52 protein-coding genes (1 of these 52 only partly in view) are annotated in these 56,671 nt (G+C 69.7%); 25 read left to right on the top strand and 27 right to left on the bottom strand.

The window, feature by feature from the left end:
- Positions 1-174: 174 nt before the first annotated feature.
- Positions 175-597, bottom strand: coding sequence for an alternative ribosome rescue aminoacyl-tRNA hydrolase ArfB (gene arfB / locus I5731_RS15675; RefSeq protein WP_197312355.1), 423 nt, complete (start codon positions 595-597; stop codon positions 175-177).
- A 287-nt stretch (positions 598-884) separates the two neighbouring features.
- On the opposite strand from arfB, the gene I5731_RS15680 reads away from it, so the two are divergent.
- Both I5731_RS15680 and I5731_RS15685 read left to right on the top strand, forming a co-directional pair.
- Positions 885-2,075 (top strand): pyridoxal-phosphate-dependent aminotransferase family protein, encoded by a 1,191-nt coding sequence (locus I5731_RS15680; protein WP_197312356.1) that lies wholly within the window; start codon positions 885-887, stop codon positions 2,073-2,075.
- A gap of 237 nt (positions 2,076-2,312) precedes the next feature.
- Positions 2,313-3,296: an MBL fold metallo-hydrolase gene (locus I5731_RS15685; RefSeq protein WP_328838963.1), complete on the top strand. Its 984-nt coding sequence runs from the start codon at positions 2,313-2,315 to the stop codon at positions 3,294-3,296.
- A gap of 33 nt (positions 3,297-3,329) precedes the next feature.
- Here the strand turns inward: I5731_RS15685 and I5731_RS15690 are convergent, their stop codons facing one another.
- The 14 genes from I5731_RS15690 to I5731_RS15755 all read right to left on the bottom strand — a co-directional run bounded on the left by I5731_RS15690 (position 3,330) and on the right by I5731_RS15755 (position 19,863).
- Positions 3,330-4,274 carry an ABC transporter permease gene (locus tag I5731_RS15690; RefSeq protein WP_197312357.1) on the bottom strand — a complete coding sequence of 315 codons (945 nt, stop codon included), beginning with the start codon at positions 4,272-4,274 and terminating at the stop codon, positions 3,330-3,332.
- Complete coding sequence (locus I5731_RS15695) at positions 4,271-5,317, bottom strand: ABC transporter permease (protein ID WP_197312358.1); 1,047 nt, start codon at positions 5,315-5,317, stop codon at positions 4,271-4,273. The genes I5731_RS15690 and I5731_RS15695 overlap by 4 nt, the downstream gene beginning before the upstream one ends.
- Positions 5,307-6,857, bottom strand: a complete 1,551-nt coding sequence (locus I5731_RS15700; protein ID WP_197312359.1) for an ABC transporter ATP-binding protein — start codon at positions 6,855-6,857, stop codon at positions 5,307-5,309. Before I5731_RS15700 ends, I5731_RS15695 begins: the two co-directional genes overlap by 11 nt.
- The gene (locus I5731_RS15705) at positions 6,854-8,290 is read right to left on the bottom strand and encodes an amidase family protein (protein ID WP_197312360.1); all 1,437 of its coding nucleotides are present in this window, start codon (positions 8,288-8,290) and stop codon (positions 6,854-6,856) included. The genes I5731_RS15700 and I5731_RS15705 overlap by 4 nt, the downstream gene beginning before the upstream one ends.
- Positions 8,291-8,532: 242 nt before the next feature.
- Positions 8,533-9,516, bottom strand: a complete 984-nt coding sequence (locus I5731_RS15710) for a BMP family protein (protein WP_197312361.1) — start codon at positions 9,514-9,516, stop codon at positions 8,533-8,535.
- A 216-nt stretch (positions 9,517-9,732) separates the two neighbouring features.
- Complete coding sequence (locus I5731_RS15715; protein ID WP_197312362.1) at positions 9,733-10,461, bottom strand: ABC transporter permease; 729 nt, start codon at positions 10,459-10,461, stop codon at positions 9,733-9,735.
- A 3-nt stretch (positions 10,462-10,464) separates the two neighbouring features.
- Entirely contained in the window at positions 10,465-11,178 is a 714-nt protein-coding gene (locus I5731_RS15720; protein WP_197312363.1) for an ABC transporter permease, read from the bottom strand.
- Positions 11,179-11,187: 9 nt separating this feature from the next.
- The gene (locus I5731_RS15725; protein ID WP_197312364.1) at positions 11,188-11,982 is read right to left on the bottom strand and encodes a lysine/arginine/ornithine ABC transporter substrate-binding protein; all 795 of its coding nucleotides are present in this window, start codon (positions 11,980-11,982) and stop codon (positions 11,188-11,190) included.
- A gap of 104 nt (positions 11,983-12,086) precedes the next feature.
- Positions 12,087-13,145 carry a succinylglutamate desuccinylase/aspartoacylase domain-containing protein gene (locus I5731_RS15730; RefSeq protein WP_197312365.1) on the bottom strand — a complete coding sequence of 353 codons (1,059 nt, stop codon included), beginning with the start codon at positions 13,143-13,145 and terminating at the stop codon, positions 12,087-12,089.
- Positions 13,146-13,815: 670 nt separating this feature from the next.
- A complete protein-coding gene (locus I5731_RS15735; protein WP_235981846.1) occupies positions 13,816-15,006 on the bottom strand; it encodes a lytic murein transglycosylase in 1,191 nt (396 codons plus the stop codon).
- A 273-nt stretch (positions 15,007-15,279) separates the two neighbouring features.
- Positions 15,280-16,896, bottom strand: coding sequence for a phytoene desaturase family protein (locus tag I5731_RS15740; RefSeq protein ID WP_197312366.1), 1,617 nt, complete (start codon positions 16,894-16,896; stop codon positions 15,280-15,282).
- Positions 16,897-16,978: 82 nt separating this feature from the next.
- The gene (locus I5731_RS15745) at positions 16,979-17,299 is read right to left on the bottom strand and encodes a DUF1294 domain-containing protein (protein WP_197312367.1); all 321 of its coding nucleotides are present in this window, start codon (positions 17,297-17,299) and stop codon (positions 16,979-16,981) included.
- Between the two features lie 60 nt (positions 17,300-17,359).
- Entirely contained in the window at positions 17,360-18,577 is a 1,218-nt protein-coding gene (locus I5731_RS15750; RefSeq protein WP_197312368.1) for an aromatic ring-hydroxylating oxygenase subunit alpha, read from the bottom strand.
- A gap of 95 nt (positions 18,578-18,672) precedes the next feature.
- On the bottom strand, positions 18,673-19,863 hold the full coding sequence (locus I5731_RS15755) for a TadE/TadG family type IV pilus assembly protein (protein ID WP_197312369.1): 1,191 nt from the start codon (positions 19,861-19,863) through the stop codon (positions 18,673-18,675).
- Positions 19,864-20,115: 252 nt separating this feature from the next.
- On the opposite strand from I5731_RS15755, the gene I5731_RS15760 reads away from it, so the two are divergent.
- Positions 20,116-21,375 (top strand): TIGR03862 family flavoprotein, encoded by a 1,260-nt coding sequence (locus tag I5731_RS15760; RefSeq protein ID WP_197312370.1) that lies wholly within the window; start codon positions 20,116-20,118, stop codon positions 21,373-21,375.
- Between the two features lie 208 nt (positions 21,376-21,583).
- Positions 21,584-21,721 (top strand): entericidin A/B family lipoprotein, encoded by a 138-nt coding sequence (locus I5731_RS15765; RefSeq protein WP_197312371.1) that lies wholly within the window; start codon positions 21,584-21,586, stop codon positions 21,719-21,721.
- A gap of 136 nt (positions 21,722-21,857) precedes the next feature.
- Here the strand turns inward: I5731_RS15765 and fae are convergent, their stop codons facing one another.
- The gene (gene fae, locus I5731_RS15770; RefSeq protein ID WP_197312372.1) at positions 21,858-22,397 is read right to left on the bottom strand and encodes a formaldehyde-activating enzyme; all 540 of its coding nucleotides are present in this window, start codon (positions 22,395-22,397) and stop codon (positions 21,858-21,860) included.
- A gap of 107 nt (positions 22,398-22,504) precedes the next feature.
- Positions 22,505-23,380 (bottom strand): bifunctional methylenetetrahydrofolate dehydrogenase/methenyltetrahydrofolate cyclohydrolase FolD, encoded by an 876-nt coding sequence (folD, locus tag I5731_RS15775; protein WP_197312373.1) that lies wholly within the window; start codon positions 23,378-23,380, stop codon positions 22,505-22,507.
- A 284-nt stretch (positions 23,381-23,664) separates the two neighbouring features.
- Between folD and I5731_RS15780 the strand changes: the two genes are divergently transcribed.
- From I5731_RS15780 to I5731_RS15795, 4 genes are all read left to right on the top strand, one after another.
- Positions 23,665-24,612, top strand: coding sequence for a LysR family transcriptional regulator (locus I5731_RS15780; RefSeq protein ID WP_197312374.1), 948 nt, complete (start codon positions 23,665-23,667; stop codon positions 24,610-24,612).
- On the top strand, positions 24,606-25,391 hold the full coding sequence (locus tag I5731_RS15785; RefSeq protein ID WP_197312375.1) for a DeoR/GlpR family DNA-binding transcription regulator: 786 nt from the start codon (positions 24,606-24,608) through the stop codon (positions 25,389-25,391). The genes I5731_RS15780 and I5731_RS15785 overlap by 7 nt, the downstream gene beginning before the upstream one ends.
- 180 nt (positions 25,392-25,571) lie before the next feature.
- A complete protein-coding gene (locus I5731_RS15790) occupies positions 25,572-27,200 on the top strand; it encodes a hypothetical protein (RefSeq protein ID WP_197312376.1) in 1,629 nt (542 codons plus the stop codon).
- A gap of 89 nt (positions 27,201-27,289) precedes the next feature.
- Positions 27,290-28,081 (top strand): dimethylarginine dimethylaminohydrolase family protein, encoded by a 792-nt coding sequence (locus I5731_RS15795; RefSeq protein ID WP_197312377.1) that lies wholly within the window; start codon positions 27,290-27,292, stop codon positions 28,079-28,081.
- A gap of 509 nt (positions 28,082-28,590) precedes the next feature.
- On the opposite strand, the gene I5731_RS15800 is transcribed toward I5731_RS15795, so the two are convergent.
- Positions 28,591-29,883: an amidohydrolase family protein gene (locus I5731_RS15800; protein ID WP_197312378.1), complete on the bottom strand. Its 1,293-nt coding sequence runs from the start codon at positions 29,881-29,883 to the stop codon at positions 28,591-28,593.
- Between the two features lie 275 nt (positions 29,884-30,158).
- Between I5731_RS15800 and I5731_RS20055 the strand changes: the two genes are divergently transcribed.
- The 7 genes from I5731_RS20055 (at position 30,159) to I5731_RS15835 (ending at position 37,015) form a co-directional block, all read left to right on the top strand.
- Positions 30,159-31,100, top strand: coding sequence for a VOC family protein (locus I5731_RS20055; RefSeq protein ID WP_197312379.1), 942 nt, complete (start codon positions 30,159-30,161; stop codon positions 31,098-31,100).
- Positions 31,101-31,199: 99 nt separating this feature from the next.
- The gene (gene lgt, locus I5731_RS15810; protein WP_197312380.1) at positions 31,200-32,057 is read left to right on the top strand and encodes a prolipoprotein diacylglyceryl transferase; all 858 of its coding nucleotides are present in this window, start codon (positions 31,200-31,202) and stop codon (positions 32,055-32,057) included.
- Positions 32,054-33,109 carry a class I SAM-dependent methyltransferase gene (locus tag I5731_RS15815; protein WP_197312381.1) on the top strand — a complete coding sequence of 352 codons (1,056 nt, stop codon included), beginning with the start codon at positions 32,054-32,056 and terminating at the stop codon, positions 33,107-33,109. The genes lgt and I5731_RS15815 overlap by 4 nt, the downstream gene beginning before the upstream one ends.
- Before the next feature lie 137 nt (positions 33,110-33,246).
- Positions 33,247-34,017, top strand: coding sequence for a peptidoglycan editing factor PgeF (gene pgeF, locus I5731_RS15820; protein ID WP_197312382.1), 771 nt, complete (start codon positions 33,247-33,249; stop codon positions 34,015-34,017).
- A gap of 64 nt (positions 34,018-34,081) precedes the next feature.
- Complete coding sequence (locus I5731_RS15825; protein WP_197312383.1) at positions 34,082-35,236, top strand: M24 family metallopeptidase; 1,155 nt, start codon at positions 34,082-34,084, stop codon at positions 35,234-35,236.
- Between the two features lie 94 nt (positions 35,237-35,330).
- Entirely contained in the window at positions 35,331-35,915 is a 585-nt protein-coding gene (locus I5731_RS15830) for a hypothetical protein (RefSeq protein ID WP_197312384.1), read from the top strand.
- Between the two features lie 167 nt (positions 35,916-36,082).
- Complete coding sequence (locus I5731_RS15835; RefSeq protein ID WP_197312385.1) at positions 36,083-37,015, top strand: ribose-phosphate pyrophosphokinase; 933 nt, start codon at positions 36,083-36,085, stop codon at positions 37,013-37,015.
- Positions 37,016-37,030: 15 nt separating this feature from the next.
- Here the strand turns inward: I5731_RS15835 and I5731_RS15840 are convergent, their stop codons facing one another.
- Positions 37,031-38,209 (bottom strand): AAA family ATPase, encoded by a 1,179-nt coding sequence (locus I5731_RS15840; RefSeq protein WP_197312386.1) that lies wholly within the window; start codon positions 38,207-38,209, stop codon positions 37,031-37,033.
- A gap of 235 nt (positions 38,210-38,444) precedes the next feature.
- Between I5731_RS15840 and I5731_RS15845 the strand changes: the two genes are divergently transcribed.
- The 9 genes from I5731_RS15845 (at position 38,445) to I5731_RS15885 (ending at position 46,123) form a co-directional block, all read left to right on the top strand.
- Positions 38,445-39,053, top strand: a complete 609-nt coding sequence (locus tag I5731_RS15845) for a 50S ribosomal protein L25/general stress protein Ctc (protein ID WP_197312387.1) — start codon at positions 38,445-38,447, stop codon at positions 39,051-39,053.
- 118 nt (positions 39,054-39,171) lie between these two features.
- A complete protein-coding gene (gene pth / locus I5731_RS15850) occupies positions 39,172-39,900 on the top strand; it encodes an aminoacyl-tRNA hydrolase (RefSeq protein WP_197312388.1) in 729 nt (242 codons plus the stop codon).
- A 12-nt stretch (positions 39,901-39,912) separates the two neighbouring features.
- The gene (locus I5731_RS15855) at positions 39,913-40,449 is read left to right on the top strand and encodes a dihydrofolate reductase family protein (RefSeq protein ID WP_197312389.1); all 537 of its coding nucleotides are present in this window, start codon (positions 39,913-39,915) and stop codon (positions 40,447-40,449) included.
- A gap of 21 nt (positions 40,450-40,470) precedes the next feature.
- Positions 40,471-41,562: a redox-regulated ATPase YchF gene (gene ychF, locus I5731_RS15860; RefSeq protein WP_197312390.1), complete on the top strand. Its 1,092-nt coding sequence runs from the start codon at positions 40,471-40,473 to the stop codon at positions 41,560-41,562.
- 217 nt (positions 41,563-41,779) lie between these two features.
- Positions 41,780-43,039, top strand: a complete 1,260-nt coding sequence (locus I5731_RS15865; RefSeq protein ID WP_197312391.1) for a TadE/TadG family type IV pilus assembly protein — start codon at positions 41,780-41,782, stop codon at positions 43,037-43,039.
- 121 nt (positions 43,040-43,160) lie between these two features.
- Entirely contained in the window at positions 43,161-43,454 is a 294-nt protein-coding gene (locus tag I5731_RS15870) for an accessory factor UbiK family protein (protein WP_197312392.1), read from the top strand.
- Between the two features lie 491 nt (positions 43,455-43,945).
- On the top strand, positions 43,946-44,446 hold the full coding sequence (locus I5731_RS15875) for a type III secretion system chaperone family protein (RefSeq protein ID WP_197312393.1): 501 nt from the start codon (positions 43,946-43,948) through the stop codon (positions 44,444-44,446).
- 124 nt (positions 44,447-44,570) lie between these two features.
- On the top strand, positions 44,571-45,386 hold the full coding sequence (gene proC, locus I5731_RS15880; RefSeq protein WP_197312394.1) for a pyrroline-5-carboxylate reductase: 816 nt from the start codon (positions 44,571-44,573) through the stop codon (positions 45,384-45,386).
- 80 nt (positions 45,387-45,466) lie between these two features.
- Positions 45,467-46,123: a TetR/AcrR family transcriptional regulator gene (locus I5731_RS15885; protein WP_197312395.1), complete on the top strand. Its 657-nt coding sequence runs from the start codon at positions 45,467-45,469 to the stop codon at positions 46,121-46,123.
- 294 nt (positions 46,124-46,417) lie between these two features.
- Here I5731_RS15885 and fliJ read toward each other — a convergent pair whose 3' ends face one another.
- Both fliJ and fliI read right to left on the bottom strand, forming a co-directional pair.
- A complete protein-coding gene (gene fliJ / locus I5731_RS15890) occupies positions 46,418-46,825 on the bottom strand; it encodes a flagellar export protein FliJ (protein WP_197312396.1) in 408 nt (135 codons plus the stop codon).
- Positions 46,826-46,831: 6 nt separating this feature from the next.
- Positions 46,832-48,178, bottom strand: a complete 1,347-nt coding sequence (gene fliI, locus I5731_RS15895; RefSeq protein ID WP_407941851.1) for a flagellar protein export ATPase FliI — start codon at positions 48,176-48,178, stop codon at positions 46,832-46,834.
- A 423-nt stretch (positions 48,179-48,601) separates the two neighbouring features.
- On the opposite strand from fliI, the gene ctrA reads away from it, so the two are divergent.
- Positions 48,602-49,297 (top strand): response regulator transcription factor CtrA, encoded by a 696-nt coding sequence (gene ctrA, locus I5731_RS15900; RefSeq protein ID WP_197312397.1) that lies wholly within the window; start codon positions 48,602-48,604, stop codon positions 49,295-49,297.
- A 104-nt stretch (positions 49,298-49,401) separates the two neighbouring features.
- On the opposite strand, the gene I5731_RS15905 is transcribed toward ctrA, so the two are convergent.
- From I5731_RS15905 to I5731_RS15930, 6 genes are all read right to left on the bottom strand, one after another.
- Positions 49,402-50,034 carry a LysE family translocator gene (locus tag I5731_RS15905; RefSeq protein WP_197312398.1) on the bottom strand — a complete coding sequence of 211 codons (633 nt, stop codon included), beginning with the start codon at positions 50,032-50,034 and terminating at the stop codon, positions 49,402-49,404.
- A 281-nt stretch (positions 50,035-50,315) separates the two neighbouring features.
- A complete protein-coding gene (ugpC, locus tag I5731_RS15910) occupies positions 50,316-51,374 on the bottom strand; it encodes a sn-glycerol-3-phosphate ABC transporter ATP-binding protein UgpC (RefSeq protein WP_197312399.1) in 1,059 nt (352 codons plus the stop codon).
- Positions 51,375-51,384: 10 nt separating this feature from the next.
- Positions 51,385-52,233 (bottom strand): sn-glycerol-3-phosphate ABC transporter permease UgpE, encoded by an 849-nt coding sequence (ugpE, locus tag I5731_RS15915; protein WP_197312400.1) that lies wholly within the window; start codon positions 52,231-52,233, stop codon positions 51,385-51,387.
- An 8-nt stretch (positions 52,234-52,241) separates the two neighbouring features.
- Complete coding sequence (ugpA, locus tag I5731_RS15920; protein ID WP_197312401.1) at positions 52,242-53,123, bottom strand: sn-glycerol-3-phosphate ABC transporter permease UgpA; 882 nt, start codon at positions 53,121-53,123, stop codon at positions 52,242-52,244.
- Positions 53,124-53,256: 133 nt separating this feature from the next.
- On the bottom strand, positions 53,257-54,570 hold the full coding sequence (ugpB, locus tag I5731_RS15925) for a sn-glycerol-3-phosphate ABC transporter substrate-binding protein UgpB (protein WP_197312402.1): 1,314 nt from the start codon (positions 54,568-54,570) through the stop codon (positions 53,257-53,259).
- A gap of 195 nt (positions 54,571-54,765) precedes the next feature.
- A protein-coding gene (locus tag I5731_RS15930; RefSeq protein ID WP_197312403.1) for a methyl-accepting chemotaxis protein crosses the window boundary here: on the bottom strand, positions 54,766-56,671 show its 3' portion. 230 nt of this gene lie beyond the right edge of the window; 1,906 of the gene's 2,136 nt are visible here — the last part of the coding sequence; its start codon lies beyond the right edge, outside the window; it ends in the stop codon at positions 54,766-54,768.

Consider the following 56,671-nt stretch of genomic DNA (forward strand, 5'->3'; position numbering starts at 1 on the left):
CAGGGTCATTTTCGGCCGATTTCGCCCCGGACTCGGCGCGCGGATCTGAAAATTTTTCCGCACGGTCCAAAAAAATTCGTCGCCCCCTGCGAAAAGCCGCCCCGGAGGACGGCGTCGCCCTCCCCTGCCCCGATCAGGCCCGCAGGCCCCTGTATTCGCCGGGGTCGACCGGGATCAGTCCGCGTCGGGCCGCGAGCGCCGGCCCGCCTTCACCACGGAACGCTTGGTCTTCGAGGCGAGGCGCCGCTCCTTCGAGGCTTTCGTCGGCTTGGTCGGCCGGCGCGGCTTCTCGCGGACCGTGGCCTGGCGGATCAGCGCCACCAGCCGCGCCAGTGCCTCCTCGCGATTGCGCAGCTGGCTGCGGTGCTCCTGCGCGGTGATGACGATGACACCGTCCTGGGTCAGCCGGCTGCCGGCGAGCTTCATCAGCCGCACGGCGACGTCGTCGGGCAGTGACGGCGAGCCGCGCACGTTGAACCGGAGCTGCACCGCGCTCGACGTGGTGTTGACGTGCTGCCCGCCCGGCCCAGAGGCCCGGATAAAGCTCTCCTCGATCTCGCACTCGTCGATGGAGAGCGTCGGCGTGATGACGATCATGGCGGCGCCTCCTTCGCGGCCGGCCGGACCCCGGCGCCGAACCGGGCCGCTCCGTGGAGAGAGGTGATAGCGCGTCGCGCGCGAGCGGGCGACCGTTGACCGGCGCTTCGTGTCGCGGATTCGGCCGATCCCCGCCCGGCTGGGTCCCGGTCACGCCCCCGCCGCCGATACGCATGGCCCCGAATCGACCCGCCGGGGTGGAGCCGTTCGTCCGCGAATGATATGGGAAGGCCATCCGCCCGGCCGACCGCTCGCCGGGTGCCCCTTCCTTTCCAGCGAGACCCGCCATGCCCCTGCGCCACGGCCGCGAACTACTGATGATTCCGGGACCGACCACGATCCCCGACGCGGTGCTGCAGGCGATGCACCGCCCCGCGGTCGAGATCTACACCGGCGAACTCGTCGCGCTCACCGACCGCTGCCTCGTGGACATCAAGCGGCTCTTCGGCACCGCCGGCAACGCCTACATCTATGCCGCCAACGGCCACGGCGCCTGGGAAGCGGCGCTCTCCAACACGCTGTCGGGCGGCGACAAGGTGCTGGTCCTCGAAAGCGGCCGCTTTGCCACCGGCTGGGGCGAAACCGCCCTCTCGATGGGGCTCGAGGTCGAGGTGCTGCCGCAGGCGTTTTCCCGCGCCGTCGATCCGGCCGCCGTCCGTGCCCGGCTCGCGGCCGACGACGCCGAGGAGATCGCCGCGATCCTCGTCGTGCAGATCGACACCGCGTCGGGCGTGATGAACGACATCCCCGCGATCCGCGCCGCGATCGACGCCGCCGGCCACCCGGCGCTGCTGATGGTCGACACCGTCGCCTCGCTCGGCATCGTGCCGTTCGAGATGGACGCCTGGGGCGTCGATGTCGCGATGTGCGGCGCCCAGAAGGGCCTGATGACGCCGCCGGGCCTCGGCCTCGTCGCCGCCGGCCCGAAGGCGATCGCCGCCCACGCCGACGCCGACCTCGTCACCCGCTACTGGGACTGGACGTTCCGCGACGGGCCCGAGCACTACATGAAGTATTGCGGCACCCCGCCGGAGCACCTCCTGTTCGCCTTCCGCAAGGCGCTCGATATCCTGCTCACCGAAGAGGGTCTGGAAGCGGCGCATCGCCGCCATGCCCTGCTCGCCGAGGCGACCCGGCGCGCCGTCGCGGTCTGGGCCGAGGCCGGCGCGCTGTCGTTCAACATCGAGGCGCCGTCGGCACGCGCCAACTCGGTCACGGTGGTACGCACCACGGATCCGGCCGTCGCCCGCCGCCTGGTCGACACCTGCCGCGACCGCTATGGCGTCGTGCTTTCGAACGCCATCGGCCAGCTCGAGGGCGGCGGCTTCCGCATCGGCCACATGGGCCACGTCAACGCCGCCGCCCTGCTCGGCACCCTCGCCGTGATCGAGACCGCGCTCGCCAGCCTCGGCGTGCCGCACGGCGCCGGCGGCACCGCGGCGGCGATCGCCTGGCTGGCGGACGCCACGCGCGACTGAGCGAGCCGGTTGCGACGGCGCCCGGCGCCGCCGCAGGCCCGCGCGCCCTGCCGTTCCGGCGACTTCACGCAAGCGTGTGTCGGGCGTGATGGGCTTTTCGGCCGATCCTGTCTGTCCCGATCCGCCGCCGGCCCCATTTGCCCGACCGCCGCCTCGACGGGGGGCGATGCGATCGGTGCGGCGCGCCCTCTCCTGCCCGGGAGGGGGTGCCCGGGCAATCAGACGGAGGACGAGAGCGTGACCCATGAGATCTACTCACCCCATCGCCGCGGACTTCTGCTCGGCGCCGCCGCCGGCGCGGCGGGCCTTGCGATCCTCGGCCGCCCATCGATCGGGAACGCCGCCGTGGCCTTGCAGGGACCGCTGAAGCCGAACGTCTACCGCTTCCGCCTCGGCAGCTTCGAGGTGACCACGATTCTCGACGGCCTCGCGCCCAACGACGGCCCGCACCCGACCTTCGGCGCCGACCAGACGCCGGAAGCCGCCGCCGAGCTCGCGACCGCCAACTTCCTGCCCGCCGACACGGGCGTGAACAGCTTCACGCCCGTGGTCGTCAACACCGGCACCCAGGTGATCCTGTTCGACACCGGCAACGGCCCGGCGCGCCGCCCGGCCGTCGGCAACCTCGCCGCCAGCCTCACCGCGGCGGGCATCCTGCCCGAATCGGTCGACATCGTCGTGCTGACGCACTTCCACGGCGACCACATCGGCGGCCTGATGGAAGGCGAGACCGCCGCCTTCCCGAACGCCGCCTATGTCGCCGGCCGCACCGAATATGATTTCTGGACTCACCCCGATCGCCTGTCCGGCCCGACCGAAAACAGCGCAAAGCTCGTACAGGCCAACGTCGTGCCCTACGCCGAGCGGATGAACTTCATCGAGCCCGGCGCCGACATCATCACCGGCATCACCGCGATCGAGGCCTTCGGCCATTCACCCGGCCACATGGCCTACAACATCGAGAGCGAGGGCCGCCGGCTGGTGCTCACCGCCGACACCGCCAACCACTACGTGATGAGCCTGCAGAAGCCGGACTGGGAAGTGCGCTTCGACATGGACAAGGCGAAGGCCGCGGCGACCCGCAAGTCGATCTTCGGCATGCTCGCCGCCGACAAGGTGCCCTTCGTCGGCTACCACATGCCGTTCCCGGCGGTCGGCTACGTCGAGCCGATGGGCGACGGGTTCCGCTATGTGGCGGCGGGGTACCAGTTCGATCTGTGAGGCCCGGGGAGGCTCTACCGTGGGGCCTCCCCCTCACCTCTCCCCGCGCCGATACGGCTGCATCAGCGCCTGCGGCACCCGCGCCCGCCGCGCCATCACCACCAGCGCCGCGATCGACATCACGTAGGGGACCATCAGGAACAGCTGGTAGGGCACCAACGCGCCGACGACGTGCTGCAGCCGGAGCTGGTAGGCGTCGAAGAGGGCAAAGAGCAGCGCGCCGGCGAGCGCCCGGCCCGGGCGCCACGACGCGAACACGACGAGCGCGATGCAGACCCAGCCGCGGCCCTGGATCATCGTCGGGAAGAAGGAATTGAAGGCCGAGGTGGTGAGATAGGCGCCGCCGACCGCCATCAGCGCGCTGCCCGCCACCACCGCGCCGATCCGCACCCGCGTCGGGTCGATGCCCTGCGCTTCCGCCGCATGCGGGTTCTCGCCGACCATCCGCACCGCAAGGCCGAGCGGTGTGCGGGCGAGGACATAGGCGGTGACCGCGATCAGGGCGATCGCGAGATAGGTCGGCGTCGTCTGCGCGAACAGCGCCGGGCCGAGGAACGGGATGTCGGAAAGCCCCGGGATCGCCAGCGGCTGGAACGGCGTGATCGTCGGCGGCGACGAGCCCTGCTCCACCACCAGGCGGTAGACATAGTAGGTGAGGCTGGACGCGAGTAGCGTGATGCCGAGGCCGGACACATGCTGCGACAGGCCGAGCGGCACGGTGAGCGCGGCGTGCAGCAGGCCGGCGATGGCACCCGCGAGAGCGGCGCAGAGCAGCCCGGTCCAGAGGTCGGCGCCCCAGTAGACCGACAGCCAGCCGACCATCGCGCCCAGCGTCATGATCCCCTCGATGCCGAGGTTGAGCACGCCAGCCCGCTCGCAGAGCAGCGCGCCGAGCGTGCCGAAGATCAGCGGCGTCGCGATGCGGAGCACCGCCGCCCAGAGGCTCGCCTGGGTCAGGATGTCGAGAGCCTCAGTCATTTGCGCACCCGGTAGCCGACGAGGAGCAGCGCCACCAGCATGGTGAGCAGCGACAGCGCGACGATGACGTCGGCGATGAAGCTCGGGATGCCCATCGCCCGGCTCATGCCGTCGGCGCCGACGAAGACCGCCGCGACGAACAGCGCCGTGACGACGACGCCGATCGGATTGAGCCCGGCGAGCATGGCGACGACGATGCCGGAATAGCCGTAGCCGGGGGAAAGGTCGGTGGTGACGTAGCCCTTGAGGCCCGTCACCTCGATCGCACCCGCGAGCCCGGCGAGGCCGCCGGAGATCAGCGCCACCTTCACCAGCGTGCCGGAAAGCGAGATGCCGGCAAAGCGCGCCGCGGCCGGGCTGTGGCCGGCGGCCCGCGATTCGAAGCCGAACACGGTGCGGCTCTGCACGATGAAGAGCAGCACCGCCGCGGCGACTGCGATGGCGAGGCCGATGTGGAGCCGCGAGCGCGGCAACAGCTTCGGCAGCTTGTAGGCGGCTTCCACCGGCACCGACTGCGGCCAGCCGAAGGCGGTCGGGTCGCGAAGCGGTCCCTCGACCATCATCGAGACGAACAGCAGCACGATGAAGTTGAGCAGCAGCGTGGTGACGACCTCGTCGACGCCGAAACGCAGGCGCAGCAGCAGCGGCCCGAGCAGCAGCAGCATGCCGGCGAGCGCACCGGCCGCCATCAGGATCGGGATGCCGATCGCGGACGGCAGGCCGAGGCCGGAGGCGCCGACGGCGGCGGCCGCCAGCGCGCCGAGATAGAACTGCCCCTCGGCGCCGATATTCCAGAGCTTCGCCCGGAAGGCGACGGCGGCGGCGAGCCCCGTCAGCATCAGCGGCGTCGCGCGCGTCAGCGTCTCGGTGAGCGACAGCCGCGAGCCGAAGGCGCCGATCGCGAGCCGCCGGTAGGCCTCGAGCACGTCGGCCCCCGCGGCCGCGATCAGCAGCCCGGCGAGCAGCAGCGCGACGAGCACCGCCGCGAAGGGCGCCGCGATGGCGAGGCCGAGCGGGACATGGGCGCGCCGTTCAAGCCGCATCGGAAGCCTCGTCCCAGAGCCCGGCCATCATCAGCCCCAGCCGCCGCGCGTCGAGCCCGTCCGCCGGCACCGGCGGCGACAGCCGGCCCTTGACGATCGCCTGCACCCGGTCGGCGAGACCGATCACCTCGTCGAGGTCTTCCGAGATCAGCAGCACGGCAGTGCCGGCCTTGCGCGCGGCGAGGATCTCGGCGTGCACCGCCGCGATCGCGCCCTCGTCGAGGCCGCGGGTCGGCTGGTTGGCGATCAGGATGCGCGGGCTGTCGATCAGGTTGCGGCCGAGGATCAGCTTCTGCATGTTGCCGCCCGAGAGCAGCCGCGTCCGCGTTCCCGGCCCGCCGCCGCGCACGTCGAAGCGGGCGATCACGTCGCGCGCGAACGCCATCGCCTTCGACCGGCGCACGAAGCCGAACGCCGAGAAGGCGGGCGTGCGCAGCCGCTCGATCACCGCGTTTTCCCACAACGTCATCTCGCCGACCGCACCCTCGGTGTTGCGATCCTCCGGCACCCGGCCGATGCCGGCCGCGACGAAGGCCCGCGGGGAAAAATCGGTCGGCGCCTCGCCCTCGAGGCTGAGTGTGCCGGCGGCGGGGATGGCGAGCCCGGAAACCAGCCGCCCGAGCGCCGCTTGGCCGTTGCCCGACACGCCGATGATGCCGAGCACCTCGCCCGAGCGCACCGCGAACGACACCGCGTCGAGCCGCTTCGTCCCGGCCTCGGTGACATCGACGCCGACCGCCTCGAGCCGCACCGGCCCCGGCGCCTGCGCCTCGCGCTCTGGCCGCGCCACCCGGCGCCCGACCATCAGTTCGGCGAGTTCCGCCCGGCTGGTCGCCGCCGCCCGACGCTCGGCGACCACCTTGCCGCCGCGCAGCACGGTCACCCGGTCGGCGGCGGCCATCACCTCGCCGAGCTTGTGCGAGATGAAGATCAGCGACAGCCCTTCCGCCGCCATCACCTTCAGCGTCGCGAACAGCCGCTCGGCCTCCTGCGTCGTCAGCACCGCGGTCGGCTCGTCGAGGATCAGCACGCGCGCGTCGCGGTAGAGGCTTTTCAGGATCTCGACGCGCTGACGCTCGCCGACGGAGAGGTCGCCGACCCGCGCCGCCGGATCGACGCCGAGGCCGAAGCGCTCGGCGACCGCGGCGAGCCGCTTTGCCCCCGCCGTCCGGTCGGAGGCGAAGCGCGTCAGCTTCTCGGTGCCGAGCATGACGTTGTCGAGCACGGTGAGATTGCCGGCGAGGGCGAAATGCTGGTGCACCATGCCGATGCCCGCCTCGATCGCCGCGCGCGGCTTGCCGGGGGGCAGCTCGCGCCCGAAGGCGACCACCCGGCCCGAATCGGCGGTGTAGTGGCCGAACAGGATGTTCATCAGCGTCGTCTTGCCGGCGCCGTTCTCGCCAAGCAGCGCAAGCAACTCGCCCTGGCGCAGCTCGAGATCGATCGCGTCGTTGGCGACGAGGCTGCCGAAGCGCTTGGTGACGCCTTCGAGCCGCAACACTTCGGGCCGCTCGTCTTGTGACGGGGCGGGCGCGCTCATGCCGGCAGCCCCGCGATGGGGAACCGATGCGCGAACGGCGCCACCTTTTCCAGCGACCGGGCGAGCCGCAGCAGCAGCGCGTCGGCCCCCATCGGCCCGACCAGTTGCACCGGCAGCGGCAGGCCGACGGCATCGACCCCATGCGGCAGGGTGATCGCCGGCACGCCGGCGACGTTGGCGAGCGCGGCATAGGGCGCGAAATCGCGCATCCGCCGCGTCTGCAACGCGATGTCCGAGTGGCCGAGCGGGAACGAACCGATGGCGAGCGGCGGCCCGGACAGCATCGGCGTCAGCAGCACGTCGACGTTTCGGAACAGCCGCGCGACCCCCTGCGCGACCTTCGCCGCCTCGACGACGGCGGTGTAGAGCTCGCCGGCGGTCATCTGCTCGCCGGCCGCAATGAAGGCCGCCGACAGCGGTTCCAGCTCGCCGGCGGCGATCCTGACGCCGGCGAAATTGCGGGCGAAATTCGCGGCGATGATCGCGGCGAACACCCGGTCGGAGGTGTCCAGCCAGTCGGCGAAGCCCGCCGGCTGCAGCGGCACGAGACGGTGGCCGAGGGTTTCCAGCGCCGCGGCCGCGCTCTCCAGCGCCGCGCGTCGCTCGGGCGCGACGGGAGCGCCGTCCGGCGCGTCGAACACGCAGCCGATGCTGAGCGGCGGCACGGGGGTCTCGAGCCGGCCGCGCGCGGGCAGCCCGAGCGCCGGATCCGGCTCCGGCCCCTCGGCGGCCCCCGCCAGCGCATCGAGCGCCGCGGCGCTGTCGCGCACCGAGCGACTGACGACGAGTTCGCTCGCGATGCCGAAGAGGTGGTTGCCGAACTCCGGCCCGGTCGGCGTCGCCCCGCGCGTCGTCTTCAGCCCGACGAGGCCGCAGCAGGCGGCGGGCACGCGGGTGGAACCGGCGGCGTCCGTCGCATGCGCCACGGCGACGATCCCCGCCGCCACCGCCGCCGCGGCACCGCCGGACGAGCCGCCCGGCGTGCGCCGCTCGTCGAGCGGGTTGCGCGCGGTCGGCCCGATCGCCGGCTCGGACGAGAGGGCAAGGCCGAACTCGGGCACCGTGGTGAGGCCGAACGGCACGAGGCCGGCGGCGCGAAAACGTGTGGTGAGGTCGTCGTCCACCGCCGGCACGGCACCGTGCCGCTCCACCCAGCGCGACCCGGCCACCTTCGGCAGCCCGGCCGCCGCGGCGCCGAGGTCCTTCATCAGGAAGGGCACGCCGAGGAACGGGGTGGCGAGCATGTCGGGATCCCCCGCCGCGATGCGGGCGTCGATCTCTGCCGCCGCGGCGAGGCCCATCGCCGCATCGACGTGCCGGACGGCGCCGATTCCGCGGAACTGATCCGCGGCATCGAGCGCCGCTTCCATCGCCGCGGTCGCGGTTGTCCGGCGCTGGCGGATGGCATCGGCGAGGGCGAGGGCGTCGGGCATGGGACTGACCAGGATCGCGGCGACCGAAGCGGACCTCGCCGGCGCCGCGCCCCCTCCCTGTCCCTCCCCCGCTTCGCAGGAGAGGGGACGCAGGAGGAGAAGCTGCCGTTTCCGGCGGCGCAGCGGTCCGGCGCGGATTTCGTTAGGCGAAAGTCCCCTCGCCCATCGTCCCCTCTCCTGCGAAGCGGGGGAGGGACAGGGAGGGGGGAAGCCTCACGGCAAAGGCTATCGCCGCAGCCCCCTCACGCCGGCTCGGTCTCGTCGATCGTCACCGTGAACGAGCCGTCCTTGATCGCGGCGCGCTTGGCTTCCATTGCCGCCACGGCCTCGGCGGAGACCGCCGCAGTGTCGAACAGCACGTCGTTGCCGCCGTACTTCATGAAGGAATACTCGGTGTAGTCGCGGCCGACGGGCTTTCCCGCGATGACGTCGGCGACGATCGCGTCGACGGTCGGGCGGAAGTACCACATGGCGTTGGCGAACACGGTGCCCGGATAGCGCGGCATGTAGTCGATCAGCGAGCCGATCGCGAGCACGCTGCGCTCCTTGGCGGCGTCGGCGGTGCCGATACGCTCGCCGAACAGGATGTCGGCGCCGGCGTCGATCTGCGCGAAGGCGGCTTCCTTGGCCTTCGGCGGGTCGAACCAGGTGCCGATGAAGCCGTTGAGGAACTTCGCGTCCGGCTTCACTTCCTTGACGCCGAGGCGGAAGGCGTTGATCAGCAGGTTGACCTCGGGGATCGGATAGCCGCCGACCGAGCCGAAGGTCCCGGTCTTCGACAGGCCCGCCGCCAGCATGCCGGCGAGATAGGCCGCCTCGTGGTTGCGCGTGCCGAAGACGCCGAAGTTGTCGCCCGACGGCCCGCCGGACGAGCCCATCAAGAACGCCGTCTCGGGATAGTCGGCCGCGACTTCGCGCGCCTCGGTCTCCACCGCGTAGGACTGGCCCCAGACGAGCTGCGCGCCCTGGTCGGCGTATTCGCGCATGGCGCGGGCGTAGTCGGTGCCGGCGACGCCCTCGGAGAAGGTGTACTCGATCAGGCCGTCGTTCGCGGCCGAGAGCAGCGCCTCGTGGATGCGGGAGTTCCAGGCGTTTTCCACCGGATCGCCGTGGATGCCGGCGACCTTGACCGGGTCGGCGGCGAAGGCGCGGCGGGTGAAGAGCGGCGCGGACGCGGCGAGCGCCGCGGTGCCCAGGAAGCGGCGGCGGGTGATGGCGAAGGTCATTGCGGCTGTTCCCTGTCTGGCGCGCGGCCGGCCGTCATGGCGCCGGCGCGCGGCCCGTTATCCCGGGCGTCGCTGCGGGATTTTCCGCCCGCGCCCGAATTTGTTCAACGGATCAAAACTCCGTCCTGCCCATGAAATTGTCAAGGTCGGTTCTTGGGCAGAAGGGGTTCCGTGCCAGGCTTTCGCACCGGGAAAAAAGACGCTCGCCGCCCGCCGTCAGCGCACCGTGAGGTCGCGCAGTTCTTCCTCGATCGTCTTCGGCTGGCGCACGAGGTGGCGCCCCATGCGCTTCTCGACGAGACGGAACGCCATCGTGATCAGGAAGGTCAGCGCGAGATAGAGCAGCGCCGCGGTGATCAGCGGCTCGTAGGTGCGGAAGGTCTGGGCGCGGATGATGTTCGCCTCGCCCATGATGTCGCGCACGGTGATGGTGAAGACGATTGCGCTCGCCTTCAGGAGCAGGATCGTCTCGTTGGCGAGCGAGGGCAGCACCTGGCGGATGGCGAGCGGCAGCGTGATCAGCCGCATCACCTGCCCGTCGCGCAGCCCGATCGAGCGGCCCGCCTCCGGCAGGCCCTTCGGCACGCCCTGGATCGCCCCGCGCAGGATCTCGGCCGAATAGGCCGCCGTGTTGAGGCTGAGCGAGATGATCGCGCACCAGACCGGATCGCGCAGCAGCGGCCAGAGGAAGCTCTGGCGCACCTCGCGGAACTGCGCGAGGCCGAAATAGATCATGTACATCTGCACGATCAGCGGCGTGCCGCGCATGAACAGGATGTAGACGTAGGCCGGCCAGCGCAGCCAGCGCCGCGGCGAGATCCGCGCCAGCGCCAGCGGCACGGCGAGCAGGTTGCCCGCTACCATCGAGGCGGCGACCACGATCAGCGTGACGACGAGCCCGTCGAGCAGGTTGCCGACGATGCGCTGGATGAAGGCGGCGTCCATCCGTCAGCCCTCCCGCCGGCCACGGGTCAGCCGCCGCTCCATCGCCCCGAGCGCCAGCATCGAGACGAGCGACAGGGTGAGGAAGATCAGGGCGACCACCATGTAGAAGGTGAACGGCTGGCGCGAGAAGGCCGCGCCGCTGGCGGCGATGCCGACGAGGTCGCGCAGGCCGACGACGCTGATCAGCGCGCTGTCCTTCAGCGTCACCAGCCAGAGATTGCCGAGCGCCGGCATGCCGACGGCGAGCGCCTGCGGCAGCACCACCTTGCGGAACACCAGCCAGCGGCCGAGCCCCAGCGCCTGCGCCGCCTCGCGCTGGCCGCTCGCCACCGCGAGGATCGCGCCGCGGAACACCTCCGTCGAATAGGCGCCCGAGATCAGGCCGAGCGCGGCGACGCCGGCGGCGAAGGCATCGATCTCGATGGTGACGCCCGGCGCCACCAGCCCGGCGAGGCCGCGCACCGCGCTGGTGCCGCCGTAGTAGACGAAAAGGATCAGCAGGATTTCCGGCAGGCCGCGCACCACCGTCGTGTAGGTCTCCGCGATGCCGCGCGCGATCCGGCCGCCGCGCAGCTTCGCGGCGGCGCCGAGCAGGCCGATGGCGAGGCCGAGGAGATAGGCCGAGGCCGCGACCTCGACGGTGACGATCGCACCGCCGAGGAGCGCGAAGCCCCAGCCCTTGTCCCCGAAGCCGATGAGCCCGATCAGGTCGGACATCGGCGGGCGTCAGCCGCCGTAGACGTCGAAGGTGAAGTACTTGTCGTTGATTTCCTTGTACTTTCCGCTGTCGCGCAGCGCCTTGATCGCCGCGGAGAACTTGTCGCGCAGGGCGGTGTCCTCTTTCCGCACGGCGACGCCGACGCCGTCGCCCATCAGCGGATCGGTGAACGGCTCGCCCTTCACCTCGAAGTCCTCGCCGTCCGGCGTCTTCAGCAGGCTGTCCTCGAGCGCGATCGAATCGGCGAGCAGCAGATCGACGCGACCGGCGATCAGGTCGAGGTTGGCGTTTTCCTGCGTGTCGTAGTTCTTGATCTCGACGATGTCCTTGTACTTCGCCTCGATGTAGGCGGCGTGGACCGTGGAGACCTGCACGCCGACGATCTTGCCCGCGAGCCCCTCCGGCGAGATCGTGATGTCGGCGCTCTTGGCACCGACGAACATCGCCGGGGTGTTGTAGTACTTCGCCGAGAAGTCGACGACCTGCTTGCGCTCCTCGGTGATCGACATCGAGGCGATGATCGCGTCGAACTTGTTCTCGGTCAGTGCCGGGATGATGCCGTCCCAGGCCTGCAGCACCCACTCGCACTTCACCTGCATCTCTTCGCAGAAGGCGGCGGCGAGATCGGCCTCGAAGCCTTGCACGGCGCCGTTGGCGTCGATGGTGGTGAAGGGCGGATAGGATTCCGGCGTGGTGCCGATGCGCACGACCTCCTGCGCCGAAGCGCCGGAGAGGGTGGCCATGCCGGCGATGCCGGCGGCGAGGAGGGCGGCGGTCGCCCTCGTTTTCATCGTCGAACCCATGATCCTGATCTCCTTCCGTTTTGCCTTCGGCGTATTGGCCGAGATGCCTGCGGCGCGTTGGCCGTTCCCCGTTGGTCAATCGCCGGCAGTCGTTGCGGCCGGCGTCAGTCTTCGAGCGCGCCGGGCCGCGCATCCGCGCTCGCCCGGGCACCGAGAAGCTTCAGAAGGTCTTCGCCGGGGCGGATCGTCCGCACGGTCCGGCGCGTCAGGATCAGCCCGTCCTGCGGCGCGAAGAGGTCGGTGCGCCCGCCCTCCTCGCCCGGCGCATGCAGGATCGTGGCCAGCCGGTCGCCGGCCGCGACCTGGTCGCCCGGGGCGACGTGATAGAGCACCGGACCGGCGACGGGCGCACGCAGCATCTCGACGTTCTCGAGCGGCACGGCGACACCGTCCCAAGGCGCCGCGGCGGCGACGGCTGCGTCGGCGACGACGCCGCGATGCACGAGGAAGCGGTAGAGCCCCTCCCCCGCCGTGGCGGCGAGCCGCGGATCGACGTCGGCGCGGCCGCGGAACTCCACCGTCGTCACCACGCGCCGGTCGAGCCCGTCCGCGTCGGGCGACATCTGCAGGTAAGGATGCAGCGCCGCCTCCTCAAAGGCGGCATCGCTGGAGCCCTCCCAGAGCAGCACCGCGCGGGCGCCGAGGTCGGTGGCGAGATCCGCCATCTGCGGCCACAGCGCCGCGTGGATATAGAGGTAGTCGAGCCCCTCGTCGTCGCAGTGCAGGTCGAGCACGATGTCGTGCCCCATCGAGAGGGCGACGAGCCGCGCCTTCAGCCGCGCGTCGGCCGGCAGCAGCGCCGCATCGTCCGGCAGGCCGGCGGTGTCCGGGGTGGGCAGCAGCGGAAAATCGCGGTTGAAGTTGACCCGGGTGCCGGTGTGGTAGCGGCCCTGATGATCGCCGTAGAGATACTGCGCCGCGCCGATCGGGTTGGCGACCGGCACCACGGTGATCCGCCCGCGGATCCGCCCCTCGGCCTCGGCCGCCCTGAGCTTCGGCATCAACGCGTCGATGGCGGCGGTACCGGGCAATTCGTCGGCGTGCAGCGCGGCCTGCAGGTAGGCCGAGGGCGCGGCTGGATCGGTGCCGTCGAAGCGCAGCACGGGAAACTGATAGGCGAGGCCCTGGCTGTCACCCCGGATCGTCTCGATCGACTTCAGCATGGCCACTCCGCCTGGACCGGGCCATCCCACACAATTCTTGAACGGTCGTAAAGAGGGAAAGGCGGGGTGGTGGTATCAGCGCCCGATTTCCCGAGGGCTATCGACCGATCATGGCCTTCTGCCGCTGGGTACAGGGGTGACCGCACGCGGGCGCCCCGGCTTTTCCCTCGCCCTTCGAGACAGCCGCTGCGCGGCTTCCTCAGAATGAGGGAAAAGGATAAATGATTGAACTAGATGAAAAACTTTCGGAGGCCTCATCCTGAGGAGGCCCGGAACGGGCCATCTCGAAGGACGAGGCCGGGCACGCCGGCCCGTGCCCGCCGGCCCGTGCCCGCCGGCCTATCCCCACCCCGTCATGGTCCACGCAGGCGGACCACCCACGAAGGCCGCTCGGCACGGCTTGGCGGCTGTTCTCGATGCGCGGAGGGGATGGCAGGCATCTGATCCGTAGCCGGTCGTCGATGGTCCGCCGACGCGGACCATGACGATCAAGGGACTGGCGCAGCACCTCTTTTTTGTCATGGTCCGCGCAGGCGGACCACCCACGAAGGCCGCTCGAGGCGGCTTGGCGGCGGTCGCCCTTTCCTCGAATGGCAGGTCCATCATCCGCGGCCGGTCGTGGATGGTCCGCCTCCGCGGACCATGACGATGACGTAGCACCCCCGCCCCCTCACCCCCCGAGCCGCAGGTCCTTACCCGGCATGCAGGTGACGTCCAACCCGCTCGCGGCCTGGTGCCGGCCGATGGCGACGCGGGTGCGGAAGCCGACGAGGCCGTCGGCGCCGCCGACGTCGTGGCCGCGCTCGATCAGCCCCTGCTGCATGCGGCGGACGTCCGCGCGCGTCAGCCGGTCGACGCTGCCCCAGCGCCCGGCGATCGGGGTGGCGCCGGTCATGCGGTCGGCGAGGTGGCCGACGAAGAGGGCGTAGAGATCGCCCTCGTTGTAGCGCTTCAGCACGTAGAAATTCTCGGTGACGAGGAAGGCCGGGCCGAGCCGTCCGGCCGGCATCAGGAGGAAGCGTCGGTCGCCGGCGCTGCCGGCAAAGCGCCCGGCCTGCGGCGCGAGCCCGCCACCGGCCCAGTCGCGCAAGGGTCGGCCCTGCTCCGGCCCCTCCAGCGAGCACGCCACCTCGGCCGGCACGCTGACCTCCTCGCCCCAGGAGACCGCGCGGTTCCAGCCGGCCTCGGCGAGATAGTTGGCGATCGAGGCCAGCGTATCGGGCACCGACGACCAGATGTCCGGCCGGCCGTCGCCGTCGAAGTCGACCGCATGGGCAAGGAACTTCGACGGCATGAACTGCGGCTGGCCGAGCGCGCCGGCCCACGAACTCTTCAGCATTGCCGCCGGCAGGTGGTCGGCCTCGAGGATCTGCAGGGCGGCGATGAGCTCTGGGTAGAACAGCGCTTTGCGCGTGCCGAGCAACGCCTGCGTCGCCAGCACCGACAGCGCCGAATGCGGGATCTTCGCCGCGCCGTAGTTCGATTCGCGCGCCCAGACCGCAGCGATGATCGCCCGCGGCACGCCGTAGCGGCGCTCGACCTGATCGAACACCGCGGACCATTTCGTGAGGCGGTCGCGGCCGATCCGCGCCAGCGCGGCGATCTGGCCCTCGTCGAAATAGCGGCCCGGGCTCGAGAACTCCGCCTGCCCGCCGCCACCGCCACCGGCGAGGTCGGGCAGGTTGCGCAGGATACGGATCTCCGGCAGCGCCGCCTCGAACGTCGCCCGCGACACCCCCGCCCGCGCCGCATCCGGCCAGACGGTGGCCTCGAGCCACGCCCGCATGTCGGCGTCGGTCGCCGCGCGGGCCGGCAGGATGGCGAGGAGAAGGGCGGCGAGGAGAATCAGGACACGCGGCAACGATCTGCTCCGGGGCGGTGGATGGGTGGCCGAGGATAGCAGATGGGGAGGGTTTTGCTGCGGGGCTTTGCCGGGGGAAGCCCCCTCCCGTGCTTCGCACCTCCCCCGCTTCGCAGGAGAGGGGACGAAGGAGGTTGGGGCGCCATTCTCAACAGCTCTTCGGTTCGGCGCTGCCTTCGATTTACGAAAGCCCTCTCGCCCATCGTCCCCTCTCCTGCGAAGCGGGGGAGGTGCGAAGCACGGGAGGGGGGAGGCCCCACGGCAAGACAAGTCCTAAGCCACCCGCTTCCGCTTCACATCGCCCAAAATCTCCCGCGCCGCGTTGTGCCCCGGCGCGCCGGTGACGCCGCCGCCCGGGTGGGTGCCGGAGCCGCAGGTGTAGAGGCCCTTCACCGGGCCGCGGTAGTCGGCGTGGCCGAGCATCGGGCGGGCGGAGAAGATCTGGTTGAGGCTGAGCGCCCCGTGGAAGATGTCGCCGCCGACGAGGCCGAAGGTGCGCTCGAGATCGAGCGGCGAGTTGATCTGCCGACCGAGTACCGACGCCTTGAAGCCCGGCGCATAGGCGTCGACGGTGGCGATCATCAGGTCGGCAACCGTCTCGCGGTGGTCGTCCCACGACGATCCGCCGGGGAAGCCCGCCGGCAGTTCCGGCGCGACGTGCTGGCAGAACAGGCTCGCGACATGCTGGCCCGGCGGGGCGAGGCTGTCGTCGAGGGTGGACGGGATCAGCATCTCGACGATCGGCTGGGCCGACCAGCCGTTCGCCCGCGCGTCGATATAGGCGCGGTCCATGTAGGCGAGGCTCGGCGCGATCACGATGCCGGAAGTGTGATGCTCGGCGAGTTCGCGGCCGGGCAGCGCCGTGAAGCTCGGCAGTTCGGAGAGTGCGACGTTCATGCGGAAGGTGCCGGAGCCGCATTTCCAGCGGTCGATCCGCTCGGCAAAGCCGGCCGGCACCGCGGCGCGGTCGACGAGCTTGCCATAGAGCAGCTTCGGATTGAGGTTCGAGACGACGAAGCGGCCGCGCACGATCTCGCCGGCCTCGGTGACGACGCCGATCGCGCGGCCGTTCTCGATGATGACTTCGGCGACGCCGGTATCTGTGCGGATTTCGGCGCCAGCCTCGATGCACGCCTTCGCCATCGCCTGGGTGATCGCGCCCATACCGCCGATCGCGTGGCCCCAGACGCCCTTCTTGCCGTTCACCTCGCCGAAGCAGTGGTGCAGCAGCACATAGGCGGTGCCGGGCGTATAGGGGCTGGCGAAGTTGCCGACGATGCCGTCGAAGCCGAGGATCGCCTTGATCGGGTCGCTCTCGAAATAGGCGTCGAGATAGTCCGCCGCCGACATGGTGAAGATGTCGAGCAACTCGCGGCGGAGGTCCATGTCGAGGCCGGAGAAGCGCTTGCCGAGGGTGGCGCTCTTCAGCATCTCCGGAATCGCCGAAATCCAGCCCCCCGCCGAAACGTTCGGCGGCGTCTCCAGCACGAGGTCGCGCAGGAGGTCGGCGATGATGTCGAGGCGGTCGTTGTAGCGGGCGAGCGCCTCGGCATCGCGGGCGGAGAACCGCGCCACCTCGGCCCTGGTGCGGCCGGGGCCGACTTTCAGGAAATCGCCGTCGGGCAGCGGCAGGAAGTTCGACAGCCGCCGCTCGACCACGTTCAGCCCGTGGCGCGGCAGGTCGAGATCGCGGATCACCTTCGGGTTGAGCAGCGACACGGTGTAGGCCGCGACCGAATTGCGGAAGCCGGAGTGGAACTCCTCGGTCACCGCCGCGCCGCCGACGACGCCGCGCTTCTCCAGCACCGTCACCTTCAGCCCCGCCTTCGCGAGATAGTAGGCGCAGACGAGGCCGTTGTGGCCGCCGCCGATGATCACCGCATCCGTCATCTCGAAGTGCTCCCCGGCCGCCCGTGCACGGCCATCGTTCGTCGGTGCCCCGCGGGCGCGGGCGCAAGGAAGGACCGGGGCGTCAGATCCCGAGCCAGCGCCCGAGCTGGCCGCCGAGCCCCTGCAGCCCGTACCAGGCGGCGAACGCCAGCATGTGCGCCGCCACCAGCATGTAGAGCATCAGCCGGAACCGCCGCGTGCCGTGGCCGGCCTGCAGCAGCCGATGGCCGACGAGGGCGCCGACCGCGCCGCCGCACCAGGCGACCATCAGCACCAGCCGCTCGGACACCTCGAAACGGCCGCGCCCGAACGGCAGCAGGTCCCAGACGAAGAGCAGGAAGGCGAAGACGTTGATCGCCAGCAGCGCATACAGCGCCACGGTCTCGAAACTCGACCCCATCACCTGCCCCCGCGCCGTCCGCCGCGACCCGTCGCGGCGCACCCGGCCGCCGCCGAGGATAGTCTACTCCGCGGCCGCCGCCAGCCGTTGCCGCGACCAGCCGGCCTGCGGCGGGCGATGGTTGCAGGCTTCGGGAATCAGCCGGCGCAGCTTGCGCGAGAACTGCTTCAGGCAGACCTCCGTGTCGCCGAGCGGGCCGACGGTGTAGCTCGACGAACCCATGCCGGCCTGCACCCGGTTGATCAGGTCGGTGTCTTCCTTGTTGACCTGCCGGTTGATGCGCCAGTTGAGATAGCGCGTCGCCTTCATCTCCCGGCGCGCGTCGGGCAGCACATAGGCGATCTCGCGGATCACCGATTCCGTCGCCGAGATCGGGATGAACTGCATGAAGTCGACCTGGTCGGGATAGATGTCGAAGGCGACGTTCGGCCAGAGCTTGAAATAGGTCCAGTAGCGCTTGCGGTCATCCGGCAGGTGCGCGACGTCGGGCAGCAGGCGCTGATAGAGCCGCTCCGAAATGTTCGACGACGGCTGGTCGCGCAGCGTGCCCCACATCTTGTCGACCCACTCGGTCGCCTCGATGCCGTAGCTCTTGCCGAACAGCCGCGTCAGGCCGGGGTGGGCGACGGTGATGTGCAGGCTGTCGGAGTAGTTGTCGGCGATGTTCTTCCAGTTCAGCGCGCGCGGGCGCAGCGTCACCCGGCCGAGCGCCTGCAGCTCTTCCATTCGGTACGGCTCGAGCTCGGCCGCATAGGGGCCCATCATCTCGGCGACGCTCGGGCCGCCGGAGACGAGGCGCACGAAGATGAAGCCGAAGAAGATCTCGCAGTCGACCGGCGCCAACCCGTGCTCCTCGACGTCCATGCCGCCGAAGCTCTTGCGGAACGGCACGCCGACCAGCTTGCCGGTGAGGTCGTAGTTCCAGGCGTGGTAGGGGCAGATCATCCGGCTGCCGCAGTTGCCGGACGCGCCGTCCAGCACCCGCGCCGCGCGGTGGCGGCAGACGTTGTGGAACGCGCGGATCGCGTTGTCCTCGCCGCGCACCACGACGATGTTCTCGCCGAGAAATTCGAAGGTGTGATAGTCGCCGGCCGCGGGCACGTCGTTGACGTGGCACACCACCTGCCAGGACGGCCGGAACACGTGCTCCTTCTCCGCCTCGAAGAACTCGGGATCGGTGTAGAGCCAGGCCGGCAGGCTCACCGGCTCGTCGGGACCGGACCAGCCGGACCGGGTGTAGCCGGAGCGGATCGATGCCGCGGCGTGCGCGCCTGCTTCCATGGCGTCCTCCTTCGGAAATGGTGTTGTACGAGTGTACAGCAACCGTATCCGCAGTCAACGCATCCGGAAAATTCCCAGGTGGCCGGGGTGACGGCTCAGCGCACCAGCATGGCGCCCGCACCGCCGGAGCCGCCCACCGCGATCGCCTTCTTGCCGGGCTCGATCGCCCAGTTGATCTGGTTGAGGATCAGCCGCCAGACGACGATGGTGAGGTTCTCGCTGTTCACCGTCGACACCGAGTTGAAGGTGAGGTCGCGGCTCGGCAGGTAGATCAGGCCCTCGAAGACGTGACCGGCCGAGCCGTTGATCGAGAACTGCGACGTCGACAGCCCCGTCGGCTCGAACATCAGGATGTCGGCATAGGTGCCGGTCGACGGCGCGGTGACCGAGAGGTTCACGCCGCTGTTGACCTGGATGTAGGAGTTGGAGTCGGCGAAGTAGAAGGTGACGCCGGTGCCGGTGACGGTCCAGCCGCTGTTGAGGTTCCAGCGCGTGTTCTTGAAAACGTAGAGGCCAGGCGCGAGGTTCAGCTTGCCGCTGCCGTTGAAGTTGAAGTTGCCGCAGTAGACGCCGGGGTTGAGATTGTTGGTGCCGGAATAATTCTGGTCCTTCACGGTGCAGGCGCCCACCGTCACGGCCGGGAGATTGCCGGCGAAGGGATCGGCGGCGACGGCGCAGCCGGTCTCGAGACTTTTGACCGGGCCACCGTTCTGGATGGTCTGGGTGCCCTTGACGCAGGTCTTCTTGACGTCGAGCGCGACGCCCGAATTGAAGATCGCGGCCGGGTTGCCGGTGCTGGTCACGTCGATCCGGCAGTTCGGCGCCTTGATCGTGACGCCGCTGTTGAGCAACAGCGCCTGGTTGCCGGTCGGATCCTTGACGAGGATGCAGACCTTGTCGCCCGCCGCCAGCTTGGACGCGACGCTCGACACGCCGACGGCGAGTTCGGAGACCCCGACCAGTTCCGTGAACGAGGTCGTCACCGTCCCCGAGGCCGTGCCGACGATCTCGCCGGCGCCGTTCAGCGCGATCTCGCGCGAAAGGTCGTTGATGCCGGCCCGGGCGGCGTGGTTGTCGAAGAGCAGCTTCGCCTCGGCGATCGTATAGCCCCCGGCGGCGGCGAGCACGGCACCATCGAGCGCCGTCTGCAACATCGCCCGTTCGCGCACCGCCCGGCTATAGTCGACCGCCACCCCGACGAAGACGAGGACCGGAACGAGCGCCAGCGCGAAGAACACCGCCACCGCACCGTCCCTGTTGTTGCCGAAGCCTTTCGCGCTGGTCATCTGGTCCCGATCGAGATTGAAGACTGTTCAGGAGCATGAAGGCATGAAACATCTGTAGAATGTCCCAACTGCCACCGCCAATTGTGATGAACTTCCATTTACCTTGACGAATTGTCAGGGCGCGCCCGGCCGTCGCCCCGGCCGTCGCACGGCGTTTCCCCCGCGCTGCGAAACCGACTATCCCTCGTGCGATGGGCACCGGCCGCCGACGGCGACGGGGCGACGGCGACTGGCGACGGTGGGGACGGCGGCATGGATGGCGAGAATGCGGACGGGCCCGGCGCGGCGAGGTCTCCGGCACGGGTCGCGGTGATTGGCGGCGGCCCCGCCGGCCTCGCCGCCGCCGAGCGGCTGGCCGAGGCCGGCGTCGCCGTCACGGTCTATGACGCGATGCCCTCGTTCGGGCGGAAGTTCCTGCTCGCCGGCAAGTCCGGGCTCAACCTCACCCACACCGAGCCTTATGAGCGCTTTGCGGCGCGCTATGGTGCGGCCTCGCCCCGGCTCGCCGCGGCGCTCGCCGCCTTCCCGCCGGCCGCCGTCGCGGCCTGGGCGGAGGATCTCGGTGGCCCCGTCTTCACCGGCTCGTCCGGCCGGGTGTTCCCGGTCGCGATGAAGGCGTCGCCGCTGCTGCGCGCCTGGCTGCGGCGCCTCGAGGCCCTCGGCGTCGCCTTCGCGCCCCGGCACCGCTGGACCGGCTGGACCGACGATGGCGCCGACGCGGGCGCCCTCGCCTTCGACACGCCGGCCGGCGCGGTCGCGGTAGAGCCCGATGCCGTCGTGCTCGCCCTCGGCGGCGCGAGCTGGCCGCGGCTCGGCTCCGACGGAGGCTGGACGGATCTCCTCGCCCGGCGCGGCGTGGCCGTGGCGCCGCTCGTCGCCTCCAACTGTGGCTTCGAGATCGCCTGGAGCCAGCATCTCGCCGACCGGTTTGCCGGCGCGCCGGTAAAGAGCGTCCGCCTCACCGCCGGCGGCCGCAGCGTGACGGCCGAATTCGTGGTGACGCGCTACGGCATCGAGGGTGGCGGCGTCTATGCGCTCGGGCCGGAGCTCCGCGCGGCCGCGGCCGCCGGCGAACCGCTGCGCGTCGACCTCGCCCCCGGCCGCAGCGCCGAACGCCTCGCCGCGGAACTTTCCCGGCCGCGCGCCGGCCAGTCGATGGCGAACCATCTGCGCAAGCGGGCCGGCATCGCCGGCGTCAAGGCCGCCCTGCTGCGCGAAGCGGCCGGCGACGCCCTCGCCGACCCGCAGCACCTCGCCGCCGCGATCAAGGCCCTGCCGCTCCGGATCACCGGACCGCGCCCGATCGCCGAGGCGATCAGCAGCGCCGGCGGAGTAGCCTTCGACGGCATCGACGAAAGCTTCGGGCTCAGGGCGCTGCCGGGCGTCTTCGTCGCCGGCGAGATGCTGGACTGGGATGCGCCGACGGGCGGCTACCTGCTCACCGCCTGCTTCGCCACCGGCCGCGCCGCCGCGGACGGCGTCCTCGCCCGCCTCGCCGCGCCGGGACTTTGAAAACGCGAAAAAACAAATTCACAAAAACATCGGACAAGCCGGAACAAACCCCCGGCCCTGCGTATTTCTGGATTGCGCTGCTCCGGACGGCCCCCCGCCGACGACATGCCCCCCCAAGGTCCCAGGCAGGGATCGTTCGGGGCAGCAACACTTCAACCGGCTGACGAAATCCTTCGGGCCGACCTTCGGAAACAGGGGACCTTATTTCATGAAAGCATCCCGCTTCATCGTGCTCGGCGTCGTCGTCGCGGCTTCTCTCGGCCTCGCGGCCTGCGACAAGACCGTTCGCGGCGTCGGCCAGGATATTCGCGATACCGGCCAGGCTGTCGAGCAGCAGGTCAACTGACGCGGACGCCGGCCGGGTTTTCCGGCCGGATCACGCCCTTTCCGTCCGGCGGTGTGGTTCCCCCTCCCCTTCCGCTGGACGTCGAGCCCCCTCCGCGATCCCCGTCGCGGAGGGGTTTTCGTTTGAACGGCAGCGTTCAGTAGTCGATGACGCCGTCGAGCGCGTAGTGCTTCACGGTCTTGCGGTTGGCGATCAGCTCGTCGATCGTCGGCTCGCCCTTCATCGCCCGCGACACGGCGAGTTTCATCGCCTCGTAGTTGTTGCGGTAGAGCTCGGCCTGGTCGAGGTTTTCCGCCGTCGAGACGCGCGGATCGAGCCAGATCATCACGATCATGCAGATCTCGTCGACGATATCCTTCGGGATGATCCCGTCGATGACGCAGTCGACGATCGCATCGCCGATCGCGCCCTGCACCACACCGCCGAGCAGGTTGACGTAGGCCTCGTCGTGGATCGTCGCCTTGGTGGTCATCATCGCCGCCGGGCGGACGAGCTGGTTGAGGTCGCGCACCACGAACATGCGGGTGTGGCCGACCACCTGGCCCATCATGGTCGCGAACGCCGTGCCGGCCGGGCCCTTCACGGAGCCGATCAGCACCTCGGGCATCGCGTCGGTGACCTGGCCTTCGGAGGCGAGCACGGTCGCCTCGCCGGTGCGGAACCAGATTTCGCTCATCGGATCGTCTCTCCTTCGTCGACGCCCGGCCATGCGGCACGGCCCCGGCGCCGGAAACTGTCATCGCCGGCGGGCGCGAACCATCCGCACCCGCCGCGTCCCGCTGCTTACACCGTGGCGCCCGCGGCGCGATAGGCCGAGTCGAGCGTGTTGAGCATCAGGCAGGCGATGGTCATCGGCCCGACGCCGCCCGGCACCGGCGTGATCGCCCCGGCGACTTCGGCGCATTCGGCATAGGCGACGTCGCCGACCAGCTTGCCCTTGCCCTCCGGCGTGGTGATGCGGTTGATGCCGACGTCGATGACGATGGCGCCCGGCTTCACCCAGTCCGCCTTCACCATCTCCGGCCGGCCGACCGCCGCCACAAGGATGTCCGCCGTGCGGCACACCGCCGGCAGGTCCTTGGTGCGCGAATGGGCGATCGTCACCGTGGCGTTCTTCTGCAGGAGGAGCTGCGCCATCGGCTTGCCGACGATGTTCGAGCGGCCGATCACGACGGCATGCAAGCCCGAGAGATCCGGCTGCACCTTCTCGATCAGGATCGCCGAACCGCGCGGCGTGCACGGCACGAAGCCCGGCAGGCCGACCGAGAGCCGGCCGGCGTTGAGCGGATGGAAGCCGTCGACGTCCTTGTCCGGGTCGATCAGGCCGAGCACCTTGTCGCTGTCGATGTGCTTGGGCAGCGGCAGCTGGACGAGGATGCCGTGCACGTCCGGATCCTTGTTGAGGCGCTCGACGATGCCGAGCACCTCGGCCTCCGAGGTCTCGGCCGGGAGCTTGAACTCGAACGACTTCAGCCCGCACTCGGCCGTCGCCTTCACCTTGTTGCGCACATAGACCGCGCTCGCCGGATCTTCGCCGACGAGCACGACCGCCAGGCCCGGCACCACGCCGTGCGACGCGGCCAGCGCGTCGGCCTTGGCACGGATCTCGACGTGCAGCTCGTTGGCGATCTTCTTCCCGTCGATGACAGATGCGACCATGCTCGAAACTCCCCCGGACGGCGCCGCGACCTGCCGATCATAGCTTCGCAGGGGGCGCAGGATGCTTCCGGTGTCGTCGTCGATGGCGGCGCCGGAATCAAGGTCGCCATTGCCGCAGGCCGGCATGCGGGACGCCCCGGCGGCGGCCGAGCCGCGCAATCGTGCCCATTCGCCGCAGCGACGCGCCGGCCGCTGGTGATGTTCCAGACCCGTGCTAGTCTGGAACGCATCTCAAGATGAGCGGGTCACATAAGGCCCGACGCGCGAGGAAACGAGGCGGACGCATGGATATCCGGCAGTTGCAGTATCTCGTCGCGCTGGCGCGCGAGCGCCATTTCACGCGCGCCGCCCAGTCCTGCGACGTCACCCAGCCGACGCTTTCGGAACGCATCCGCCAGCTCGAGCTGGAACTCGGCGTGCCGATCGTCGCGCGCGGCCAGCGCTTCCACGGCTTCACCACCGAGGGCGAGCGCGTGCTGAAGTGGGCGCAGGCGATCCTCGACAACTGGGCGGCGCTGAAGCACGAGATCGCCCAGATCCGCGACGGCGACGACGCCGCGGCCGGCCGGCTCACCATCGGCGTGGTGCCCTCGGCCCTGCCGATCGCCGCCCGCCTGCTGCAGGCGCTGCGCCAGCGCAGCCCCAACATCGACCTCGTCGTGCTGTCCTCGACGTCGGAGGACATCCGCCGCTCGCTGGAGGAGTTCTCCATCGACGCCGGCATCACCTACCTCGACAACGAATCGATCGACGGGCTGCTGTCGCGGCCGATCTACCGCGAGCGCTACTGCCTGTTCGTGCGCAGCGACGACCCGCTCGCCGGCCGCACCTCGATCGGCTGGGCGGAGGCCGCCAACCACCCCCTCGCGCTTCTCACCGGGAACATGCAGAATCGCCGCATCATCGACCGCGCCTTCCGCACGGCGAAAGCGAGCCCGCGCACCCGCATGGAAACCAACTCCCTCGTCACCCTCGGCGCCAGCGTCCGCGAGACCGGCCTCGCCACCGTGATGCCCGAATACATGGCGAAGACGCTGGCGATGGCCGAGATCCGCGCCATCCCGCTGGTCTCGCCGACGGTGGAGCACGTCGTCGGCATCGTCGCCGTCGACCGCACGCCGATGCCGTCGCTGGTGACGATGGCGCTGGAAACCGCGGTCCAGCTCGCCGCGAACGACGAGGCCGCCGCGGAAGCGCTCGCCGGCGACGAGGCCCACGCCCTGCCATGCTGATCGCCCGCCACAACCAGATCCTCGAGATCGCCCGGCTCGCCGGCAAGGTGACGGTCGAGGATCTCGCCGCCCGCTTCGAGGTGACGCCGCAGACGATCCGCAAGGACCTCAACGAACTCTGCGAGAGCCACCTGCTCGAGCGCGTGCACGGCGGCGCGATCCTCGCGTCCGGCGTCGAGAACGTCGCCTACGAGGCCCGCCGCATCATCGCCGCCAAGCAGAAGGCGGCGATCGGGCGCGAGGCGGCGGCGCTGATCCCGAACGGCGCCTCGCTGTTCATCAACATCGGCACCACCACCGAGGCGGTGGCCCAGGCGCTGCTCCGCCACACCGGCCTGATGGTGATCACCAACAACATCAACGTCGCCAACGTGATGCGCTCGTCGGCCGGCGTCGAACTCGTCGTGGCCGGCGGCGTCGTCCGCCACACCGACGGCGGCATCGTCGGCGAGGCGGCGGTCGACTTCATCCGCCAGTTCAAGGTCGACTTCGCGATCATCGGCACCTCGGCGATCGACGCCGACGGCGCCCTGCTCGACTACGACTTCCGCGAGGTGAAGGTGGCGCAGGCGATCATCGCCAACGCCCGCCACGTCGTGCTCGTCTCCGACGCGACCAAGTTCGACCGCGCCGCCCCGGTGCGCATCGCCCGCATCGACCAGATCGACACCTTCGTCACCGACCACTGCCCCGTCGACGCCGTCCGCCGCATCTGCGCCGACGTCGGCGTCAAGCTGATCGAGGCGATGCCGCCGGAGCCGGCGGCGGAGGGGGAGTAGGGGCGCCCGATCAGCCGCTGGCGCCCCTGTCGAGACACCTGTGTCCGGTCGCTCACGCGCCACACCTATACGGCGATGTCGTGCGGAACCCACGCGTCGCCCGTTGCAAGTTCAACCCATAAGTGCAAGCCTCCGGGGGATCGATTGCAGCATCGCGTTCCCCGTTTCGCCGAGGCATTCATGGCCGCCGCTCGCATCACTCCGGATGAAGATCACTCGCCCAATTGCCTGAGGTCGTGCGGCACGATCCGCCGATCGAGGCCCGCCGAACTTCTGCTGCTCTGGTTCCTTTGCCTCGCCGGCGTCTTCGTTGCCCCCGGCGTGCAGGCGGCCGAGCCCGGCGATCCCTTTGCCATGCTCGTCGCCAAGCGCGACGGCGTCGGCATCGGGCTCTACCGGACGGACGGTCAGTCCGCTGGCACCACGAAGATCCTGAACTTCAGCACGAATACGAGCGAGCTCGATCTCTTCCGGATCAGCTTTCACGTCCTGAAGCAGAGCGGCGCCCTGGTCCTCGATCGCCAGGTGGGCCTGCGGCAGGCCGGCGTCTACCTCGTCGATGCGGTCGGAGCGCCGCGGCGCATCACCTTCGACCGTACGCTCCGGTTCGCGACCTCGGTCAAACCCGTTCGGGTCGTCGACGGGCGACTGTTCTTCCTCGTCGACAACGCGTTTCTCTATCACACCGACGGAACCGACCGCGGCACGCACCGCACGGTCAGCCCGGCCATCGTGCGGTTCGTCGACGTGTTTCCGTTCGAGGATCGCTACATCCTGATGACGAACGAGTCGGACGGAAAGAGCTCGCCGACGCGGGGCCGCCTGTACAGCCTCGACATCGACAGCCGGCGGCTCGAACTCTTCTACGCTTTCCCGTCCGACAGGGGCTGGATCCTTGAACTCGACGAGATTGGCTGGCGCTCGAACGAACCCGGCAGCCCGTCGGCTGTCGTTGGCGTCGATGGCGACCGGTTCGTCTTCACCCGGTCAGGCGGTGCGACGAGAGGCCTCTGGGTTTCGGACGGGACGGCGGCGGGAACGCACAAGCTGCTCGCTGGCACCGTGGTTCCTGAAAACACGGAGAAATTCATCCCGTTCGGCCCTCGCGCCCTCTTCATCGGCGACTCGATCAAGGGCGACGAACTCTGGACGACGGACGGAACGCCCGCGGGAACGAGACGCCTCCGCGACATCTGGGTCGGGAACGAGAGCTCGGAGATCGACCCGGAGAAGATCGTCTTCCATGCGGACAAGGCCTACTTCCTTGCCAGGACGGCGCCCTACGATCGCGGCCTCTGGGTCACCGACGGCACGTCGGCGGCGACCAAGCCTGTCAGGACAGAGGTGAACGGCCTGCGCATTCGCATGCTGCCCTACTACAGGACCGAACCGAGCAGCGAACTGGCGCTCATCGGCAACGAGATCTTCTTCGCCGGCACCCTCATGGAAGGCTCCTGCACCCCTACCTCGATCGACGCCTGCCGGTTCACGACGGGCCTTTACTCCTACAACGTCGTCACCCAGATCACGTCGAAGCGGGCGACCGCCTCCAGATACAGGTGCCTCCTCGCAGACGGACGCGAAGTCATCGGGGGCTCGTACGGAGACCTGCGCGCGATCGGCAGCAAGCTGCTGTTTTCCTCAACGGGGTTCGGCGCCTCCGATCCGTCGATCGCCTGTGATCCCGGGAGCAACGCCAATGCCGAGCCGTGGGTGTTCGATACGCTCACAAACCGCGCCCGGCTGCTGAAGGAAATCAATCCCGGCCGGGAGTCGTCGGATCCCTACCTGCTTGGCGGGCGCCAATAGCGCGCGGGTGCGTCGACGCCCCTTCCGCGAACGCCCCCGCCCCGCTAGCCTCACGGCATCGGTGCCGCAGGCGGGTCGGGGGAAGTTTCATGGTGGCGGTCTATGCGTTCAACCGGGCGATCGTGCGGCGTCCGGCCCGGTCGGCGGTGCTGGGGCTCAGGTCGGTCGATCGCGGCGTTCCGGATGTCGATGCGCTCGGCGAGGAGCATGCCGCATATATCGCGGCGCTGGAGACGCTCGGCGTCACCGTCGAGGTGCTGCCGCCGCTGGAAGAATTTCCCGATTCGGTGTTCGTCGAGGACCCGGCGCTGGTGTTTTCCGAAGGCGCGATCCTGCTCCGCCCCGGCGCGCCGTCGCGCATCGGCGAGACCGCCGAGATCGCCCCGGCGCTCCGCGCCGCCTTCGGCGACGTGCTCGACCTGCCCGCGCCCGGCTTTGCCGACGGCGGCGACGTGCTGGTGATGCCGGAGGCCGTGCTGATCGGCCTGTCGGCGCGCACCGATGCCACCGGCGCCGCCGACCTCGTCGGCCGCCTCGAGCGGCTCGGCCGGCGCGGCCGCGTGGTGACGCCGCCGGCGGGCGTGCTGCACCTGAAAACCGGCTGCTCGCTGCTGGACGACGAGACGATGCTCGCGACGCCGGTCATGGCCGCCGCCGGCCTGTTCCCGGGCTTTCGCATCGTCGAGACCGCGCCGGGCGAGGAGGCCGCCGCCAACGCCCTGCGCGTCAACGACGCCGTCCTCCTCGGCGCCGGCTTCCCTCGCACCGCGGAGCGCCTGACGGACCTCGACTTCACGGTCGTGACGGTGAAGATCGACGAGGTGATGAAGCTCGACGCCGGCCTCTCCTGCATGTCGCTGCGGTGGTGGGCGGAGGCGTGAGGGCGAGGCTGGGCGAGGATTGAAGGCGGGGCGGCAGGAGCGGCCCGCGTTCTCTCGTGCCGGATTTCCGCGGTCTTCGTCCGGCCGCGAGCGAGCCACAAGGAGCGTTGAAACCACCTCCAAAGCCCTCTCGATCGTCATCGCCGGGCTTGACCCACTGCTGTGCGGTTCGGCGAGTTTCGGCGGACGTCGGGTTTCTCAGCCTCGCTACCGTCATCACCGGCCTTGAGCCGGTGACCCACTCGCCGTCCGGAACGGAATGGCATTCGCGATGGAACTATTCCTATAGATCAATCGCTTGGCTCGAACGATGCCGCACGGCCATTGGGTCGCCGGGTCAAGCCCGGCGATGACGATCGAGAAGACTGAGGTTGTGGAACCGGCGCTAGAGCGGTCCCATCAACGCCGAGCGGGTGAAGGGCGGCAGGGATGCCGAGCCCCTAGAAGTTATCCGCGTCCAGCCTCAACCCTCACGTCACGTCCTTTTCCACGAGGCGGCCGCGCACCCCTCACCCCTCCAGCGGCGGCGCATAGCTCGCGCCGTCCACAACAGCCGGCCGACCCTCGACAAAAAGCTCCGCGAGCTTGCGCGGGGTGCGCGCCACCACCCTGCCTCGGCGGAGGACGAGGAGGCGGGTCGCCTTCATCCGGACCGCCTCGATCGGGTCGCGCGCCTGCAGCACGACGAGGTCGGCGTGGCAGCCGACGGCGAGGCCGTAGCCGTCCAGCCCCATCGCCTTCGCCGAATTGACGGTCACCGCGTCGAAGCAGCGGCGGACGGCGTCGAGCGACGTCATCTGGCCGACGTGCACCGCCATGTGCGCCACCTCCAGCATGTCGGCCGAGCCCATCGAGTACCAGGGGTCCATCATGCAGTCCTGGCCGAAGGCGACGTTGACGCCGGCGGCCATCAGTTCGGGCACCCGCGTCATGCCGCGGCGCTTCGGATAGCTGTCGTGGCGGCCCTGCAGAGTGATGTTGATCAGCGGATTCGGGATCACGTGCACACCGGCTTCGGCGATCAGCGGGATCAGCTTCGAGGCGTAGTAGTTGTCCATCGAGTGCATCGAGGTGCAGTGCGAGCCGACGGATCGGCCCTGCAGCCCGTGCCGCACGGTTTCGGCCGCCAGCGTCTCGATGTGGCGCGAGTGCGGATCGTCGCTCTCGTCACAGTGGAGATCGATCGGCAGCCCGCGCTCGGCGGCGATGCGGCAGAGCGCGGCGACGGAGGCGGTGCCGTCGGCCATGGTGCGCTCGAAATGCGGGATGCCGCCGACGACGTCGACGCCGAGGTCGATGGCGCGGTCGAGGTTCGCGACCGACGCCGGGTCGCGGTAATAGCCGTCCTGCGGGAAGGCGACGAGCTGCAGGTCGATCACCGGCTTCACGCGCTCGCGCACCTCGATCAGCGCCTCGACGGCGAGCAGGCGGTCGTCGCAGATGTCGACATGGGTGCGGATCGCCAGCAACCCTTGCGTCACCGCGAGGTCGCAGTAGCGCAGCGCCCGCTCGATCACGGCCTGGTGGGTGAGCAGCGGCTTCAGCTCGCCCCAGAGCGCGATGCCTTCGAGCAGCGTGCCGGAGCGGTTGAGCCGCGGCAGGCCGAGCGACAGCGTCGCATCCATGTGGAAGTGCGGGTCGATGAACGGCGGGCTGACGAGGCAGCCGTCGGCATCGATCTCCTCCCCGCCCGCGCCGCCGATCCCCGCCTCGATCGCCGTGATCCGCCCGCCGGTGACGGCGATGTCGACGCCGCTGCGGCCGTCGGGAAGGTTGGCGCGGCGGATGATCAGGTCGTGCATCGGGAATCCTCGGGGGCAAAGGGGCGGGAGATTGCCCAAGGGAAACGGCCCGCGCCGCAAAAGGCAAGCGGAGATGACCTCCCGCATGTTGCAATGCCGAAATGGTGGCCGTCAGACCCGTTCCGGCCCGAGACGGTCCCATTGTTCGCAAATGTGAAACGATGATGTAGCCGTTCGCGATCTCGCGCGCGGGGGGCAGCGGGACTATCTCTGGGTCATGATGACGGCACGCGCGCGGAAACTCCGCGGCCGGCCGCAGCCGGAGGTTTCACCCCGTGTCCGAACTCCTCTCCGAAAAATCGACCGGCGCCACCCAGGCCCCGCGCATCGCCGCCGCCACGACGACCGGCCCCGTCGCCCTCAACGTCCGCGATCTCGCCGGTGTCGCGGCGTTCTACCAGCGCACCCTCGGCCTCGCCGTGCAGGCCGAGGATAAGGGCACCGTCGTGCTCGGCGCGGCCGGCGGCGTGCCGCTGGTGACGCTGGTCGAGGCGCCCGCCGCGGTGGCGGCGCTGCCACGGTCCGCCGGGCTCTACCACCTCGCCATCCTGCTGCCCGGCCGCGCCGATCTCGGCCGCTGGCTCACCCACATGGCCGAGAGCCGCACGCCGATCGACGGCGCCGCCGACCACCTCGTCAGCGAGGCGGTCTACCTCGCCGACCCCGAGGGCAACGGCATCGAGGTCTACCGCGACCGGCCGCGGCTCGAATGGCCGCTGAAGCCCGGCGGCGGCGTGCGCATGGACAACGCCCGCCTCGACATCGACGGCCTGCTCGGCCTCGCCCGCGCCGAAGGCACGCCATGGCAGGGCGCCCCCGCCGGCACGCGGATGGGCCACATCCATCTGAAAGTCACCGACATCCCGGCGGCCCGCGACTTCTACGTCGGCCGCCTCGGCCTCGATGCCATGGAGACGATGCCGAGCGCGCTGTTCGTCGCCGCCGGCGGCTACCACCACCACCTCGGCCTCAACACCTGGCACAGCGGCCGCGGCACGCCGCTCGACCCGGCGGCGCTCGGGCTCTCCCACGCGGTGATCGAAGTTCCCGATGCCGCCGAGCTCGGCCGTCTCGCCGACGACCTCGCCGCGCACGGCGTCGCGGTCGCCCGGCCGATGCCCGGCACGGCGCTGGTGCGCGATCCTTCCGGCAATCGGCTGCTGTTCACCGCCGGCCCGGTCGATGCCGCCACGGCCGCCGGCTTCACGGCGATCTGACCCGGCCGGGCCGGTCGCGGCTTGACGCCGCCGCGCCGGGCGCTGAGAAGGGGCCGCCGGGCATGCGCCCGGCGCGCCGCAACCCGCCCGGGATCGCCGATGCCCCCGCTTCTCGCCCTGCCGTTCCCGGCGATCGATCCGATTCTCATCGAGTTCGGTCCCTTCGCCATCCGCTGGTATGCGCTCGCCTATATCACCGGGTTGCTGTTCGGCTGGTGGTACCTGCGCCGCCTCGTCGAGACCGACCGGCTCTGGGCCGGCCTGCCCCGCCCGACCGCGCTCGACATCGACGACCTGCTGGTCTGGATCACCCTCGGCATCGTGCTCGGCGGCCGCGTCGGCTATGTGCTGTTCTATAATTTCGACAGCTACGCTGACGATCCGCTGTCGATCCTGAAGGTCTGGCAAGGCGGCATGGCGTTCCACGGCGGCCTCGCCGGCGCCGCCGTCGCGATGGCCCTGTTCGCCCGCCGGCGCGGCCTGCGCATCCGCACCCTGTTCGACCTCGCCGCCGCCGCCGTGCCGCTCGGCCTCGGCCTCGGCCGCGTCGCCAACTTCATCAACGGCGAACTGTTCGGCCGGCCGAGCGACGTGCCGTGGGCGGTGATGTTCCCGGCCGGCGACTTCATCCCCCGCCATCCGAGCCAGCTCTACGAGGCGGCGCTCGAAGGCGTGCTGCTGCTCGCCGTGCTGTCGGTGGTCGTCTGGCGCCACCGCGGCCTCGCCCGGCCCGGGCTCGTCACCGGCCTGTTCGGCATCGGCTACGGCCTGTCGCGCATCGTCGTCGAGTTCTTCCGCATGCCCGATCCCCAGCTCGGCTATCTCGCCGGCGGCTTCGTCACCATGGGCATGGTGCTGTCGCTGCCGCTCGTCATTGCCGGCATCGCCTTCGTGCTCGCGGCGCCGCCGCGCCCGCCGGCAATCACCGCCGGCACGGACCCGCGGACGGCGCCGTGAGCGCCGCGCTGCTGGACCGCCTGCGCGCTCGCATCGCCGCCGAGGGGCCGATCTCGGTCGCCGAGTACATGGCGACGGCGCTCGGCGACCCGGCGGAGGGCTACTACATGCGCCGCGAGCCGTTCGGCGCGGCCGGCGACTTCGTCACCGCGCCCGAGATCAGCCAGATGTTCGGCGAACTCGTCGGCCTCTGGTGCCTCGCCGCCTTCGAGGCGATCGGCACTCCTCAGCATTTCGCCCTCACCGAACTCGGCCCCGGCCGCGGCACGCTGATGGCGGACCTGCTGCACACCGCGCGGATCCGGCCGGGGTTTGTCGCGGCCGCCAGCATCCTCCTCGTCGAGACCAGCCCGCGCCTGCGCGAGCTGCAGGCGGCGCGCCTCGCCGGCCACGCGCCGCAGTGGCACGACGGCCTCGCCACCCTGCCGCCCGGACCGCGCATCGTCATCGCCAACGAGTTCTTCGACGCGCTGCCGGTGCGCCAGTTCGTCCGCACCGAACGCGGCTGGGCCGAACGCGTCGTCGGCCTCGCCGGCGACCGCCTCGCCTTCGGCCTCGGCCCCGGCTTGCCCGACCCGCACGAGATCCCGGCCGCGGCCCGCAGCGCGCCCCCCGGCACGATAATCGAGGTGGCGCGCACGTCCGCGGCGCTGATGACCGACCTCGCCGCCGACATCGCGGCCACGGGCGGTGCGCTCATCGTCATCGACTACGGCCACGCCCGCTCCGGGACCGGCGACACGCTGCAGGCGGTGCGCGCGCACGCCTACGCCGACCCGCTGGAGGATCCCGGCAGCGCCGACCTCACCTGCCACGTCGATTTCGCGGCGCTCGCCCGCGCCGCCACCGCAGCGGGCGCCGTCGCCGACCCGGTCGAGACGCAAGCCGCCTTCCTGCTGCGCCACGGCCTCGTCGAGCGCGCCGGCCGCCTCGGCGCCGGCCGGGATACGGCGACGCAGGACGCGATCCGCGCCGCCGTCCAGCGCCTCGCCGGCAACGGCCCGGGTGAAATGGGCGATCTCTTCAAGGTGCTGGTGGTCCGGGGGCGATAGGACGGCGGCACCCGCGCCGACGGACTGCGCCGCCGGCATGGCTATCCGCGCCGCCATGCGGTACCCGCGGCTCACGCGGTTTGACAGCCCCACCCATCCCCGCCACCATCCGCGCGCTCAACCGAAGGTGCTTCGCGATGATGATCACGGCCCCTGCCCTCGCCGCCCTGCCGGGCATCCGGCACGGCTTCTTCACCCGCGAGGGCGGCGTGTCCGAGGGGATCTACGCGTCGCTCAACACCGGGCTCGGCTCGAAGGACGACCGGGCGAAAGTGCTGGAAAACCGCGCCCGCATCGCCGCGGCGATCGGCGTGCCGGCCGGCCGGCTGGTCAGCGCCTATCAGGTGCACAGTCCGACCTGCCTCGTCGTCACCGAGCCCTGGGCGCCCGAAGACAACCCCGAGGCCGACGCGCTGGTCACCGACCGGCCGGGCCTCGCGATCGCCACCTCCTCGGCCGACTGCGGCCCCATCCTGTTCGCCGATGCCGAGGCCAAGGTCGTCGGCGCCGCGCACGCCGGCTGGAAGGGCGCCTTCGGCGGCGTGCTGGAGGCGACGCTCGACGCGATGGAGCGGCTGGGGGCGCGGCGCGGGCGCATCGTCGCCGCGATCGGGCCGATGATCTCGGCGAAATCCTACGAGGTCGGTCCGGAATTCGTGCAGCGCTTCACCGATGTCACGCCGGACAACGACCGCTTCTTCCGCCCCTCGTCGCGCGCCGGCCACGCCCTGTTCGACCTGCCGGGCTACATCGCCGCCCGCCTGCACGCCGCCGGCGCCGGCACGGTGGTGGATCTTGATGTTTGCACCTACTGTCAGCCGGCCCGCTTCTTCTCCTATCGCCGCATGGTCCATCGCGGCGAGGCCGACTACGGCCGCCACCTGTCCGCCATCGCCCTCGCCGGCTGACCGACCACCCGGACGATCCGTCCGGGCGCCGGCCGGCGACGCCGCGTCATCACACGGAGGCCCCATGGCCCTTCACTTCGAGCACGCCGAATTCGAAGCCCGGCAGGACGCGACGGCCGCCGCCATGGCCGAGCGCGGCATCGACGCCATGCTGCTGTTCGCCCAGGAGAGCATGTACTGGCTCACCGGCTACGACACCTTCGGCTTCTGCTTCTTCCAGTGCCTCGTCTTTACTCGCGACAAGCAGCTCGTGCTGCTCACCCGCGCGCCGGACCTGCGCCAGGCCCGCCACACCTCGATCATCGAGGACATCCGCCTCTGGGTCGACCGCGGCGAGGCGAGCCCGGTCGGGCAGCTGAAGGACCTGCTCGACAATCTCGACCTGCTCGGCGCCAAGCTGGGCATCGAATACGATACCCACGGCCTCACCGCCCGCAACGGCCGCGACCTCGACGAGGCGCTGCGCACCTTCGCCGACCTCGTCGACGCCTCGATGCTGGTGCCGCAGCTGCGCGCGGTGAAATCGCCCGCCGAGATCGTCCATGTCCGCGAGGCCGCCCGCCTCGCCGACCTCGCCTTCGAGGCCGGCATGGCCGAGATCCGCCCCGGCGCCGACGAGGGCCGCATCCTCGCGGCGATGCAGGGCGCGGTGTTCGAGGGCGGCGGCGAGTATCCCGCCAACGACTTCATCATCGGCTCGGGCGTCGACGCCCTGCTCTGCCGCTCGAAGTCCGGCCGGCGCCAGCTCTCCGACCGCGACCAGATCACGCTCGAGTTCGCCGGCACCTATCGCCGCTACCACGCGGCGCTGATGCGCACCGTGGTGATCGGCGACACCACCCAGCGCCACCGCGAACTCTACGCCGCGGCCTATGAGGCGCTGTCGGCGGTGGAGGCGGTGATGCGGCCGGGGCATACGTTCAGCGACGTGTTCGAGGCGCACGCCAAGGTGATGGACGCCCATCACATGCTGCCGCACCGGCTCAACGCCTGCGGCTATTCGCTGGGGGCCCGCTTCGCGCCGAGCTGGATGGACTGGCCGATGTTCTATCGCGGCAACCGCGCCGAGGTGCGACCGAACATGGTGCTGTTCGCGCACATGATTCTCGCCGATTCGGCCACCGGCACCGCCATGACGCTCGGGCGCACCTATCTCACCACCGAGGACGCGCCGACGCCGCTGTCGCGCCTTCCCCTCGACCTGCCGATCGTCGGCTGACGGAACGCCCGGCCGCCGGCGGCCTTGCGAACGCCGGGCAAATCGTTAGACCTTTCGGCAAAACATTCGGGGCAGCCAGCCGATGAGGAAACCCATGACGTCCGCACCGCGCCCGACGCGCCGACTGATCCTCGCCGGACTCGGGAGCCTCGCGCTCGCCGGATGCCAGAGCAGCAGCCCGTCGTCGACCGCAACCGCCGGTGCCGGCGGTCCGGTCCGCCTGCAGGCGCCCCCGGATGCGACCCAGCCGACCCGGCCGCCGGTGCCGGCGGGCCAGGCGAGCTTCCGCTTCGACCTCGTGCAGGGCATCCCGACCAACCGCGCCGACGAACTCGCGGTCAGCCTCGGCAGCCGCGCCCGCGCCCGCGGCCTGACGCTGGTGCGCCGCGGCGACCCGGCGGCGAGCTATCGCATTCTCGGCTACCTCTCGGCGGTCGGCGGCGACACCGGCACCAACGTCTCCTACGTCTGGGACGTGATGGATTCGGGCAACCGCCGCCTCTACCGCGTCACCGGCTTCGAGCTCGCCGGCAATGCCGACGGCGATCCCTGGGGCGGCGTCACCGACACCACCCTCGACGCGATCGCGGCGCGCACCGTCGAGGCACTCGCGGCCTGGATCGACCAGCCGCTGCCCGCCGCGCCGGCCACGGCGGCCGCGCCCGGCATCGCGATCTGAAACCATATCTGACTCATGCCGGCGACTTCGCCGAAGCCTGTTTGCAGCCGGGGAATTCCGCTGATAAAACCCCGCCACTTTCCATTCCCCCGGGGAACGCGGCAAAGGGCGGCCCGCCACTGGGGCCGCTGCCGACGCGCCAGCGGCGAGCGAGGACGATCAGGCCGATGAAGCTGGTATCCGGCAATTCCAACCGCGCCCTGTCCGAGGCGATCGCCCATTATCTCGACGCCGAGCTGACGCAGTGCTCGGTGCGCCGCTTCGCCGACCAGGAGATCTTCGTCGAGATCCAGGAGAACGTCCGCGGCGCCGACGTCTTCGTGATCCAGTCGACGAGCTATCCGGCGAACGACAACCTGATGGAGCTGCTGATCCTCGTCGACGCGCTGCGCCGCTCCTCGGCGCGCCGCATCACCGCGGTGCTGCCCTACTTCGGCTACGCGCGGCAGGACCGCCGCGCCGCCGGCCGCACGCCGATCTCGGCCAAGCTCGTCGCGAACCTGATCACCCACGCCGGCGTTGACCGCGTGCTGACCCTCGACCTGCACGCCGGCCAGATCCAGGGCTTCTTCGACATCCCGACCGACAACCTCTATGGCGCGCCGGTGCTGACCCGCGACATCAAGGAACGCTACAAGCTCGACAACACGGTGATCGTCTCGCCGGACGTCGGCGGCGTGGTGCGCGCCCGCGCCATCGCCAAGCGCATCGACACCCCGCTCGCCATCGTCGACAAGCGCCGCGAGCGGCCGGGCGAATCGGAAGTGATGAACATCATCGGTTCGGTCGACGGCCGCGACTGCATCCTCGTCGACGACATCGTCGATTCGGGCGGCACGCTCTGCAACGCCGCCGACGCGCTGCTCGCCCAGGGCGCGAGCTCGGTCACCGCCTACATCACACACGGCGTGCTGTCGGGCGGCGCCGTCGCCCGCATCTCGGCGTCGAAGCTGAAGGAACTGGTGACGACGGATTCGATCGAGCCGACCAAGGCGGTCAAGGACAGCCCCAACATCCGCGTCATCTCGGTCGCCCCGCTGATCGCCGAGGCGATCGCCCGCACGGCCAACGAGCAGTCGGTGTCGAGCCTGTTCGACTGAGACTGCGCCGGAGGCTCAGTCCGGCGCCCGCACCCGCTGCAGGTAGCGATCGAACATCGGCACCGTGAACGCGGTGTCGCCGTGGGCCGGACTGAAGATCATGCCCTTGCGGATGAGCGAGTTGCGCGTCGGCGCGATCCGCTCGACTGCGACGCCGAGCGCCGCTGCAACGTCCCCGGACCGATGCGGCCCAGGTCCGAGCCGCGACATCGCGAACAGATAATCCTTCTCGCGCGGCGTCACGCGGTCGAAGCGAACGCGGAAAAAGCTCTCGTCAAGGCTGGCGATCGCCCGGAGGCTCGCTCGTTCGACGTCATCCCGCGTGATGAGCGGATCGTCTGCGACGTTCCAGGCGTGATAGCCCCACTCCTGGAGGAAGTACGGGTAGCCCTCGGTGAGTTCGATGATCCGCGCGAGCGCGTCGGCGGTAAAGTCGGCCTCTTCGCGGACCGCGGGATCGCGGAGTGCTGAGATCGCATCGACTTCGATGAGCGGACCTATTCGAGGAAAATCGAACAGCCGTTCGGCATAGGATTTTGACTTTCCCGCCAGCGCCACCAGTTGCGGCAGCCCCGCGCCGACGAGCACCACCGGCAGCTGCTTCTGGGCCACGCGGTGCATCGCCATGATCAGGGCGCTGAACTCACGTTCGGCGACATACTGCAACTCGTCGACGACGAGGACGACGGAGCGGCCGCGGGAGCGCGCAGCCGTGCCGACGGCCTCGAAGAGGTCCGGCAGGTCGGCTTCGATATCGCCGCTGTCGGCGACTCCGCGCTCGGGATCGATCCCGAGCCCAACTTCGACTTCGCCGACGCTGACCCTAATCGCGCCCGCGAAGGCCTTGAGCACCATCAGCGCGCGCTTGGCAGCGACGTTGACCTTTTCCGCGGTGTCGAGCCGGAACAGGATGCGCCGGAGACAGGGGATGAGAACCTCGGGCAGGCTCTTGTTCTCAGGCGTCTCGACGAGGTGCGCGACGGAGCCCGCCTCCTCCGCCTGGTCGACGATCTTGTTGAGCAGGACCGTCTTGCCGACTCCGCGCAGACCGACGAGCAGGAAGCTCTTGCCCTGGCGGCCCGCCTGCGCTCGGGCGAGTGTGATCCGTCCCCGTTCGAGGATGTCGGCGCGGCCGGCGAGTTCCGGCGGCTGGGTCCCGGCTCCGGGCGCGAAGGGATTTCTGACCGGATCCATAGCAGCCTTATCGATCTATACGAGTTTTTTGATAAGAACGCTAAGTTCGGTAAGGCGTCAACGCTCTGCACGGCCCCACTTCGGAGCAGGGAGCGTCGTCCCGCCCCGCAAATCCCCGCTTTCCGCATTGTGATTCGCCCCTGCTTCCCCTATAAGCCCGCAGTCCGCGCCTCACCCCTGGAGGAGGCGCATTTTCTCGGCCGGTCTTCCGGCCGTTTTCCCAAGGAGACCACCGATGGCTCAGACCTATGAGCTGACGGCCACCGTGCGGGACCGAGTGGGCAAGGGGGCCGCTCGGGAACTGCGCCGGCAAGGCTTGATCCCCGCCGTGATCTACGGCGACAAGAAGACCCCGATCGCGATCGCGCTCCCCCTCAAGGAGACGACGCTGAAGCTGCACGCTGGCGGCTTCCTGACGTCCATCGCCACGATCGACGTCGGCGGCGAGAAGATCCAGGTCATCGCCCGTGACTACCAGCTCGACCCGGTGCGTGACACCGTCGTCCACGTCGACTTCCTGCGCGTCTCCGCCTCCTCGCGCATCACCGTCGAAATCCCGGTTCACTTCCTGAACCAGGACACCTCGCCGGCGATGAAGAAGGGCGGCGCGCTGACCATCGTGCGTCACTTCATCGAAGTCGAAGTCGCGGCCAACGCGATTCCGGAATCGATCGAGGTCGATCTCGCCGGTGTCGAGGACGTCGGCACGACGATCCACATCTCCGACGTGAAGCTCCCCGCGGGCGTGACCCCGACGATCGACCGCGACTTCACCGTCGCGACGATCGCCGCGCCGGACGTGCTCGAGGAAGAGACCACCGACGAGGCAGGCACCGAGGCCTGATCGGCCAGGCGCCTGACGTGACGGATCCGGTCCGTCGCCGCCCCGCGGCGGCGGACCTTCGCATTTTTCGAGGATACCCGCGCCGTCGCCGCGCGGCCGCGCCGACCGGGAGACGGCCATGCTGCTCATCGTTGGCCTCGGCAATCCGGGCTCGCGCTATGCCGGCAATCGCCATAACATCGGCTTCATGGCGGTCGACCGCATCCATGCGCTCCATCGCTTCGGCCCGTGGCGCTCGAAGTTCCAGTCCGAGATCGCCGAAGGCACCCTCGGCGATCGGCGCACGCTGCTGATGAAGCCGCTCACCTACATGAACGAAAGCGGCCGGGCCGTCGGCGAGGCGTCGCGCTTCCTGAAGATACCGCCCGCCGACATCGTGGTGCTGCACGACGAACTCGACCTGCCGGCGGCAAAGCTGCGGGTGAAGACCGGCGGCGGCCACGGCGGCCACAACGGCCTGCGCTCGCTCGACGCCCACCTCGGCAAGGAGTATCGCCGCGTCCGGCTCGGCATCGGCCACCCGGGCGACAAGGCGCTGGTGCACAACTACGTGCTCGGCGACTTCGCCAAGGTCGACGCCGAGTGGCTGGACCCGCTGCTGGACGCCGTGGCGACGCAGGCGCCGCTGCTCGCCGCCGGCAGCGACGAGACCTTCGCCAGCAAGGTGCACCTCGCCATCGCCCCGCCGCCGCGGCGCCAGAAGCCGGCCGACGCGGCAGCGGCTGCCGGCAAGCCTGCTGCCGGCAAACCGTCGACGATCCGCCCGCCCGAAGCTGCGCCCGGTAGCCAGGACGCCCCGCGCAACGCCATTGCCGACGCCCTCGGCAAGCTCCTCGGCAAGAGCTGAGCGGAGACGGTCATGACCTCGGATTATCGCTGCATCTACTACCTCGCCGTCAGCCTCGACGGCTTCATCGCCGCCCCGGACGGCGGCCTCGACTGGCTGTTGCAGTTTCCCGCCGACGGCGCCGATTACGACGGCTTCTACTGCGGCATCGGCAGCCTCGTCATGGGACGCGCCACCTTCGATTGGGTGCGTGAGCATGGCGAGTGGAGCTACGGCGACAAGCTGACAGCCGTCGTCACGAACCGGCCGATCGACGCGGCGCCGGGCGCTGCCTTCCCGGTAGCCGGCACGCCCGCCGAAATCCTCGCGGCGCTCGCCGCCCGCGGCGCGCCCGGCCCGGTCTGGATCGTCGGCGGCGCCGATGTCGCCGGCCAGTTTCTCGATGCCGGGCTGATCGACGAGATCGACCTGCAGTACGCCCCGGTCGCCATCGGCGCCGGCATTCCCGTCTTTGCCGGGCGGACGCTGCCGCCGCTGGAACTCCAGTGGACGCGCGCCTTCGCCACCGGCTTCGTCGAAGCACGTTACCGCGTCCCACGCCCCGCGTGAGGATCGCCGAGAGGATCGGACATGGGTTTCAAATGCGGCATCGTCGGCCTGCCCAACGTTGGCAAGTCGACCCTCTTCAACGCCCTGACCAAGACGGCGGCGGCGCAGGCGGCGAACTATCCGTTCTGCACCATCGAACCGAACACCGGTGACGTCGCGGTGCCGGACCCCCGCCTGTCGGCGATCGCGAAGATGGCGAAGTCGGCCAACATCGTCCCGACCCGCCTCACCTTCGTCGACATCGCCGGCCTGGTGCGCGGCGCCTCGAAGGGCGAGGGCCTCGGCAACCAGTTCCTCGCCAACATCCGCGAGTGCGACGCCATCGCCCACGTGCTGCGCTGCTTCGTCGACGATGATATCACCCACGTCGAGGGCCGCATCGACCCGCTGTCCGACGCCGAGACCATCGAGACCGAGCTGATGCTCGCCGACCTCGACAGCCTCGAGCGCCGCGTGGTGCCGCTGCGCAAGCGCGCCGGCGCCGACAAGGAGGCGAAGGAAGCCGTCGAACTGATGGACGCCGCGCTCGAACTGCTGCGCGAGGGCAAGCCGGCCCGGCTCGTCACCGTGCCGAAGGGGTCCGAGAAGGCGTTCGAGATGCTCAATCTCCTGACCGCCAAGCCGATCCTCTACGTCTGCAACGTCGAGGAAGCCTCGGCGGCGACTGGCAACGCGCTGTCCGACAAGATCTTCGAACGCGCGGCGGCCGAGGGCGCCAAGGCGGTGGTGATCTCGGCGGCGATCGAATCCGAGCTCGCCCAGCTCCCCCCCGAGGAGCAGGCCGAGTACATGGAGGCGATGGGCCTTTCCGAGCCCGGCCTCGACCGGCTGATCCGCGCCGGCTACGAGCTGCTCGGCCTGATCACCTATTTCACCGCCGGCCCGAAGGAGACCCGGGCCTGGACCATCACCCGCGGCACCCGCGCGCCGCAGGCGGCCGGCGTCATCCACTCCGACTTCGAACGCGGCTTCATCCGCGCCCAGACCATCGCCTATGAGGATTTCATCACCCTCGGCGAGGTGAAGGCGAAGGAACTCGGCAAGGCGCGCGACGAGGGCAAGGAATACGTCGTCGTCGACGGCGACGTGATGCTGTTCAAGTTCAACACCTGAGCCACGGTCCCGGCCGGCCCCGCCGGCCGGGACGCGTACTTTTTTACACCCGCCCGGGGCCGGTTCTCGGCCGGATCGCGCAAACCTTTGACCTGTCGTTGCTTCGCTCAAGTCTGTTCGATTGCGGCAGGGATCCGTTAAGACCGTTCCTTTCCGAAATCATAAAACTTGTATCGCATTGTCCCGTCGTGGCTTTTTCAGACTCGGACGGTACGACATGCGCAATTTCAAAATCGGTGACAGCGGTTCGGTGGCGATCATCTTCGCCTTCGCGCTGGTTCCGATCGTGCTCATGGTCGGCGCCGCGGTCGACTATTCCCGCGCTCTCGCCATGCGCGAACCCCTCCAGGTCGCGATCGACGCCGCCGCCCTCGCCGCGGTCTCCGACGTCAAGCTCTCCACGACCGAAGAGGATATGGAAGCCAACGCCCGGATGTACTTCGAGGCGAATATCCAGACCAATCTGACCGAGGCGCAGCGGGCGATGCTCGCCGGTTACGACATCGACCTCGTGGTCGACCAGGCGACCGGCACGCGCCAGGCGACCGTCACCTTCAACGCCGCCATCGCCACCAGCTTCATGCAGATCGCCGGCATCAACACGCTCGATGTTTCCGGCATGTCCCGCGCCGAAGCGGGAACCTCGAAATACATCGACTTCCACGTCTTCGTCGACCTGTCGGACTCGATGGGCCTCGCCGCCGACGAGGCGGCGCGCACCGTGCTGAAGGCGAAGTCGCCCGCAGTGCTGGCCTCGAAGGAGACCTGCGAGTTCGCCTGCCACGTCAAGCAGGCGACCAAGGACACCGAGACGCTGCTGCAGACCGCCCGCAAGAACAACGTCAAGCTGCGCGTCGACATCGCCAAGGAAGGCATCGGCGTGCTGCTCGACGAGGCGACGGCCGCCATCGACGAGACCGCCACGGTCTCGCGCTTCTCGATCAGCGGCTTCAACGGCCAGACCTGGCCGATCGGCGGCCTCAGCGAGAACCATGCGACGGTGCGCGCCGCCGTCGCCAAGCTCGAGCTCGGATACGGCGTTACCAGCTACGCCAACACCTGGTTCGACGCGTCCGCCCCGACCTTCCTCACCTCGATCAAGGGGATCGACGCCGCGAACAACGACCGCTCGGCGTCGAAGGTGGTCGTTCTGGTGACTGACGGCCTTCAGTCGCAAATGGGCGGCAGCGGCACCACCAACGGCAAGAAGCAGATCCGCCCCTTCGACCTCGACCAGTGCACGGCGATCAAGAACGCCGGCTATTCGCTCGCCGTCGTCTACACGCGCTATTACGACATCCCCTACAACGGCTGGTACAACACCTACGTGAAGCCGATCCGCGCCAGCCTGGAAACCAACCTGCGCTCCTGCGCCTCGAAGGATCTCTTCGCCGTCGGCGACACCCCGACCGAGATCCACGACGCTTTCGCGCAGATCTTCAAGAATGCGAAGACACTCACCCACCTGACGCACTGAGCGAGCCGGCCGGGGGGATGCCACCTCTTGCATCGGCCGGCCCGGCGGACCATCTTCCCCTCGAATGGTGCGGCGCCGAACGCGGCCCGCCCGACCGGAAGCCCGTCGAGGAGGCGCAGCGATGACCCAGACCCAAGGCCGCCTGTTCGACGAGTTCGCCAAGCTGATGAACGATGCCGCTGGCGTCGCCCAAGGCGCCCGGCGCGAGGTCGAGACCGTGTTCCGCGCCCAGGGCGACCGCTTCATCTCCGAGATGGACATCGCCCGCCGCGAGGACATCGAGATCGTGCGTGACCTCGCCGCCAAGGCGCTGGGTGAAGTCGAGCGGCTCTCGGCCCGCGTCGCCGAACTCGAGGCGAAGCTCGCCGCCGCGGCGCCGACCATGGCCCCCGACGAGCCGGTGGACGGCGCCTGAGCGCCCGACCATCGCCCGCCATCACACCCGCCTGTCCCGCGTTGTCCACACCGGACGGCAGCGCCCGGTTTCCGGCGTTTCTGCCGCGGCCTGCCGTCGCGCGGCAGGGAACGGCGCGCCGGGTGGCACGTTTACCATTCGTAAATGCCTCGCTCCGCCCTATAGTCGGTACAGATGAGATTCGCGCCGACGGCTCGTTCGATGCATGATGCATCGCACAGCGACGGAGGTGGCGGCGACCGGCAGGCCCGGGACGCGCCGCCGCAGGGGCGCGCGAGGGACGATGCGATTTCCGGCTGCTTCGTCCGCAGCCGGAAAACAGCGGATCGGACGAGACCGGGCGGGCGGACGGCCCCCCGGACGAGACGATCCGCCGATCGGACGGCACTGGGGCCGCGGCGCGCGTCGCTGCAGCACTGCCGCTCGGTCGTGAGGTGCCGCGCGCGGCGACGCGTGCGGAGGTTCGCCAGTCGCAACCCTGGAGGTCGCCCATGACCCTCATCGATATCGAATCGGCCCATACGGCCAATCCCGTCGACAACATCGAGATGATCGCCGCGCAGAACGACTGGTCGTTCGAGCGCGCCGGCGAGGACGAGATCACCGTCTCCGTCACGGGAAACTGGTGCGACTACCATGTCTCCTTTTCCTGGATGGAGGAGCTCGAGGCGCTGCACCTCGCCTGCGCCTTCGATCTCAAGGTGCTGGAAACCCGGCGCAACGAGGTGATCCGCCTGCTGGCGCTCGTCAACGAGCAGCTCTGGCTCGGCCATTTCGACCTGTGGCAGGAGGAGGGCATCGTGATGTACCGCCACGCCCTGCTGCTCGCCGGGGCGGTCGAGGCGAGCGACGAGCAGATCGAGGGCATGATGGAGAATGCGCTGGAATCCTGCGAGCGCTTCTACCAGGCCTTCCAGTTCGTGATCTGGGGCGGCAAGACCGCCCGCGAGTCGCTCGAGATGGCGATGATGGAGACGGTCGGCGAAGCCTGACCGCCCCGGTTCAACCCCGCCGCAAAATCGACTACCAAGGGCTTCCGCCGGACCGGCGGGAGCCCTTTCTCATCGCGCGCGCCCTTGCCCTGCCGCAGGGCGGCGCCCGCCCCGGAGACACCCGATGATCGACCTCGCCGCGCCCCTCGTCCTCGTCGGTGCCGGAAAGATGGGCGGCGCCATGCTCGCCGGCTGGCTGGACCGCGGCCTGCCGCCCGCCGGCGTCACCATCCTCGATCCCGCCCTGCACGAGAGTGCCGGCAGCTTCCTCGCCCGCGGCGTCCGCCATGCGGAGAGCCCCGCCGCCATCGACGGCGCCGCCCGGGTGCTGGTGCTCGCCGTCAAGCCGCAGTCGATGGCGACGGTGCTGCCCTCCGTCGTCCCGCTGGTGGGGCCGGAGACGATCGTCGTCTCGGTCGCCGCCGGCACGCCGCTCGCCACCATCGGCGCGGTGCTCGGCAGCGGTCCGATCGTCCGGGTGATGCCGAACACGCCGGCGCAGGTCGGCCGCGGCATGTCGGCCTGCATCGGCAACGCCGCCGTCGGCGACGGCGAGCGCCGCCTCGTCACCGCCCTGATGGACGCGATCGGCGAGACGGCGTGGCTGGACGACGAGGGCGAGATCGACGCCGTCACCGGCGTCTCGGGCTCCGGGCCGGCCTATGTGTTCTACCTCGTCGAGTGCCTCGCCGCCGCCGGCCGCGCGCAGGGCCTCGCCCCGGACCTCGCGATGGTGCTCGCGCGCCAGACCGTCACCGGCGCCGGCGAACTGCTGCACCGCTCGGACCTCTCGGCCGCGACGCTGCGCCAGAACGTCACCTCGCCGAACGGCACCACCTTCGCCGCCCTCGAGGTGCTGATGGCGCCGGACGGGCTGGAGCCGCTGATGACTGCCGCCGTCGCCGCCGCCACCGCCCGCGCCCGCGGACTCGCCGGCTGAGCCATATCCGTGGTGCTCCGGGCTGCAAATCCGGCCCGGCGACCCTATCTGGAAAGGATCATCGACAAGCGGAGGCAGCGATGGCGACCGACAAGCAGAAGCAGAAGATCGTCGAGGCATTCCTCGCCCGGCTGGCGACCGGCAGCTTCCAGGACGTTGCGCTGGCCGACGTCGCGACGGATGCCGCCGTCACGCTGCCGCAGCTGCGCGAGGCGTTCGACGGACGGCTGGCGATCTACGCCGAGTATCTCCGCCGCGTCGACCGCGAGGTGCTCGCGGGTGTCGACGCGGCGCTGGCCGACGAGCCGGTGCGCGAACGCCTGCTCGACGTGCTGATGCGCCGCTTCGACGTGATCGCGCCGCAGAAGGCCGCCGTGCGGGCGATGCGCGACAGCACCCGCCGCGATCCCCTGCTCGGCCTCGCCGTCGCCGGCCTGCTCGCCACCTCGATGCGCTGGATGCTGATCGCCGGCGGCGTCGACCGCGCCGGCCTGCAAGGCGCCGTCCGGGCGCACGGCCTGCTCGCCGTCTGGTCCCGCGCGCTCGACGTCTGGCTCGACGACGAGGATCCCGGCCTCGCCGCCACCATGGTCGCCGTCGACAAGGGCCTGCGCCGCGGCGACCAGTTGCTGGGGATCGCCGGCGGCATGATGTCCTGTGCCGAGCGAATCGCCGGCCGTGGCCGGCGGCGGGAGAAGCCCGTGGCGGCCGAGGGGACGGTTGGCGAGGGGATCTGAGGGATCGCTGACGCTGAAATATGCGGAGATGCTGCTGCCCCCTCCCTGTCCCTCCCCCGCTTCGCAGGAGAGGGGACGATGGGCGATGGGGCTTTCGCGAAACACCGTTTCCCCGAATCGAAGCGCTGACGATCGAGGAGCCCTATCCTCCTGCGTCCCCTCTCCTGCGAAGCGGGGGAGGGACAGGGAGGGGGCAGCAGCGGTGCGGCAAGCCCGCACAATCCCCCCAAAACGCAAAAAGCCGATCCCTTCCTGGATCGGCTCTTTGCATGGAACTCGTCCCAAAAATCTTGCCTACCGCGCGGCACGCCGCCCGGCGATGTCGTCCAGAGCATCCTGCTCCATGGCGTCGAGCGCGGCGCGGCCGCGTTCCTGGTCGCGCTCTTCCATGAGCTCGATCTTCTTCAGTTCCTCGACCGCCTCACCGAGCGCGTCCTGTGCCGCTTCCAGCTGGGCGCGCAGGTCGTCGGCCGAGGCGATCAGGTTGTCGCGGCGCTGCATCGCGGCGCGGGCGAAGGTCGGATAGGCGAAATGGCCGACGTCGGTGATACCGACGCGGTTCTGTTCGGCGACGATCTGCTCGTCGAGTTCCTGGGCCATCCGGCGAAATTCGGCGATCATCAGCTCGATCTGGTTGAGCTGACGCCGCTTCTCGTCGACCTGGAAACGCCTCAGTCGGATCAGGCTGTTACGCGGCTTCATCGATCACTACTCCCCTGACGCAGGGAAGCTTAACCCCGTAGCCGTTTCCAAAAGGTTGGCGAGCATCGCATAGCCGTCGTGTCGCAGGGTGGATTCGCCCTTGCCCTGGCGCAGGAACTCCTCGACCGGGCCGTTGAGCTTGATCGCATCGTCGACCTCCGGGTTGCTGCCGCGGCGATAGGCGCCGAGACGAATGAGTTCCTCCATGTCGGCATGGATCGACATCAGCCGCTTGGTTTCGCGCAGGAGATTGCGATACTCCGGCTCGACACAGCCCGGCATGGTGCGCGACACCGACTTCAGCACGTTGATCGCCGGATAGCGCCCGCGCTCGGCGATCGCCCGCTCCATCACGATATGGCCGTCGAGAATGCCGCGCACCGCGTCGGCGATCGGCTCGTTGTGGTTGTCGCCCTCGACCAGCACGGTGAAGAGCCCGGTGATCGACCCCTCCCCCGCCCGGCCGGGCCCGGCCCGCTCGAGCAGGCGCGGCAGTTCGGTAAAGACGGTCGGCGTATAGCCCTTCGAGGTCGGCGGCTCGCCGGCGGCCAGCCCGATCTCGCGCTGCGCCATGGCAAAGCGCGTGACGGAATCCATCAGACACAGCACGTCCTGCCCCTCGTCGCGGAAATGCTCGGCGACGGTGAGGGTGAGATAGGCCGCCTGCCGGCGCATCAGTACCGATTCGTCGGAGGTCGCCACCACCACCACCGAGCGCGCAAGGCCCTCCTCGCCGAGGTCGTCCTCGATGAACTCCTGCACCTCGCGGCCGCGCTCGCCGATCAGCCCGATCACCGCGACGTCGCAGGCGGTGTTGCGCGCCAGCATGGAGAGCAGCACCGACTTGCCGACGCCCGAACCCGCGAAGATGCCCATGCGCTGGCCGCGGCAGCAGGTGGCGAAGGTGTTGAGCGCCCGGACGCCGAGATCGATCGGCCCGCCGACGCGGGTGCGTTCGTTGGCGGGCGGCGGGGCGGCGCGCAGCAACCGCTCCACGAGGCCGTAGCTGATCGGCCCGCGGCCGTCGATCGGCTCGCCGAGCGCGTTGACGACCCGCCCGAGCCAGGCGTCGGAGGGGCGCGCGGTCGAGGCCGTGGAGACGATCGCCGCCTTGGCGCCGAGGCGCACGCCTTCCAGCGGGCCGAACGGCAGGCACAGTGCGAACTCGCCGCGAAAGCCCACCACCTCCATACCGACCTTGGACCCGCCGAAGCCGGTGACGACCAGCCGGGTGCCGACGCTCATCTCCTGCACCGGCCCGGCGATCTCGACGAGCAGGCCCTGCACCCCGGTCACGCGGCCGTAGATTTCCAGCGGCGCGATGCGTTCGATGTCCCTGACGAGGCGCTCCACCGCACCGCTCCCCATGCCGCCGTAAACGATTCGGATCATCGCCCCGATGCGGGACGGTTTCGACGGGCATTTTAACCCTTCGTTTACGCGGAAGGTTAATGCTTTCGGTTGTTCTGTGGAAAAGCGGCCCCGCGCACCGTCCCTCCGACGGCAAGCACCGAGGACGCGAGTCCGCAGAATCGCTTGGGGTTGGTTCCTCATGTGGAAACTCAGCATACGACAATGCGAGATTCCCGTTAGGTTCTAAGCAATTCCGAGAATTTTTGCAGGCGGACGGTAAAGCGCTTGCAGGGGTGAATCCTGATTGGTTAATTGTTAACCATTGCGACGTAACCTCGGCTCCGGGATCGAGCTGAGCGTCGAAGCTCAAGGGTGGCGGCCGCAGGAGCGGTCGTCGCCGGATCGATAGAAGGGGATTTGGGCATGCGAGTTCTGCTGATCGAGGACGACAGCGCGACCGCGACGAGCATCGAGCTCATGCTGAAGTCCGAGAGCTTCAACGTCTATACGACGGATCTCGGCGAGGAAGGCATCGACCTCGGCAAGCTCTACGACTACGACATCATCCTTCTCGATCTGAACCTTCCCGACATGTCGGGCTACGAGGTGCTGCGCACGCTGCGCGTCTCGAAGGTGAAGACGCCGATCCTGATCCTTTCGGGTCTCGGCAACATCGAGGACAAGGTGCGCGGTCTCGGGTTCGGCGCCGACGACTACATGACGAAGCCGTTCCACAAGGACGAGCTGGTCGCCCGCATCCACGCGATCGTGCGCCGTTCGAAGGGCCACGCGCAGTCGGTCATCAAGACCGGTGACCTCGTCGTCAACCTCGACACCAAGACCGTCGAAGTCGGCAGCAACCGCGTGCACCTGACCGGCAAGGAATACCAGATGCTGGAGCTGCTCTCGCTCCGCAAGGGTACGACCCTCACCAAGGAGATGTTCCTCAACCATCTCTATGGCGGCATGGACGAGCCGGAACTGAAGATCATCGACGTCTTCATCTGCAAGCTGCGCAAGAAGCTAGCCAACGCCACCGAGGGCAAGAACTACATCGAGACGGTCTGGGGCCGCGGCTACGTGCTGCGCGAGCCCGACGACATTCGCGAGATCGCCTGAACCTTGCCGACCGCGCGCGCCGTTGCGGCGCGCGGGATGGGACCGAACGACGAAAGGCTGCCTTCAGGGCGGCCTTTTTTGTGCCCGTTGAAGAGCCCGCCGCCTCAGCTCCGCTGCAGGGCGAGGTTGACGCCGAGGCCGACCAGCACCGCGCCACCGGCCCGTCGCAGCCAGCGCTGCAGGCGTCCCGAGCGGCCGAGCCGCGCGATCAGCGCGCCGGCGAGCAGCACGCCGACCACGTCGGACGCCGAGAACATCAGGTTGACGATCGTCCCGAGCACCAGGATCTGCAGCCACAGCGGAAACACCGCGGCCGGGTCGGTGAACTGCGGCAGCAGCGCGAGGAAGAACAGCGCCGTCTTCGGGTTCAGCACCTCGACCGCGATGCTCTCGACGAAGGCCCGCCGCCCCGTCCGCACCGCCACCGCCGGCACGCGCACGTCGCCGGCGACCGGGCTGCGGAACATCGCGATGCCGAGCCAGACGAGATAGAGCGCCCCGGCGATCTTCACCACGAGATAGAGCATTGGCACCGCGTGAAACAGCGCCGACAGGCCGGCCGCGGCGGCGAGCACGTGCACATAGCCGCCGACATGGATGCCGAGCGTCGCCATCAGCCCCGGCCGCCACCCCCGCGCCACGCTCTGCGCCGCCGCATAGAGCATCGCCGGCCCCGGCACGAGGGCGAACACGGCCGTGGTGACGAAGAAGGCGGTAAGGATCTCGAGCGAGGGCATGACGGCTCCGGAGTGGGAGGGATCGTCGTACACCGGATCGGGGGTGGTGGGTATGGGCGGGTGTTGTCGTCGGGCTTGGGCTGCGTCGTGCCGTGGCGCCTCCCCCCTCCCTGTCCCTCCCCCGCTTCGCAGGAGAGGGGACGATGGGCGAGACGGTCTTCGCATAACTCACGCTTCGCCGAAGCGGAGCGCTGTTCGGGACGGCGCCCTATCCTCCTGCGTCCCCTCTCCTGCGAAGCGGGGGAGGGACAGGGAGGGGGCGCCCCACGGCACGAAGCCAGCTACCCCAGCCGCCGCCCCTCGGTCCCGAACCGGTGCAGCGCCTCGGCCGATGCCGACACCATCATGCCCTCCCCCGGCGCAATTGCCGAGCGTCCCGCCACCCGGAACACCAGCTCGCCGCCCTCCGGCGTGGTGCCGTGCACGTAGCTTTCCGCGCCGACGAGCTCCACCGCCGCCACCGTGAGCTCCGCCGTGAACGCCGCGTCGTCGCGGCGCCCCGGCACCAGGTCCTCCGGCCGGATGCCGAGGGTCGCGACCTCTGGACCGAGCGCCGCTGCGACCTTGCCGCCGCCCGGCAGCGTCACCGCCTCGCCATTGCGCACCGCCGGCAGCAGGTTCATCGCCGGTGAGCCGATGAAGGCGGCGACGAAACTCGTGGCGGGCTTTTCATAGAGCTCGATCGGCGTACCGACCTGCTCGATCCGGCCGCCGTTCAGCACAACGAGGCGGTCGGCGAGGGTCATCGCCTCGAGCTGGTCGTGCGTGACGTAGACGCTGGTGGTGGCGAGGCTGCGCTGCAGCCGGCGGATCTCGACGCGCATCTGCACGCGCAGCTTGGCATCGAGGTTGGAGAGCGGCTCGTCGAACAGGAACGCCGCCGGCTCGCGCACGATCGCCCGGCCCATCGCCACCCGCTGGCGCTGGCCGCCGGAGAGCTGGCCGGGCCGCCGGTCGAGGAACGGCGCGATCTCGAGGATCGCCGCCGCGGCGTCGATGCGCCGGGCGATCTCGGCTGCCGGGGTGCCGCGGTTCTTCAGGCCATAGGCGAGGTTCTGGCGCACGCTCATGTGCGGGTAGAGCGCGTAGTTCTGGAACACCATGGCGATGTCGCGCGCGGCCGGCTCGAGCTCGTTCACGACCCGCCCGCCGATCGCCACCGTGCCGGCGCTGATCGTCTCCAGCCCGGCGATCATCCGGAGCAGAGTGGACTTGCCGCAGCCCGACGGGCCGACCAGCACCACCATCTCGCCGTCAGCGATGTCGAGCGAAACGCCGCGCACCGCCTCGACCCCGCCCGGATAGACCTTGCGCACGTCGCTGAGCGTGATCGATGCCATCGGTTCGTCCTTACTTCTCGGTCTCGACGAGGCCCTTCACGAACCAGCGCTGCATCAGCACCACCACCATCACCGGCGGCAGGATAGCGAGGATCGCCACCACCATGACGAGGTGCCAGGGCGTGTCGGCATCGGTGAAGGACACCATCTTGCGCAGCGCGATGACGATCGTGCTCATGCGGCTGTCGGAGGTGATGAGCAGCGGCCAGAGATACTGGGTCCAGCCGTAGATGAAGAGGATGACGAACAGCGCCGCGATGTTGGTCTTCGACAGCGGCAGCAGGATGTCGCGCAGGAACTTCATCGGCCCGGCGCCGTCGATGCGGGCGGCCTCGACGAGTTCCGGCGGGATCGTCAGGAAGAACTGCCGGAACAGGAACGTCGCCGTCGCCGACGCCATCAGCGGCAGGGTGAGGCCGGTGTAGGTGTCGATCAGCCCGAGGTCGACCATCACCTTGTAGGTCGGCAGGATGCGCACCTCGACGGGCAGCATCAGCGTGATGAAGATCAGCCAGAAGAACACCATCCGGCCGGGGAAGCGGAAGAACACGATCGCGTAGGCCGACAGGATCGAGATCACGATCTTGCCGACCGCGATCGCCGTCGCCATCACCGCCGTGTTGAACAGCAGCCGGCCGATGCCGACGCCGCCGATCTGGCCGATGCCGCCGACCAGCGCCTCGCCGTAGTTGTCGAGGAAGCGGTCGCCGGGGACGAGCGGCAGCGGCGGCGACAGGATGGTCTGCAGCGAGTGGGTCGAGGCGACGAAGGTGTACCAGATCGGAAAGGCGACGATCAGCACGCCGAGCACCAGCACGAGGTGGGCGACGAGGCCGGCGAGCGGGCGATTTTCCTGCATGGCGCCTCTCAGCCGTAGTGGACGCGCCGCTCGACGAAGCGGAACTGGATCGCGGTGAGCAGGATGACGATCGCCATCAGGATCACCGACTGCGCCGCCGAGGAGCCGAGCGAGAGGTGGACGAAGCCGTCGTTGTAGACCTTGTAGACCAGCGTCTCGGTCGCCCGCGCCGGCCCGCCGCCGGTGACGGCGTGGATGATGCCGAAGGTGTCGAAGAAGGCGTAGACGGTGTTGACGACGAGCAGGAAGAACGTGGTCGGCGCGATCAGCGGCAGCACGATGGTCCAGAATCGCTTGGTGCTGCCGGCGCCGTCGATCGCCGCCGCCTCGATCAGCGAGCGCGGGATCGACTGCATCGCCGCGACGAAGAACAGGAAGTTGTAGCTGATCTGCTTCCAGGCCGCGGCGACCACCACCATCGTCATCGCCTGACCGGGGTCGAGCAGCGGGTCCCAGTTGTAGCCGGCCCGGCGCAGCATGTAAGCGAAGGTGCCCATCGCCGGGTTGAACATGAACAGCCACAGCATGCCGGCCACCGCCGGCGCCACCGCATAGGGCCAGATCAGCAGCGTCCGGTAGAGCCCCCGCCCCCTGACCACGCGCTCGGCGGCCGAGGCGAGCCACAGTGCCGCGGCCATTGCGAGCAGCGCGGTCGCGACGCTGAACACGACGGTGACCCGGGCCGACTGCAGATAGTTCGGATCGGCGAGCACGGAGCGGAAGTTGGCGAGCCCGACGAAGGTCGTCTTCAGCCCGAACGGATCCTCGCGCAGCACCGACTGCCACAGCGCCTGGCTCGCCGGCCAGTAGAAGAACACGGCCGTGATCGCGATCTGCGGGCTGAGCAGCAGATAGGGCAGCACGCGGGCGGGGAAGACGACGCGGGACAAGGGGTGCTGATGCCTCGGGACCGAGGGGTCGCCGCAGGGGCGGCGAACGGCCGGCGGGCGAACGCGCCAGCGCCAGAACGCAAAGATGCCGGCGCCGCCCCGATCGGGGAGCGACGCCGGCTCCGGTCGGTGCTTACTGGCTGCCGACGGCTTCGCGGATCGCCGCGTTGCCGCGCTCGACCAGCTTCTTCAGCGCCGTCTCGGCGTCCTGGCTGCCGGCGAGCATCGCCTCGAATTCCTCGTTGGCGATGTCGCGCACCTGCGGCAGGTTGGCGAGGCGAACGCCGCGGGAGTTCTCGGTCGGCGCCTTGCCCATCATCTGGGTGATCGGCGTCTCGCGGCCGGGGTTCTGCTCGTAGAAGCCCGACGCCTTGGTCGCCTCGTAGGCGGCCAGCGTCACCGGCAGGTAGCCCGACTGCTGGTGCAGGCGAACCTGGATCTCGGTCTGCGACAGGAAATTGAAGAACTCGGCGACGCCCTTGTACTGCGCGTCGTCCAGCCCGCCGAACACCCAGAGGCTGGCGCCGCCCGGGATCGTGTTCTGCGGCCGGCCTTCGCCTTCGACGAAGGGCAGCTGGCCGATGCCGTAGTTCATGCCCGCCTTGACGATATCGCCGAGGCCGCCGGACGATTCGGTGAGGATGCCGCATTCGCCCGAGAGGAACAGCTGCTTCGCTTCCGAGGTGCGGCCGCCGTAGCGGAAGGTGCCGTCCTTGGCGAGGTCGGCGATCGCCTGGAAGTGCTCGACGTAGATCGGGGCGTCGAGGGCGAGCTCGACGTTCGGGCCGGCGAGGCCGTTCTCGTTTGAGCCGTAGGAGACGTTGTTCCAGGCGGCGAAGTTCTCGAGATGGATCCAGGTCAGCCAGGTCGAGGTGTAGCCACAGGCGGCCGCGCCGCTCGACTTGATCGTGCGGGCAGCCTCGAACACCTCGGACCAGGTCTTCGGCGGGTTGGCGACGTCGAGGCCGGCCTTCTCGAAGATGTCCTTGTTGAAGAACAGGATCGGCGACGAGGAGTTATAGGGGAACGACAGCATGGTGCCGTCCGGCTTCGAATAATAGGCGACGATGCCGGGCAGGTACTGGCTCTTGTCGAAGGCGTAGCCGCCCTCTTCCAGCACTTCGGCGACCGGCTTCATCGCGCCTTCGGCCGCCATCATCACGCCGGTGCCGACGTCGAAGACCTGCATGATCGCCGGCGGCTGCTTGGCGCGGAACGCGGCGATGCCGGCGTTCAGCGTTTCCGGATAGGTGCCCTTGAACACCGGCACGATGCGGTAGTCGGCCTGGCTGTCGTTGAATTCCTTGGCGAGGGTGTCGACCACCTCGTTGTTGGCGCCCGACATGGCGTGCCACCACTGCAGCTCCGTCACGGCGAAGGCCGGGGTCGAAGCGAGGGCGACGAGCGAAAGGCCGGTCGTGCCGGCGAGAATCGTCCGAAGGCTCATGGTGCGGTGTCCTGCAATCGGTCGGCCGCCGCGAGGTGCGACGCCAGTCCGGCTGAGATAGCCGCGCTGGATTGCAGTTTGGTGACACCGGGGCCGGCTCCGCCGGCGCGGACCACCGGCCGAAACGACGACGGGGCCGGCTTGCGCCGGCCCCGTCTCAGGATGCCCCCGCGGGGGAAAGCAACGCCGCGCCGCTCAGGCGGCGAGGATCTGCGCCACGAAGCGGTCGAGCGTCTCGCGCAGGTCGCTCGCCTCGCGGCCGAGGCCGCGGGCGCGCTCGGCGACGGTCGCCGCCGCCTGGTCGGTGCGGGCAACGACGTTGCGTACGTCGGAGATGTTCGCCGAGACGCTGGCGGTGCCGGTGAAGGCGCTCTGCGCCGCGCGGGCGATCTCGCTGGTCGCCGCCGACTGCTGCTCGACCGCCGCGGCGACCGACCCGACGGCCGCCCCGATCTCGCCGACCACGCTGCGGATCTGCGCCACCGCCTCGACCGCGACGCGGGTGGCGTCGCGCATCGCCGCGATCTGGCTGCCGATCTCCTCGGTCGCCTTGGCGGTCTGGCCGGCGAGGTTCTTCACCTCGCCCGCGACCACCGCAAAGCCCCGGCCCGCCTCGCCGGCGCGCGCCGCCTCGATGGTGGCGTTGAGGGCGAGCAGGTTGGTCTGCGCCGCGATCGACTGGATGATGTCGACCACCGTGCCGATACGGCCGGCGGTCAGCGACAGCGATTCGACGATCGAGTTGGTCGAATCCGCATGACGGTCGGCCTCGCCGGCGATCGCGCCGGAGCGGCCGATCAGCTCCGAGACCTCGCGGATCGAGGCGAACAGCTGGTCGGAGGCCGCCGCGACCGAGCGCACGTTGCCGCTCGCCTGCTCGGACGCCTGGGCGACGGCGTCGGAGCGCGTGCTGCCCTCCTCGGCGAGCTCGGCCATCTCGGTCGCCGAGCGCTCCAGCATGCTGGCGGCGGCGGCGAACGCTTCGACGGCGGAGCCGACCCGGCTTTCGAAGTCGCGCGCGAACTGCTCCATCATCTGGCGCCGCTCGAGGTCGCGCTGGTTGCGGTCGCCGGCGTCCTGCTCGGCGCGGCGCCGGGCTTCGAGTTCGGTCACCTCGCGAATGCCGCCGACGGCCCGCGCGATCTCGCCGATCTCGTCGCGGCGCTGGCGCCCGGCGATCTCGACGTCGGTGCGGCCCGACGCCATCGCCTGCAGCGTCGCGGTGAGGCCGGCGAGCGGCTTGGTGACGCTGCGCGCGGCGAAGAGGCCGATCAGCACCGTGAGCACGAGGATGGCGAGGCCGGTCATCGCCATGGTGCGCGTCATCGCGCCGACCGCGGCGAAGGCCTCGTCGCTCGACTGGGCGGCGAGCAGCGTCCAGTCGCGATCGAAGATACGGACGGGGCTGGCGACCGCCATGAAGACGTCGGCGCCGCGCGTGAAGCTCACCGCCTCGTCCGCCACCGGCAGCGTGCCGTAGCCGAGCTGGCCGATTGGCTCGCCGGGCGCCGCTTCGGCACCGGGCGGGGTGGAGCGCAGCAGGCCGTCCGGGCCGACGGCCACGGTCTCGCCACTGCTGCCGAGGTTTTGCCGGTCGGACAGCACCTTGTCGAAGCTCGACGGCGCGAGCCGGAAGACGACGTAGCCGACGCGCAGCGTCTCCTGCGTTGCGTTCATCGCCGCGTTGCTCTTGCGCTCGATCGCCTTGCCGACGAAGGCCGACGGCCCGTCGCCCGCGAGGCTGTAGGCCGAGAAATCCTCGAACACCGCGGCGTTCGACGACGACATGGCGGTGAACAGGCGGCCGAGCCCGGTCTGGGCGAGGTCGCCCTCGTTCGCCCGCAGCGTGAAGTCGTCGCCCTTCTTCGCCGTATAGATGACGCGCCCGTCGGCGCCGAGCAGCAACACGTCGGCATAGCCGCCGCGCTGCAGCGCGGTGCGCAGCACGTCGTGCACCTTGGCGTGGCGGAAGCCGTACATCGTCTCCGAATCGGCGCCGTCGCGGTGGAGGCGGGTCGCGACGTCACCGCCGAAGTAGGCCTTGGTCTTCTCGAACTCGGCCGGGTTCAGCTCGAGGTTCTTGTCGAGTTCGGCAATGCTG

This window comes from Methylobrevis albus (assembly GCF_015904235.1).
GTDB lineage: Bacteria > Pseudomonadota > Alphaproteobacteria > Rhizobiales > Pleomorphomonadaceae > Methylobrevis_A > Methylobrevis_A albus.

Bases quoted from the DNA above. Each gene is read 5' to 3' on its own strand.
- arfB (WP_197312355.1), bottom strand. From the start codon at position 597: ATGATCGTCATCACGCCGACGCTCTCCATCGACGAGTGCGAGATCGAG.
- I5731_RS15680 (WP_197312356.1), top strand. From the start codon at position 885: ATGCCCCTGCGCCACGGCCGCGAACTACTGATGATTCCGGGACCGACC.
- I5731_RS15690 (WP_197312357.1), bottom strand. From the start codon at position 4,274: ATGACTGAGGCTCTCGACATCCTGACCCAGGCGAGCCTCTGGGCGGCG.
- I5731_RS15695 (WP_197312358.1), bottom strand. From the start codon at position 5,317: ATGCGGCTTGAACGGCGCGCCCATGTCCCGCTCGGCCTCGCCATCGCG.
- I5731_RS15700 (WP_197312359.1), bottom strand. From the start codon at position 6,857: ATGAGCGCGCCCGCCCCGTCACAAGACGAGCGGCCCGAAGTGTTGCGG.
- I5731_RS15705 (WP_197312360.1), bottom strand. From the start codon at position 8,290: ATGCCCGACGCCCTCGCCCTCGCCGATGCCATCCGCCAGCGCCGGACA.
- I5731_RS15710 (WP_197312361.1), bottom strand. From the start codon at position 9,516: ATGACCTTCGCCATCACCCGCCGCCGCTTCCTGGGCACCGCGGCGCTC.
- I5731_RS15715 (WP_197312362.1), bottom strand. From the start codon at position 10,461: ATGGACGCCGCCTTCATCCAGCGCATCGTCGGCAACCTGCTCGACGGG.
- I5731_RS15720 (WP_197312363.1), bottom strand. From the start codon at position 11,178: ATGTCCGACCTGATCGGGCTCATCGGCTTCGGGGACAAGGGCTGGGGC.
- I5731_RS15725 (WP_197312364.1), bottom strand. From the start codon at position 11,982: ATGGGTTCGACGATGAAAACGAGGGCGACCGCCGCCCTCCTCGCCGCC.
- I5731_RS15730 (WP_197312365.1), bottom strand. From the start codon at position 13,145: ATGCTGAAGTCGATCGAGACGATCCGGGGTGACAGCCAGGGCCTCGCC.
- I5731_RS15740 (WP_197312366.1), bottom strand. From the start codon at position 16,896: ATGACGGATGCGGTGATCATCGGCGGCGGCCACAACGGCCTCGTCTGC.
- I5731_RS15750 (WP_197312368.1), bottom strand. From the start codon at position 18,577: ATGGAAGCAGGCGCGCACGCCGCGGCATCGATCCGCTCCGGCTACACC.
- I5731_RS15755 (WP_197312369.1), bottom strand. From the start codon at position 19,863: ATGACCAGCGCGAAAGGCTTCGGCAACAACAGGGACGGTGCGGTGGCG.
- I5731_RS15760 (WP_197312370.1), top strand. From the start codon at position 20,116: ATGGATGGCGAGAATGCGGACGGGCCCGGCGCGGCGAGGTCTCCGGCA.
- I5731_RS15765 (WP_197312371.1), top strand. From the start codon at position 21,584: ATGAAAGCATCCCGCTTCATCGTGCTCGGCGTCGTCGTCGCGGCTTCT.
- fae (WP_197312372.1), bottom strand. From the start codon at position 22,397: ATGAGCGAAATCTGGTTCCGCACCGGCGAGGCGACCGTGCTCGCCTCC.
- folD (WP_197312373.1), bottom strand. From the start codon at position 23,380: ATGGTCGCATCTGTCATCGACGGGAAGAAGATCGCCAACGAGCTGCAC.
- I5731_RS15780 (WP_197312374.1), top strand. From the start codon at position 23,665: ATGGATATCCGGCAGTTGCAGTATCTCGTCGCGCTGGCGCGCGAGCGC.
- I5731_RS15785 (WP_197312375.1), top strand. From the start codon at position 24,606: ATGCTGATCGCCCGCCACAACCAGATCCTCGAGATCGCCCGGCTCGCC.
- I5731_RS15790 (WP_197312376.1), top strand. From the start codon at position 25,572: ATGGCCGCCGCTCGCATCACTCCGGATGAAGATCACTCGCCCAATTGC.
- I5731_RS15795 (WP_197312377.1), top strand. From the start codon at position 27,290: ATGGTGGCGGTCTATGCGTTCAACCGGGCGATCGTGCGGCGTCCGGCC.
- I5731_RS15800 (WP_197312378.1), bottom strand. From the start codon at position 29,883: ATGCACGACCTGATCATCCGCCGCGCCAACCTTCCCGACGGCCGCAGC.
- lgt (WP_197312380.1), top strand. From the start codon at position 31,200: ATGCCCCCGCTTCTCGCCCTGCCGTTCCCGGCGATCGATCCGATTCTC.
- pgeF (WP_197312382.1), top strand. From the start codon at position 33,247: ATGATGATCACGGCCCCTGCCCTCGCCGCCCTGCCGGGCATCCGGCAC.
- I5731_RS15825 (WP_197312383.1), top strand. From the start codon at position 34,082: ATGGCCCTTCACTTCGAGCACGCCGAATTCGAAGCCCGGCAGGACGCG.
- I5731_RS15830 (WP_197312384.1), top strand. From the start codon at position 35,331: ATGACGTCCGCACCGCGCCCGACGCGCCGACTGATCCTCGCCGGACTC.
- I5731_RS15835 (WP_197312385.1), top strand. From the start codon at position 36,083: ATGAAGCTGGTATCCGGCAATTCCAACCGCGCCCTGTCCGAGGCGATC.
- I5731_RS15840 (WP_197312386.1), bottom strand. From the start codon at position 38,209: ATGGATCCGGTCAGAAATCCCTTCGCGCCCGGAGCCGGGACCCAGCCG.
- I5731_RS15845 (WP_197312387.1), top strand. From the start codon at position 38,445: ATGGCTCAGACCTATGAGCTGACGGCCACCGTGCGGGACCGAGTGGGC.
- pth (WP_197312388.1), top strand. From the start codon at position 39,172: ATGCTGCTCATCGTTGGCCTCGGCAATCCGGGCTCGCGCTATGCCGGC.
- I5731_RS15855 (WP_197312389.1), top strand. From the start codon at position 39,913: ATGACCTCGGATTATCGCTGCATCTACTACCTCGCCGTCAGCCTCGAC.
- ychF (WP_197312390.1), top strand. From the start codon at position 40,471: ATGGGTTTCAAATGCGGCATCGTCGGCCTGCCCAACGTTGGCAAGTCG.
- I5731_RS15865 (WP_197312391.1), top strand. From the start codon at position 41,780: ATGCGCAATTTCAAAATCGGTGACAGCGGTTCGGTGGCGATCATCTTC.
- I5731_RS15870 (WP_197312392.1), top strand. From the start codon at position 43,161: ATGACCCAGACCCAAGGCCGCCTGTTCGACGAGTTCGCCAAGCTGATG.
- I5731_RS15875 (WP_197312393.1), top strand. From the start codon at position 43,946: ATGACCCTCATCGATATCGAATCGGCCCATACGGCCAATCCCGTCGAC.
- proC (WP_197312394.1), top strand. From the start codon at position 44,571: ATGATCGACCTCGCCGCGCCCCTCGTCCTCGTCGGTGCCGGAAAGATG.
- I5731_RS15885 (WP_197312395.1), top strand. From the start codon at position 45,467: ATGGCGACCGACAAGCAGAAGCAGAAGATCGTCGAGGCATTCCTCGCC.
- fliJ (WP_197312396.1), bottom strand. From the start codon at position 46,825: ATGAAGCCGCGTAACAGCCTGATCCGACTGAGGCGTTTCCAGGTCGAC.
- ctrA (WP_197312397.1), top strand. From the start codon at position 48,602: ATGCGAGTTCTGCTGATCGAGGACGACAGCGCGACCGCGACGAGCATC.
- I5731_RS15905 (WP_197312398.1), bottom strand. From the start codon at position 50,034: ATGCCCTCGCTCGAGATCCTTACCGCCTTCTTCGTCACCACGGCCGTG.
- ugpC (WP_197312399.1), bottom strand. From the start codon at position 51,374: ATGGCATCGATCACGCTCAGCGACGTGCGCAAGGTCTATCCGGGCGGG.
- ugpE (WP_197312400.1), bottom strand. From the start codon at position 52,233: ATGCAGGAAAATCGCCCGCTCGCCGGCCTCGTCGCCCACCTCGTGCTG.
- ugpB (WP_197312402.1), bottom strand. From the start codon at position 54,570: ATGAGCCTTCGGACGATTCTCGCCGGCACGACCGGCCTTTCGCTCGTC.